At 67.9% G+C, this 57671-nt stretch carries 40 protein-coding genes and 3 pseudogenes (2 of these 43 running past the window's edge); 27 read left to right on the top strand and 16 right to left on the bottom strand.

What is annotated here, in order from left to right:
* Positions 1–630: the 5' portion of a BON domain-containing protein gene (locus tag ABC766_RS09020; RefSeq protein WP_345822706.1), read on the bottom strand. Its footprint begins 24 nt before the window's first position; 630 of the gene's 654 nt are visible here — the first part of the coding sequence; it begins with the start codon at positions 628–630; its stop codon lies beyond the left edge, outside the window.
* A gap of 809 nt (positions 631–1439) precedes the next feature.
* Between ABC766_RS09020 and ABC766_RS09015 the strand changes: the two genes are divergently transcribed.
* From ABC766_RS09015 to ABC766_RS09000, 4 genes are all read left to right on the top strand, one after another.
* Positions 1440–2036 (top strand): Hsp20/alpha crystallin family protein, encoded by a 597-nt coding sequence (locus tag ABC766_RS09015; protein ID WP_345821893.1) that lies wholly within the window; start codon positions 1440–1442, stop codon positions 2034–2036.
* Positions 2037–2150: 114 nt separating this feature from the next.
* Positions 2151–2729, top strand: coding sequence for an HdeD family acid-resistance protein (locus ABC766_RS09010; RefSeq protein WP_345821892.1), 579 nt, complete (start codon positions 2151–2153; stop codon positions 2727–2729).
* 706 nt (positions 2730–3435) lie between these two features.
* Entirely contained in the window at positions 3436–3888 is a 453-nt protein-coding gene (gene trxC / locus ABC766_RS09005) for a thioredoxin TrxC (protein ID WP_345821891.1), read from the top strand.
* A 115-nt stretch (positions 3889–4003) separates the two neighbouring features.
* Entirely contained in the window at positions 4004–4465 is a 462-nt protein-coding gene (locus tag ABC766_RS09000; protein ID WP_345821890.1) for a DUF1931 family protein, read from the top strand.
* A gap of 564 nt (positions 4466–5029) precedes the next feature.
* On the opposite strand, the gene ABC766_RS08995 is transcribed toward ABC766_RS09000, so the two are convergent.
* Positions 5030–5473: an SRPBCC family protein gene (locus ABC766_RS08995; RefSeq protein ID WP_345821889.1), complete on the bottom strand. Its 444-nt coding sequence runs from the start codon at positions 5471–5473 to the stop codon at positions 5030–5032.
* Positions 5474–5778: 305 nt separating this feature from the next.
* Between ABC766_RS08995 and ABC766_RS08990 the strand changes: the two genes are divergently transcribed.
* The 9 genes and pseudogenes from ABC766_RS08990 (at position 5779) to ABC766_RS08950 (ending at position 19054) form a co-directional block, all read left to right on the top strand.
* Positions 5779–6936, top strand: coding sequence for a hypothetical protein (locus ABC766_RS08990; RefSeq protein WP_345821888.1), 1158 nt, complete (start codon positions 5779–5781; stop codon positions 6934–6936).
* Positions 6937–7386: 450 nt separating this feature from the next.
* The gene (locus tag ABC766_RS08985; RefSeq protein ID WP_345821887.1) at positions 7387–8598 is read left to right on the top strand and encodes an alkene reductase; all 1212 of its coding nucleotides are present in this window, start codon (positions 7387–7389) and stop codon (positions 8596–8598) included.
* Positions 8599–8850: 252 nt separating this feature from the next.
* Positions 8851–8937, top strand: a pseudogene (locus ABC766_RS33990) (DUF4113 domain-containing protein); the annotation flags it as partial.
* A 165-nt stretch (positions 8938–9102) separates the two neighbouring features.
* Entirely contained in the window at positions 9103–9456 is a 354-nt protein-coding gene (locus tag ABC766_RS08975) for a hypothetical protein (protein WP_345821885.1), read from the top strand.
* Between the two features lie 62 nt (positions 9457–9518).
* Positions 9519–9803 carry a hypothetical protein gene (locus ABC766_RS08970; RefSeq protein ID WP_345821884.1) on the top strand — a complete coding sequence of 95 codons (285 nt, stop codon included), beginning with the start codon at positions 9519–9521 and terminating at the stop codon, positions 9801–9803.
* Between the two features lie 179 nt (positions 9804–9982).
* A complete protein-coding gene (locus tag ABC766_RS08965) occupies positions 9983–10234 on the top strand; it encodes a type II toxin-antitoxin system ParD family antitoxin (RefSeq protein ID WP_345821883.1) in 252 nt (83 codons plus the stop codon).
* Entirely contained in the window at positions 10221–13634 is a 3414-nt protein-coding gene (locus ABC766_RS08960) for a PAS domain S-box protein (RefSeq protein ID WP_345821882.1), read from the top strand. The genes ABC766_RS08965 and ABC766_RS08960 overlap by 14 nt, the downstream gene beginning before the upstream one ends.
* 173 nt (positions 13635–13807) lie before the next feature.
* Positions 13808–16225: a PAS domain S-box protein gene (locus ABC766_RS08955; RefSeq protein ID WP_345821880.1), complete on the top strand. Its 2418-nt coding sequence runs from the start codon at positions 13808–13810 to the stop codon at positions 16223–16225.
* A 171-nt stretch (positions 16226–16396) separates the two neighbouring features.
* Positions 16397–19054 (top strand): PAS domain-containing protein, encoded by a 2658-nt coding sequence (locus ABC766_RS08950; protein WP_345821879.1) that lies wholly within the window; start codon positions 16397–16399, stop codon positions 19052–19054.
* Between the two features lie 60 nt (positions 19055–19114).
* Here the strand turns inward: ABC766_RS08950 and ABC766_RS08945 are convergent, their stop codons facing one another.
* On the bottom strand, positions 19115–19660 hold the full coding sequence (locus ABC766_RS08945) for a PAS domain-containing protein (protein ID WP_345821877.1): 546 nt from the start codon (positions 19658–19660) through the stop codon (positions 19115–19117).
* A gap of 180 nt (positions 19661–19840) precedes the next feature.
* A complete protein-coding gene (locus ABC766_RS08940) occupies positions 19841–21907 on the bottom strand; it encodes a hybrid sensor histidine kinase/response regulator (RefSeq protein ID WP_345821876.1) in 2067 nt (688 codons plus the stop codon).
* 513 nt (positions 21908–22420) lie between these two features.
* Between ABC766_RS08940 and ABC766_RS08935 the strand changes: the two genes are divergently transcribed.
* Together ABC766_RS08935 and ABC766_RS08930 are read left to right on the top strand one after the other, a co-directional pair.
* Positions 22421–23503, top strand: a complete 1083-nt coding sequence (locus ABC766_RS08935; RefSeq protein ID WP_345821874.1) for a catalase family protein — start codon at positions 22421–22423, stop codon at positions 23501–23503.
* 54 nt (positions 23504–23557) lie between these two features.
* Positions 23558–24128 (top strand): annotated as a pseudogene (locus ABC766_RS08930) (type 1 glutamine amidotransferase domain-containing protein).
* A gap of 111 nt (positions 24129–24239) precedes the next feature.
* On the opposite strand, the gene ABC766_RS08925 reads toward ABC766_RS08930, so the two are convergent.
* The 5 genes from ABC766_RS08925 to ABC766_RS08905 all read right to left on the bottom strand — a co-directional run bounded on the left by ABC766_RS08925 (position 24240) and on the right by ABC766_RS08905 (position 35010).
* Positions 24240–24653 (bottom strand): ester cyclase, encoded by a 414-nt coding sequence (locus ABC766_RS08925; RefSeq protein WP_345821873.1) that lies wholly within the window; start codon positions 24651–24653, stop codon positions 24240–24242.
* Positions 24654–26172: 1519 nt separating this feature from the next.
* The gene (locus ABC766_RS08920; protein WP_345821871.1) at positions 26173–28014 is read right to left on the bottom strand and encodes a ThiF family adenylyltransferase; all 1842 of its coding nucleotides are present in this window, start codon (positions 28012–28014) and stop codon (positions 26173–26175) included.
* A complete protein-coding gene (locus tag ABC766_RS08915; protein ID WP_345821870.1) occupies positions 28007–29632 on the bottom strand; it encodes an adenylate/guanylate cyclase domain-containing protein in 1626 nt (541 codons plus the stop codon). Before ABC766_RS08915 ends, ABC766_RS08920 begins: the two co-directional genes overlap by 8 nt.
* Positions 29633–29646: 14 nt before the next feature.
* Entirely contained in the window at positions 29647–30759 is a 1113-nt protein-coding gene (locus ABC766_RS08910; protein WP_345821868.1) for an adenylate/guanylate cyclase domain-containing protein, read from the bottom strand.
* A gap of 519 nt (positions 30760–31278) precedes the next feature.
* Positions 31279–35010 carry a vitamin B12-dependent ribonucleotide reductase gene (locus tag ABC766_RS08905; RefSeq protein WP_345821867.1) on the bottom strand — a complete coding sequence of 1244 codons (3732 nt, stop codon included), beginning with the start codon at positions 35008–35010 and terminating at the stop codon, positions 31279–31281.
* Between the two features lie 508 nt (positions 35011–35518).
* Here ABC766_RS08905 and ABC766_RS08900 point away from each other — a divergent pair.
* Complete coding sequence (locus ABC766_RS08900; RefSeq protein WP_078947231.1) at positions 35519–35935, top strand: NADH:ubiquinone oxidoreductase subunit NDUFA12; 417 nt, start codon at positions 35519–35521, stop codon at positions 35933–35935.
* 128 nt (positions 35936–36063) lie between these two features.
* Positions 36064–36720, top strand: coding sequence for a DUF2155 domain-containing protein (locus ABC766_RS08895; protein ID WP_043380931.1), 657 nt, complete (start codon positions 36064–36066; stop codon positions 36718–36720).
* An 83-nt stretch (positions 36721–36803) separates the two neighbouring features.
* On the opposite strand, the gene ABC766_RS08890 is transcribed toward ABC766_RS08895, so the two are convergent.
* The gene (locus ABC766_RS08890) at positions 36804–37865 is read right to left on the bottom strand and encodes a polysaccharide deacetylase family protein (RefSeq protein ID WP_345821866.1); all 1062 of its coding nucleotides are present in this window, start codon (positions 37863–37865) and stop codon (positions 36804–36806) included.
* A gap of 245 nt (positions 37866–38110) precedes the next feature.
* Between ABC766_RS08890 and ABC766_RS08885 the strand changes: the two genes are divergently transcribed.
* Entirely contained in the window at positions 38111–39298 is a 1188-nt protein-coding gene (locus ABC766_RS08885; protein ID WP_345821865.1) for a GNAT family N-acetyltransferase, read from the top strand.
* A 42-nt stretch (positions 39299–39340) separates the two neighbouring features.
* Here the strand turns inward: ABC766_RS08885 and ABC766_RS08880 are convergent, their stop codons facing one another.
* Positions 39341–41563, bottom strand: a complete 2223-nt coding sequence (locus ABC766_RS08880) for a GumC family protein (RefSeq protein WP_345821863.1) — start codon at positions 41561–41563, stop codon at positions 39341–39343.
* A 189-nt stretch (positions 41564–41752) separates the two neighbouring features.
* Between ABC766_RS08880 and ABC766_RS08875 the strand changes: the two genes are divergently transcribed.
* Positions 41753–42331, top strand: a complete 579-nt coding sequence (locus tag ABC766_RS08875; protein WP_043345320.1) for a polysaccharide biosynthesis/export family protein — start codon at positions 41753–41755, stop codon at positions 42329–42331.
* A gap of 16 nt (positions 42332–42347) precedes the next feature.
* Here the strand turns inward: ABC766_RS08875 and ABC766_RS08870 are convergent, their stop codons facing one another.
* Together ABC766_RS08870 and ABC766_RS08865 are read right to left on the bottom strand one after the other, a co-directional pair.
* Complete coding sequence (locus ABC766_RS08870) at positions 42348–42986, bottom strand: hypothetical protein (protein WP_345821862.1); 639 nt, start codon at positions 42984–42986, stop codon at positions 42348–42350.
* A gap of 185 nt (positions 42987–43171) precedes the next feature.
* Positions 43172–43420 carry a hypothetical protein gene (locus ABC766_RS08865; RefSeq protein WP_345821861.1) on the bottom strand — a complete coding sequence of 83 codons (249 nt, stop codon included), beginning with the start codon at positions 43418–43420 and terminating at the stop codon, positions 43172–43174.
* Positions 43421–43689: 269 nt separating this feature from the next.
* Between ABC766_RS08865 and ABC766_RS08860 the strand changes: the two genes are divergently transcribed.
* Positions 43690–43908: a hypothetical protein gene (locus ABC766_RS08860; protein WP_020091673.1), complete on the top strand. Its 219-nt coding sequence runs from the start codon at positions 43690–43692 to the stop codon at positions 43906–43908.
* A 19-nt stretch (positions 43909–43927) separates the two neighbouring features.
* On the opposite strand, the gene ABC766_RS08855 is transcribed toward ABC766_RS08860, so the two are convergent.
* A complete protein-coding gene (locus ABC766_RS08855; protein ID WP_345822702.1) occupies positions 43928–44983 on the bottom strand; it encodes a hypothetical protein in 1056 nt (351 codons plus the stop codon).
* Between the two features lie 28 nt (positions 44984–45011).
* Positions 45012–48059: a penicillin-binding protein 1A gene (locus ABC766_RS08850; RefSeq protein WP_345821859.1), complete on the bottom strand. Its 3048-nt coding sequence runs from the start codon at positions 48057–48059 to the stop codon at positions 45012–45014.
* 157 nt (positions 48060–48216) lie between these two features.
* Between ABC766_RS08850 and ABC766_RS08845 the strand changes: the two genes are divergently transcribed.
* From ABC766_RS08845 to ABC766_RS08820, 7 genes and pseudogenes are all read left to right on the top strand, one after another.
* Complete coding sequence (locus tag ABC766_RS08845; protein WP_043755248.1) at positions 48217–49884, top strand: alpha-amylase family protein; 1668 nt, start codon at positions 48217–48219, stop codon at positions 49882–49884.
* A gap of 67 nt (positions 49885–49951) precedes the next feature.
* The gene (locus tag ABC766_RS08840; RefSeq protein WP_345821857.1) at positions 49952–50335 is read left to right on the top strand and encodes a hypothetical protein; all 384 of its coding nucleotides are present in this window, start codon (positions 49952–49954) and stop codon (positions 50333–50335) included.
* Between the two features lie 89 nt (positions 50336–50424).
* Entirely contained in the window at positions 50425–51069 is a 645-nt protein-coding gene (locus tag ABC766_RS08835) for an MBL fold metallo-hydrolase (RefSeq protein WP_043380910.1), read from the top strand.
* 8 nt (positions 51070–51077) lie between these two features.
* Positions 51078–52040, top strand: a complete 963-nt coding sequence (locus ABC766_RS08830) for an aldo/keto reductase (protein ID WP_345821856.1) — start codon at positions 51078–51080, stop codon at positions 52038–52040.
* 179 nt (positions 52041–52219) lie between these two features.
* On the top strand, positions 52220–54664 hold the full coding sequence (gyrB, locus tag ABC766_RS08825; protein WP_345821855.1) for a DNA topoisomerase (ATP-hydrolyzing) subunit B: 2445 nt from the start codon (positions 52220–52222) through the stop codon (positions 54662–54664).
* Between the two features lie 287 nt (positions 54665–54951).
* Positions 54952–55368, top strand: a pseudogene (locus ABC766_RS33985) (TniQ family protein); the annotation flags it as partial.
* A 246-nt stretch (positions 55369–55614) separates the two neighbouring features.
* Positions 55615–56898 carry a hypothetical protein gene (locus tag ABC766_RS08820; protein ID WP_331302679.1) on the top strand — a complete coding sequence of 428 codons (1284 nt, stop codon included), beginning with the start codon at positions 55615–55617 and terminating at the stop codon, positions 56896–56898.
* A 173-nt stretch (positions 56899–57071) separates the two neighbouring features.
* On the opposite strand, the gene ABC766_RS08815 is transcribed toward ABC766_RS08820, so the two are convergent.
* On the bottom strand, positions 57072–57671 hold the 3' portion of the coding sequence (locus tag ABC766_RS08815; protein ID WP_345821854.1) for a hypothetical protein. 597 nt of this gene lie beyond the right edge of the window; 600 of the gene's 1197 nt are visible here — the last part of the coding sequence; its start codon lies off the right edge, out of view — the gene reads right to left on this strand; the stop codon is at positions 57072–57074.

The following is a 57671-nucleotide window of genomic DNA, read 5'->3' as shown; positions in this document are numbered from 1 at the left end:
GTCGACCTTAGTGACGCCCGGCGCCGCCCAAGCGACCCGTTCGGCTTCCTGGCGCTCGGCCCAGGAGCGGACCGTCCCCTTGAGGACCACCTCACTGCCTTTGGCCTCGACCATGACGCGGTTCGCATCCACCTCAGCGCTGCGCCGGAAAGCCTCATCGATCTTTTGCTTGATCTCCGAGGCAGCGGCGCGCGGCTTCACTTGGACGAGATTGCTGACGCCCTTCACGCCGCGGACCCAACGTACCGCCGCTTCTGCCGACCCCCTCTGGTATTGCCACTCGACCTCGCCTTCGAGACTGACCCAGCCGTTCTTCACCGTGACCTGGATGTGCTCCGCGCTCATGGGCAGCCGGTTCTTGAGGGCCGCGACGGCGTCGCGCGCGATCTCCGGATCGGGCCTCTCGTCGACACTGGGCAGGCGAACCTCGATATCGTTTGCCACGCCCGCGACGCCGGCGACGTGCTTCGCGGCGCGCTCCGCCTCCCACTTGTCTGAGAAGCTCCTCGTGAAGCCGGTCAGCGTGACGACGCCGTTCTTCACGGCCACGGCGACGTCGGTCGAATCGATGCTGGGATTCCAGCGGAGTTCGGCTTCAACGTCTCTCTTGATTTCTGCGTCGGTTCGGATGGCCATTGTCGTACCTCCTGTGTGGCGGACGGGAATCGGAGCCCTTTGTCGACGGCGGAGTGCGCCCACCGTGGGCCGCGCCGCGAGCCGCGCTCAGTATCGGCACCGGGGTTGAGGACGCCCTGACCGGCGTCATCGTGCGACCTGTTTGCGGAAGCGACCGCGGCCAAGGTGGCTCTGGCGCTCCGCGCCGAGATCTCCGCTCGCTGATTTCGGGGCTGGCCTCCCCTGAGTGGGCGAAGCGGAAGACAAATTTTGCTGCGGTCTGCGCCCACCGCTCTGACGCGTGTCAGCCCAGTGCAGTTTCGTCCGCATGCAGCCCGGACAGGCTCGCGAGCCGAATGGGGTGACGTTCGTGCGGATGCGGCCAGGTCCGGGATATTTCCGCGATCACTTCGCGGGGTGCGGATGCCGGCGACGTCAGATCGTCGCGCGACGGGACGGGCGCATCCCGCGGCAGCCTTCCGGCTCGGATCGCGGCCGATCATGCTGAAGGCTGACGGCTTCGGTCCCCGAAACGGACCGATCTCGGGATCAGGTCTCTGGCATCGCGGTCGTGCTCGACCGCATCGATCAGGCCGGCGGCGTGCGGCAGGCCGTGAACGAATGTCTGCCAGCCTTGCCGGTGTAGCCTGACGCTGCCGCTGGCCTTATGGGGCCGGGATCGTCGGCGCGCGACCGATCCTGAAGTCAGACTGATCCGCGTCAGGGCCGAGACGGGCAGCACCGGCTAATCGATGGTCTTCCGCCTGCTCGGCCGAGAAAGCAAGCCGGGCGGTATCCTGCCAAGCTTAGGGAGGATCCATATCATGTCTCGCGAACCCGTCGCCTTCCAGCGGTCGGGCGGTTCGACCAAGCGCGGCGTGCCGAGCCCGCTGTTGCCGCCGTTTCTCGCCCTTTACCACGACATGAACCGCCTGCTCGAGGATATGCCGGGCGCGGGCGCTGGAACCGCAGGTGCGGCCGGCCAGCTCGACGCCAAAATCCTCGTCCCGGACATCACCATGACCGAGACGGAGCGTGAGGTGCGCATCGCCGCCGAGGTGCCCGGCGCTCGTGAGGCGGATGTCGAGGTGATGCTCGATGACGACACCGTGATCATCCGCGCCGTGAAAGAGATCGAGCACGGGGAGGATCGGCAGAGTTTTCAGGTGCGTGAGTGCCTCTTCGGCACGTTCCAGCGTGCGCTTGCACTGCCGTTCCGTGTCGATCCTGAGCAGGCCGAGGCTCGTGTCGCGAACGGGGTGCTCACGATCACGCTCCCGAAGAGCGGGGCTCAGCGGCGCACGCGTCGCGTGCAGGTTCGTGGCGCCGGCGCCGACCCCGCCCCGGCAGCCTCCCCCAGCCAGAGCGGCGCCGCATCGGACCAGCAAGACAAAGCGCCCGACCAGACCACGCCGCACTGACGGACCGGATCACAGGCCGGTCCATCTCACACACTCCAGACGACGAGGACGCACATGGCTGGTGGAAGCCCACAACCCTCAAGAGTCGGCCGGATCTCGCTCGATACGGACGTCATGAACCATTCGCTGGCCCAGAACTGGTGGGTAATAGCCCTCCGGGGCGTACTCGCGATCGTGTTCAGCATCACGGCCCTCGCGATGCCGGTCTCGACCCTCATCTCCCTGATTCTGATCTTCGCCGCCTACATGCTGGTGGACGGCATCTTCGCCATCGTCGCGTCTCTGCGGGCGGCGCAGCACAGCAAGCGCTGGGGAGCCCTCTTCTTCGGCGGCCTCGTCAACATCATCACAGGGGTTCTTGCCGCCGCGTGGCCCGGCATCACCGCCCTCGTGTTCGTGGTGCTGACGGCGGTATGGTCCATCATCTCAGGGAGTACCATGGTGGTCGCGGCGATCCGCCTCAAGCGCAACCACGGACGGTGGTGGCTCGCACTTGGCGGAGTGTCATCGATCGCCTTCGGGATCATTCTCGTTCTTGCCCCGCTCGCGGGTGCCGTGGTGCTGACATGGTGGATCGGAATCTACGCCTTGGTCTTCGGCATCGCCATGCTGGTGCTCGCCTTCAGGCTTCGCGAACACCGCAACGATCGGCCGATCCCCGGAATGGCGCAGCCGGCGCAAAGCGCGATCTGAGGACCTGGCGGATCAGGACCGGATTTCACCAGGCCCCGCTCGGGCTTGGTCAGAATCGTCTCCGTTGCCGCCCCTCCGATCCCTGAGGGTTGCGGGCCCATCGTGGACGGTCGCCGATGAAGCCCGGGGGGCTGGACGCGTGCGGGTCGGTCACCGTCTCCGCACGAAGCCCGGGCCCTGGCGCTCAGAATGTCAGTTGAAGATGCTTACGCGGCGTTCCGCTCCGCCGCGCAGGAGAACGTCGATGTCACGCAAAGCCCGTGTCCGGCCTTCTTGGAAGCGCTGGAAGAAGGTGACCAAGTCCGGCGACCAGAAGAAGGGCGTCCGCAAGCACAAGCGGTAGGCCAGCGGCGGCGCCCACCCTGCCAAGGTCCTCGCGGAGTTCGAACGATGCCGCAGCAGCGGACGGCCCCCGAGTCTCGACAAGCCCTAGCCTTCGAAGCCGACGCCAAGACCGGGGTGCCGCGCCGGTGCCTACCCGGCCGGACCGAAACGGATCGGTGTCAGCGTTATGTGGCGAGCGCCGTCCGATCCTGAACGTCGAACCACAGGGGCGCCAACGTCGCGGGCTCAACACGCGGACGGTCGCGCTCATAAAAGAGCGGCGCGCCTTCGCGGACAAGGCGCGAGCTGATGTCTCGATAGGCCGTTCGACGTGACGCCCGACCGGCCGATGGGAAGACGGTTTAGTCAGGGAGAGCCACCGATGAGCGAGGAGGGACGCCACATCGTCTGCCCGCACTGCGCGAGCATCAATCGCGTTCCCTTGTCCAGGCCGGCCAGGCCGGCCAGGGCGGCGCGTTGCGGGCGGTGCAAGCAAGGGCTGTTCACCGGACAGCCTGTTTCGGTCGACGCCGCACAGTTCGACCAGCATATCCAGAAGAACGACATTCCGGTCGTGGTGGATTTCTGGGCTGCGTGGTGCGGTCCCTGCAAGGCGATGGCGCCCGTGTTTGAGAAAGTCTCCGCCGATCTTGAGCCCGACTTCCGGTTCCTCAAGGTCGACACAGAAGCGGAGCAGGGGTTGGCAGGGCGATACGGTATCCGCAGCATACCCACGATGATACTATTCTCGAAAGGCGAAGCGGTTGCCCGACATGCCGGCGCGGTCAGTGCCGAGGCCCTCCGAGCCTGGCTCCGGCAGCACGAGACCCGGTGAGAGCCTGCACGGGGCACGAACGGGAGACCAGGCGAACTGACAGGCATCAGTGCGGCCCGGCGTCGGCGCGCCTAAGCGAGCTGAGCATGATTCCATATCGTTCGATGGTGATTCCATGACCGCGCTTCCCGTCGCAGGTATCGCTCGGTTCGAGCACTTCTTTCGGGAAACAGATTCGCTCGTCATTGATAAGAGCGATCTGAAGCGTCTCGGCAGCTTCATTGACCGTAAGCTCCGGGATCTCGTTCTGCGTGCGGGAGCCATTGCCAAGGCGAACGGGCGCGAGATCGTGGAGCCTCACGATCTCCCGATCACCAAGGGGTTCCAGGAGCGGATCCACGAGTTCCGCGCCGTCAGCAATGCCGGGGCCGTCAAGGAGAGCCTCGCCTCGCTCACCGGTGGGCCCGCCTCGATGGCGGCCTGCAGCGATGATACCGAAGCGTGGCTTCCCGAGGTCGCTGGCGGCCTCTGCCTCACGCTCTCGCGGACCTTCAAAATCATCGTCGACCCTCGCCTGAAAAATCCTCAGACGGAGCACTGGGATCGAGCGGAACGGCTGCACGATCTCCTGTTGTGAGGCGTCATTACAGTCCGGACTTGCCCCGCCTGAGCGACCAAAGCCAGCAGGATCCCGACCATGCGATCAAAGTGACCGGGGCCGGGTGCGCAACAGCGAGCCCGCTTCTCGGAGTGCTCCTGGCCGCGTCATCTATGGCCCAACTCAGTACGGCCCCATTTCATGGTTCAGCGACAGGTCGGCAGGTCGCCAGCTTTGCACACCGAGTGACGGGCGTGACCAGTTCGAAAGAGGGACGCAGCATGGTCAAATTTCCGCGGCGGACGGAGGATGCGGCCTTCTCGATCGTAGAGGTGATGTGCGACGGCCATATCAGACCCCGCTCGGATGACGCGTGGTGTTTCTGACGTAATGACAAGTATCACTGGATGCGATCGGATGCTGTTTCCTATGCGTCCGGCGTGTCGTGACGGTTACGTCCGGCAATCTGCGGAACATGCCCGGCCGTGCTTCCCCACGGCACTCCGGTGATGCGGGGTCGGCCCACAGGGAGGGCGACCAGACGGAGAATGTGCCCGCCCGGCCAGCCTCCCGTGACGGCCATCGGCGCGTTGTGACCCTCGGTCAGGCCCGCAGGGCCGCCGCGAAGTCGGCTATGTCCATCTCGAGCTCGTCGCTCAGCTGGATCTGCAGAACGGGCGAGACGATGTCGAGGAGCACACGGCCCGTGGAGGCCCTTGAACCCGGGCGGATCGCGAGCGTCAGGCGCGATCCGACGTTCAGTGCGTCGATGATGAAATCCCGGTCGAAAGAGCGGTCGGAACTCTCCACGACCAGCCGGAAGCGATGCGGGTGGGCGAATTCGATCACCTCGGATTCGAGGGTGACTTCAGCCCCGAGCAGGAGCCGGCGCTCACGCAGGCGTGACCCCACGCCCAGCGCGCCCTCCGTCAATAGCTCCGCGCTCTCGACTGTCCGCAAGATGAGTGGCCACTCCACTGCGTTCGAAACCAGGCCGAACAGCTTCGCCGGGGACGCCGCCACCGTCCGGCTCGCATTGATCTGCATGGTTTACTCCGCAAGAGCTGTCTTACGCGTGACCGTCCCGGCTATCCGCGATCCCGCGAAAGCTGAGACTGACATTCTCATCGCGTCCATGACGATCGTCAGCCAATGTGCAATGCGAGCGCTGCCACGCCCGCCCTTGCACCCTCCGCCCTTGCACCCTCCGCCCGGGTGATCCCGGCCCGTCGCGCGGCGACTGACGCCCGTCAGGGCGAAACCGACAAAAGCCGGCTCAGGTGGGTGAGCCCTGACCCGCAGAGGCTCGACCCGCCACGGTTATTGCAATGATACGCGCGGACATCCCCGGATTGCAGGAGTTCAAGGCGCTCGCGACGGCGCGGGGCGGCGTATTCGTGTCGCTCTATCTGCCGACGTCGCCCCTGCACCCCGAGGCCAACCGCATCGCGTTCAAGGATCTCGCCAAGGACGCCATCGCGCAGTTGCGCGAAGCCGCCGTCTCGGAATGCGTGATCGAATCGTTCGAACGACAGTTCGGAGTCCTTTCGGGACGAATCCAGGAGAGCCTGGATGACAATAAGTACCGCCTCAACGGCGCGGATCCGCTCGCACCGGTCGAAGAGTTCTGGAAATCGCAGGCGCATGGCCTCGGCGTGCTCGTTCGGTCGGAGACGAAGTCCATGCAGACCTACCGCCTGCCGATCCGACCGGCCCCCCTTGCCGAGGTCGCCGACCGGTTCCACCTCGCCCCGCTGATCCGCACGATCACGTCTCCCCTGGAGATCTTCGTTCTCGCAGTTTCGGCAGGGGGAGCCCGACTTCTCCACGTGGTCGTCAACATGCCGCCCGCGCGGGTCCCCGTTCCCCACCTCTCGGACGATCCCGCGGAGACCCTCGGCCGGCCATCGATCCACGTGGGGGCCCCGCGCCGCCGTCTTCAGAACCGTGAGGGCGAGAAGATCCTGGAAGCGCAATACGCGCGAACGGTGGACCGTGCGGTCCGCGAAGCCCTCGCCGGTCGCTCGACGCCGATGGTGCTGGCCGCGGCCGAGCCCATGCTCGGCATCTTCCGCGCGGTGAACACCTATCCGCATCTCATCGCGGAGGCCATCGAGGGCAGCCCGGACCACCGCAGCGACGCGCAGCTCGGCGACGCCGCACTCCCCATACTCGACCGGCTCTACCGCAACGAAGTGAAAGACGTCCTCGCGCTCTATGATGAGTTGAAGCCCTACCGGGCCACCAGCGACGTCTCCCGGACGGCCCATGCCGCGACAGCGGCCGCTGTCGACCGGCTCGTCGTCGACCTCGATCGCGTGATCCCCGGCCTGGTCAGCGATATTGACGGCAGCGTGACGTACTCCGTGTCCGACGACGCCGAAACGTATTCTGTTCTCGATGAAGTGGCCCGGCGTGCCCTCTGCACGGACGCCCAGGTTCTGTGCGCGAGGCGCGCGGAGCTGCCCGCGGGGTGCGCCCTGGCGGCGATCCTGCGGTACCCGTTCTGAGGCGCCGCCGCGCGCAGGTGCCCGGCGCGCTTGGCACCTGCGCCCCCCTTCTCTTCACTCCGGTGGCTGCGGTGACCCCGTCCTCCCGGGCCCAGGGCCGGCCGGCGGGCCGCCGCCCATGTCGGGCCACCGATCGCGACGTCAGGTGGCCCGGCAGCGTCGCCGTGGCGCTCGCGAATGGCCTCCGGAGCCGTCTCGTCGTGGCGAGACCTCCGTCACGGCCGTTGTTCCGGATTGCAGAAGCGTCTCGAGGGCCGATGATCGCCATGCGCAGCCGATCGGATCGGCGGCATCGAGTTCGTCCGACGCTGACGGACATCAGGGAACGCGATCGCGCCGTTCCTATGATCAGACTTTCAGCGGACGGGCCGCCGCCTGGTGGGCTTCCGGGTCGCGCGATCGAGGCGCCCCGGGGCCTGTTGCCGGCCGTGCGTCCGAAGGAGTCACCCCATGGCGGATGCAGCGACCCTCTCGCGAACGCGCGACCCGGCGGCAGCTTCGGATCCGGCTGTGCTGTTCCAGCCCTATCGCCTGGGACCTCTTGAGCTTCCGCATCGCATCATCATGGCGCCCCTCACGCGCTCACGCGCGCGGTCGCCGGGCAACGTACCGAGCCCTCTCGCCGCCTGCTACTATGCGCAACGCGCTTCCGCAGCGCTCATTGTCAGCGAGGCGGCACAGGTCTCGCTGCAGGGGCAGGGCTATGCCTGGACGCCGGGCATCCACAGCAGCGCGCAAGTCGAGGGCTGGCGGCACGTCACCAAAGCCGTGCACGAGTCCGGCGGACGCATCTTCTGCCAGTTGTGGCATGTCGGCCGGATCTCACATCCGGCCCTGCAGCCCGACAACATGCTTCCCGTTGCCCCATCTGCGATCACTCCGCAGGGGAAGGCGTTCATCGAGAACGAACGGGGAGAAGGGGCACTCGTCCCCTTCATTCGTCCGCGCGCATTGGCCCTCGAGGAGATGCCCTATATCGTGGGTCAGTACGAGCGCGCAGCGAGGAACGCCCAGTCCGCGGACTTCGACGGGGTCGAGATCCACGCCGCGAACGGCTACCTGCTCGACCAGTTCATCGAAAGCAGCACAAACCGCCGCTCCGACACGTATGGCGGTTCGGTGGAGAACAGGACGCGACTGCTGCTGGAGGTTGCCGAGGCGCTCTCTAGGATCTGGGGACCAGACCGCATCGGTGTCCGGATCTCGCCACTCGGCAGGATGAACGAGATCCGCGACGATGACCCGGAAGCCACGTTCAGCTACATCAGCGAACGGCTCGCCGAATTTGACTTCGCCTATCTCCATGTCGTCAATCCGGCCTCGGAGCAGATGCAGAAGGGGGAGCCACCTGACCAGCGGTCTCTGGCGCTCGTCCAACTTATCCGCGAGCGATTCAAAGGGACGCTCATTGCCGCGGGAGGCTTCGACGCCGGGACCGCTGCGCGCTGGATTCACGAGGGGAGGGCCGACCTCGTCGCGTTCGGTCGCAAGTTTATCGCGAATCCCGATTTGCCGGAGAGATTGCGCGCAGGCGCCCCGCTCAACGCCGACGATCCGACCACTTATTATGGCGGCGGCGAGAAGGGTTACACAGATTATCCTGATCTGGCGCAGGAGCGTGGCGAACGACCTCGGGGCTGCGTTGACCGAAGTTGGAGATGACTCCCCTTTGCGGCCATGTCGTGGCCTGCGTGACAGATGTCCGCTTTCGGCGGCCGTCCCAGTTTCGGCCGAATAGCCGTCATGGGCGCAAAGCGGAGTGCCCGGTTTTTGCGCGCGATGGTTATCCGGCATGACGTAGTCTGGCCGGAAGCGGCCCGTCGGCTTTGAAGCTCGGATCGCAGACAAACGGACATTCAGCGCGGCGCATTTGGTGGGTTTAGAGTACCACCCTCAGGATCTTCGACATCATACCAGCGGGGATGGTCGACGAAATTCGAGATGCGCTCGCCGCGATACACGACCCGCATCGACGAACTCCCGGTGATCGCGGCGGCCTAATCCCGCCTCCCGCGCAGGCCTGCCCAGCGTCGCATGTTGCAGTGCAACATTTGCCGGACCCGCCTGTTGGATAGGCGCTACCCTCGCGTCGACGATCGGGGGACGGCGTCGGATCGGCCGCCCGCCGGGCGGGGTCGCGGCGCTGCCTCCCCGAAGGTTTTCTCGATGCGCATCGCCCCTACCCTCGCGTTCCTGATCCTCGCGCTGTCGCCGATCCCTGCGCTGGCCTCCTCCTGCGCCGAACAGATCGCCACCATTGAGCGCCGCCTCGACAGCGCCGGCGCCGTTCAGGTCACCGGCCTGCAGGCCGGGCATAGCCTGCGGACCGGCTCGCCCCGCGGCGTGACCGCGGTGCGTCTCGACGCTCCGAGCGACCCCGACACGGTGCCGACCGCGGACCATGTCGACGCCGCGCGAACCCTGATCGACCGGGCGGGCGCGGAGGACCGCCGCGGCGACCAGCGCGCCTGCGAGAACACCATGACCGAGGCCAAGGGAATGATCGGCGCGCTCCCGTAGCGTCTTCATCGCCGGTCGGCCCGCGCGCCGACCGGCCGGCACGAGCACAAGGTGAACCTGAGATGATCGGTCCCGCCGAGATCGAGGACATGCGCCTCGTCCTCCTGGCCAGCGACGAGCGGGCCCGGCTCTACGATGCCGCGCTGGCGCCGCTGAACCGGCACTGGGAACGGCGGGGGGCCGCGTCGGTCGGGAGCGTCAGCCAGATCTGCGAGCTCGTCTTCGCCAGGGCCGAGGACCGCCCGTTCGCGGAATGGAAGGCGGTCGTGACGGAGGCCGTCGAACAGGCCGGGTTCGGCATCGTCTGGAACGGCGACGCGGTCGCATCGCTCGAAAGCCGGGGCTAGGCTGGCGGCCTTCGGAGATCCCGGGCCGCGGGGGACTGCGACAGGAAGCGACGCCGCGCGGCCGGCCCATGAGGATCGGGCGGCATCGGCCCACCCGGAACCTCGAAACCATCGAGCGTAAGATCTCCGAATTGCGTACGCCAGCCGCGTCGGTCGTCCCGGGCTGCGGCGACACGTCCGTGCGGAAGGGGTGTCGCGGCTGCGACACCGGATGGCGGAGCTGCTACCGGCACCGGATGGCCGCCAAGCACTCCCGACACATCGCCCTGACCGAGCCGCTGATCGCTTACGTCGAGGCCCAGGTCGCCAAGGGCGAGTACACCTCGATCAGCGAGGTCGTCAGGACGGCGCTACGCCTCCTGATGGAGCGGGAGGCGGCCAAGGTACATCGCGGGGCCGCCAACGCCGAGGCCGTCCATGACCGCGCCTGAGGACGCCGCCCGCGATCCGGAACGCCTCGCGGCCCTCGACGGCTACGGCATCCTCGACACGCAGGCCGAGCGGGGCTTCGACGACATCGTCCTGCTTGCCTCCCGGATCTGCGCGACCTCGGTGGCCCTGGTCAGCCTGGTGGCCGCCGACCGCCAGTGGTTCAAGTCCCGCGTCGGGTTCGGCCCCTGCCAGACCCCGCTGTCGCAGTCGGTCTGCGCGCACGCCCTCGCGCGAACGGGCCTGCTGGTGATCCCGGACCTGACCGCCGACCCGCGGACCCGGGACAACGCACTGGTCACCGGGGAGCCCCACCTGCGGTTCTATGCCGGCGCCCGGCTGGAGACGCCCGAGGGCGTCGCGCTCGGGACGCTGTGCGTGATCGACGGCAAGCCCCGACCCGAAGGGCTGACCCGGGACCTGGCCGAGGCGCTGGAGGCGCTGGCCCGCCAAGTCATGGCGCAGATGGAGCTGCGCCGGTCGATGGCCGCCCGCGACGACGCCCTTCGAAGCGCCCGGGAGGCGGATACCCGGCATCGCCAGATCCTCGACAGCGCCATCGACTACGCGATGGTGACGATGGACCTCGACGGCCTCGTCACCGGCTGGAGCGCCGGGGCCGAGGCGATCCTCGGCTGGTCCGAGGCCGAGATGCGCGGCAAGCCCGCCCGGGTCTTCTTCACCGAGGAGGACGTCGCCGCGGGGATCCCGGAACGGGAGATGAGGAGCGCGCGCGAGGAAGGCCACGGCAACGACGAGCGCTGGCACGTGCGCAAGGACGGCTCGCGGTTCTTCGCGCTCGGCGAGATGATGCCGCTGCTGGCCGACGACGGCGGCCACGTCGGCTACCTCAAGATCCTCCGGGACAGGACCGGCCAGCGCCTGGCGGCGGAGGCGTTGCAACGGCAGACCGACCTGCTCCGGACCGTGACCGACCACGTCAGCGAGGCGGTGTTCCAGCTCGACCTCGACGGAATCGTCACCTTCGCCAACGTGGCCGCGCACGCCCTGCTGGGGTGGGACGACGGGGCCCTCGTCGGGCAGGACCTGCACGAGGCCGCCCACCACCACCATCCCGATGGGCGCCCCTTCCCGTCGTCGGAATGCGCCTTCGTGCACGCCATCCGGAAGGGCGAGACCCTTCGTCGTCGCGACGGCACCTTCTTCCGCCGTGACGGCACGCCCATCGAGGTGATCTGCTCGAACGCGCCCGTGTTCGGCGGCGGCGAGCTCACGGGGGCCGTGCTCACGGTCTCCGACGTCACCGACCGCCGGCAGGACGAGCGCCGCCTCCGGGAGATGAACGCCGAGCTGGAGCGGCGCGTCGCCGAACGGCACGCATCCGAGGCGCGGCAGCGCTTCCTGCTCGACCTGACCGACACCTTGCGCGAACAGGGCGGCCCGCGCGGCCGGATGCAGGCGGCGGTGGATGCCCTCGGGCGCCACGTCGGCGCGAGCCGGGTCGGCTACGGCTTCGTCGGGGAGGACGGGATGTCCGTCACCCTCGGCACCGAATACGTCGACGGCGTCGCGACCATGGCCGACACCTACCCCCTCGACGCGTTCGGCCCCGGCAACATCGCCAACCTCAAGACGGGCCGCACATCAGTTTATGCCGACGTCGAGGCGGATCCGGACACCGCCGGCCTCGGGATGGGTGCCTTCGGGATCGCCGCCATCGTCGCCGTGCCCCAGGTCCACGAGGGACGCCTGCGCTCGGTCGTCTACGTCAACCAGCGCGAGCCGCGGGCCTGGACGGCCGACGAGGTTTCGCTGGTCGAGGAGGTCGCGGCGCGGATCTGGGACGCGGTCGAGCGCGTGCGCGCGCAGGGCGCTCTGCGGGCGTTGAACGAGACCCTGGCGGTCCAGGTCGCCGAGCGCACCAAGGAGCGCGACCGGATCTGGCAGGTGAGCCAGGACATGCTCGGCGTCGCCGACGCGAACGGCGCCTGGGTCAGCATCAACCCGGCCTGGCATTCGATCCTAGGGTGGGAGCCCCACGAGATCATCGGCAGGACCTCGGAGTGGCTCGAACACCCCGACGACCGTGAGAGGACGCGCGCCGAGGTCGCCCGGCTCGCCGCCGGTGGCCTGACGCTTGCGTTCGAGAACCGCTTCCGGGCGCGGGACGGGGGCTACCGCACGCTGTCGTGGACGGCCGTCCCGGTCGAGGGGATGCTGTACTGCGTCTCCCGCGACGTCACCCGGGAGAAGGAGCGCGCCGCCAGCCTGCTCCAGGCCGAGGAGGCGCTGCGGCAGTCGCAGAAGCTGGAGGCCGTCGGGCAATTGACCGGGGGCGTGGCTCACGACTTCAACAACCTGCTGACCGTGATCAAGTCGTCGACCGACCTGCTCAAGCGCGCCGACCTCTCCGAGGAACGGAGGGGGCGTTACATCGGCGCGATCTCCGACACGGTCGACCGGGCCGCCAAGCTCACGGGCCAGCTCCTGGCCTTCGCCAGGCGCCAGGCGCTGCGGCCCGAGGTGTTCGACGTAGGCCGGAGCGTCAGGGCCATCGGCGAGATGGTCGGGACCCTCACCGGGGCCCGGATCACGGTGTCGATCCACGTCGGCGACGAGCCGTGCCACATCCGCGCCGACCCGAGCCAATTCGACACCGCCCTCGTGAACATGGCGGTCAACGCCCGCGACGCGATGGACGGCGAGGGGCGGCTCGACATCGCGGTCGATGCCGTGGGCGTCGTGCCCGTGCTGCGCTCGCATCCCGCGCAGGTCGGGGATTTCGTCCGGATCGCGCTGTCGGATTCAGGCGCCGGCATCCCGGCCGACCTGATCGACCGGATCTTCGAGCCGTTCTTCACGACCAAGGGCGTCGGGCAGGGCACGGGCCTCGGCCTCAGCCAGGTGTTCGGCTTTGCCAAGCAATCGGGCGGCGAGGTCCTGGTCGAGAGTGAGGTCGGGCGCGGCACGACCTTCGCGCTCTATCTCCCGCGCGTCGTCGCGGACGCCGCAAGGGTCGACGAGGCTGTGGACGACGACGCCGCCGTCGACGGCCGGGGCACCCACGTCCTGGTGGTAGAGGACAACCGGGACGTCGGCACCTTCTCGACCCAGACCCTCCAGGAACTCGGCTACGGCACGCACTGGGTCGGGAACGCCGACGAGGCCCTGGCGGCCCTGGCCGCCGAACCCGACACCTACGACGTGGTGTTCTCGGACGTGATCATGCCCGGCACGAACGGGGTCGAGCTCGGACGCGAGATCGGACGTCTGTACCCCGGCCTGCCGGTGGTGCTCACCAGCGGCTACAGCCACGTCCTCGCGCAGGAAAGCGACCACGGGTTCGAGCTCCTGCAGAAGCCCTACTCGGTCGAGGCGCTGTCCCGCATCCTGCGCCTGGCGGCCTCGAAACGGCGGCGCCGCAGGCCGGCGGCGGAATAGGACGGCCGCATCCGAATGCGTCGTGCCGCGCGGGAATGCAGGGCCTCACGGGGTGACGCCGCGGCTCATCCCGTCATTCACCGCTCCGACCTGCGCCGCGTCGCCGCGGCATGCGGGGTGCGCCGTTGTCCCGTCTCGGTCCGGACGTTAATCACGCCCCTCAAGAGGGGCCTATGGACCTAGAGAACGAACGGCTGCGGCGGCGCGAGCGCGAACTTGAAGAGCGCGTTGCGGACCTGGAGGCGCGGCTGGAAGCCGGACAGGGCGATGGCCTGCGGCGGCCGGGCCAGGGACAACGCACCTCCGCGGCCTCCGCCGACCTCCTGTTCACGGCGGCGGAGAAGACCCGTATGCCGCAGATCATCACCGATCCCAACCTGCCCGACAACCCCATCATCTTCGCCAACCGGGCGTTCCAGAACCTGTGCGGCTACGACGCCGCCGGGTTGATCGGGCGCAACTGCCGCTTCCTCCAAGGGCCGGGCACCGACCCCGCCGACGTGGCCAAGGTGCGCGACGCCATCGCGGCCCGGCGCGACGTGGTCGTCGAGATCCTGAACTACCACCGGGACGGGACGCCCTTCCGGAACGAGCTCTACGTCAGCCCGGTCTTCGACCCCGACGGCCACCTCCGGTACTTCTTCGCGAGCCAACTCGACGTCACCCGCTTCCGTACCGCGGAGGGCGTGCTGGCGGAGAGCGAGGCCCGCTACCAGGCCCTGTTCAACGCCGTCGACAGCGGTTTCTGCATCGTCGAGATGCGCTTCGACGCGGAGGGCCGTGCCGTCGACTACCGCTTCGTCGAGTTGAACCCGGCCTTCGAGGTGCAGACGGGGTTGCGCGACGCCGTCGGCCGCTGGATGAGCGAACTCGTGCCCGGCTACGAACGCTCGTGGTACGACATCTACGGGCAGGTCGCGCTGACCGGAACCCCCGTGCGGTTCGAGAGCGGGGCGGTGGCCCTGGGCCGGTGGTTCGACGTCCACGCCCTGCGGGTGGGCGAGCCGGAGCAGCACCGGGTCGCCGTCCTGTTCAACGACATCACCGACCGCCGCCGCGCCGAGACCCGGCTGCAGGCCACGGCGGAGGAGAGGACCACCGAGCGCGACCTCGTCTGGCGCGCCAGCCGCGACCTGCTCGTCGTCTGCGGGTTCGACGGGTACTTCCGCACGGCGAACGCGGCCTGGACCGAGACGCTGGGCTGGGACGTGGCCGACGTCGTGGGCGCCCGATTCGACGCGTTCGTCCACCCCGACGACCTGGATGCCGCGGCGCAGGCCTTCGCACGCGTGTCCGGGGGCGCCGCCCTTCCCGACGTCGACGTGCGGGTCCGGACCCGCGAGGGCGGCCACCGTTGGATCTCGTGGAACGCCATCCCGACCGGCGACCACTTCTACGCTGCGGGCCGCGACGTCACCGAGAGGCGGGCGCTGGAGGAGCAGCTGCGCCAGTCGCAGAAGCTGGAGGCGGTGGGGCAGCTCACGGGCGGCGTCGCCCATGATTTCAACAACCTCTTGACGGTGATCAAGTCGTCGACCGACCTGCTGAAGCGGCCCGACCTCGCCGAGGAGCGCCGCCAGCGTTACGTCGGCGCCATCTCCGACACGGTCGACCGGGCCGCCAAGCTCACCGGGCAGCTCCTCGCGTTCGCGAGGCGGCAGGCGCTGCGGCCCGAGCCCTTCGCCGTGAACCACGCCGTGGCGGCCCTGTCCGACATGGTCGGCACGCTCACGGGATCCCGCGTCCAGGTCGAACTCGGACTGTCCGACGGCGAGTGGCCGGACCTGCACGTGAACGCCGACCCGAGCCAGTTCGACACCGCTTTGGTCAACCTCGTGGTCAACGCCCGCGACGCGATGGATGGCGAGGGACGCCTGCGCATCCGGCTCCGACGGACGACCACCGTCCCGGCCGTGCGCGCGCACCCGCCCCGGCGCGGGGACTTCGTCGCCGTCTCGATCTCGGACACCGGATCGGGCATCGCGCCGGCGAACCTGGAGCGGATCTTCGAGCCGTTCTTCACCACGAAGACCGTGGGACAGGGCACCGGCCTCGGCCTCAGCCAGGTGTTCGGGTTCGCCAAGCAGTCCGGCGGCGATATCGCCGTCGAGAGCACGGTCGGCGACGGCACGACCTTCACCCTCTACCTCCCGCGCGTCGCCCCCGCCGGACCCGCCGAGCCGGTCGAAGAGCCGGAGGCGCTCGCGGAGGGACACGGCACCTGCGTCCTCGTCGTCGAGGACAACCTCGACGTCGGCGCCTTCGCGCAGCAGGCCCTGAGCGAGCTCGGCTACTCCACGGTCTGGGCGACGGACGGGACGAAGGCGCTGGCAGAGATCGAGCGCATCCCGTTCCGCTTCGAGGTCGTGTTCTCGGACGTGATGATGCCGGGCATGAACGGCGTCGAACTCGCGGGCGAGATCCGAAGGCGCCGCCCAAATATCCCGGTCGTCCTGACCTCCGGCTACAGCGACGTGCTGGCGGCGGAGGGCACCCACGGGTTCGACCTGCTGCCGAAACCCTATTCCGTGGCCGACCTGTCGCGCATCCTGCGCCGCGCCGTCCGGGACGCCGGGGCTAGGCGCGGTTGAGCGTCGCCATCGCCCGCACCGCCGCCATCCGTGCGGGAATCGGAGCCGGACCCGGACGTCCGGTAGGCCCTCCTCACGAACGATTTCGGCGGCCCGTGGAATGCCGGCCTTGCTCCCGCCACCGCGGCCCGCTCCCTAGGGGACGATCCGTTGCCCAAGCCCATCAGTGACATGGACCGTTCCACAACGCGCGACGGCGAGGTCGCCCGCCTCCGCGCCCTCGACCGCTACCAGCTGCTGGATACCCCGCGCGAGCAGGACTTCGACGAGATCGCGGAGGCCGCCGCGGACCTGTGCGAGACCCCCATCGCCGTGGTCAACCTCGTCGGGGACGGGCGGCAGTTCTTCAAGGCCGAGGTCGGCCTCGGCGTCCGCGAGACCCCCCTGGAGACCTCGTTCTGCCGACAGGCCCTCCTGCAGGATGATTTCCTGTACGTCCCCGACGCCGCCAGCGACATGCGCTTCGCGGGCAATCCCCTGGTCCACGGCGATCCGGGACTGCGCTTCTACGCCGGCGCCCTGCTGAGGACGGCGGAGGGGCATCCGGTCGGCACGGTGTGCGTGCTCGACACCAAGCCGCACGCGCTCACCGACCGCCAGCGCAAGGGCCTGCTGCGCCTGGCCCGCCAAGCCATGGGGCAGATGGAACTGCGCCGGTCGCTCCGGGAGCAGGCCGAGCAGCGCCTGCTGCACGAGCGCATCCTCGACAGCGCCACCGACTACGCCATCGTCGCGATGGACGCCGCGGGGCTGGTCACGCGCTGGAACGCGGGCGCCGAGCGCATCCTGGGCTGGAGCGAGGCGGAGATGCTCGGGCAGCCCGCCGACGCCTTCTTCACGCCCGAGGACAACGAACGCCGCAGGGCCGGGACCGAGATGCGCCTCGCCCGCGAATGCGGCGCCGCCGACGACGAGCGCTGGCACCTGCGCAAGGACGGCACCCGGTTCTGGGCGTCGGGCGAGATGATGCCGCTCCGGGCCGAGGGCGGCGAGACCATCGGCTTCGTCAAGATCCTGCGCGACCGCACTGCGGAGCGAGAGGCCGGCGCCGCCCTGGAAGCCAGCGAGATGCGCTACCGCTCGCTCGTCGAGGTCAGCCCCCAGGTCGTCTGGTTCGGGGATGCGGGCGGCACGGTCACCTACTGCAACGCCTACTGGTACGAGTACACGGGCCAGCCGCAGGACGAGGCCGGCCAGGTGGATTGGGCCGGGGCCATCCACCCGGACCACCTGGAAGCCGTGCGCGCGGCATGGCTTGCCGCGGTCGCCTCCGGCCAGCCCTACGAGATCGAGTTCCCCCTGCGGCGGTCCGACGGACGGTATCGTTGGTTCCTGTCGCGGGCCCGCCCGGTGATGAACGCGGCCGGCGCGGTCGCGAGCTGGATCGGCACGTCGCTCGACATCCACGACCGTCGCCAGGCCGAGGACGGGCTGCTGAAGACGCAGGAGCAACTGCGGCTGGCGGTTGACGCGACCGCCACCGGCATCTTCGACTACGACCTCGTCGCGGACGACCTCGTCTGGGACGCCCGCACCAAGTCCTTCTTCGGCCTGGGGCCGGACGCGCACGTCGACCTGGAGGTCTACCTCGCCCGCGTTCACCCGGCCGACCGGGATGGCGCCACGGAGGCGGTGAACGCCGCCCTCGATCCGTCGGGAAGCGGAACGTACGACATCGCCTACCGGACCGTGACCCCGGAGGACGGGACCGAGCGCTGGGTGTCGGCCAAGGGCCAGACGCTGTTCGAGAACGGGCGCGCGATCCGCCTCATCGGCACCGCGCGCGACATCACCGCCGACAGGCGTGCCGAGGAAGCGGTGCGAGAGGCCGAGGAACGCTACCGGCTGGCCGCCCGGGCCACCAACGACGCGATCTGGGACTGGAACCTGGCCACGGGGCACGTCCTGTGGAACGAGGCACTCCACACCGCCTACGGGCACGAACTCGACACCGTCGAGCCGACCGGCGACTGGTGGATCGGCCACATCCATCCCGACGACCGCGCCCGCGTCGAGCGCTCGATCCACGCGGTCATCGACGGCGGCGGGACGGCCTGGACGGACGAGTACCGGTTCCGCCGCGCCGACGGCACCTTCGCGGACATCCTCGACCGCGGCAACGTCATCCGGGACGCCGGGCGCAAGGCGGTGCGGATGATCGGCGCCATGTTCGACATCAGCGAGCGCAAGCGGGCCGAGGAGCACCAGCGCCTGCTCACGGGCGAACTGCAGCATCGGGTGAAGAACACCCTGGCGATGGTCCAGGCGATCGCCGCCCAGACGTTCCGCAACGTCGGAGGCGCCGAGGAAGCCCGCGAGGCCTTCTCCGCGCGCCTGGTCTCGCTCGGTCGTGCGCACGACATCCTGACCCAAGCGAGCTGGACGGAGGCCCCCATCGCCGAGGTGGTTGAGGGCGCCCTGTCCGTCCATCGCGGGGGGACGGCGTCCCGCATCCGAGCCAGTGGCCCAAACGTCCCCCTGTCCGCCAAGGCGGCCCTCGCGCTGGCGCTGTCGCTGCACGAACTCGCGACCAACGCCGCCAAGTACGGCGCCCTGTCCGTGGAGACAGGCGGCGTCGAACTGCGCTGGCACGTGGTGCACGAAGGCGAGGCCCCACGGTTCTCGCTGACCTGGACCGAACAGGGCGGCCCGCCCATCCTGGCCCAGCCGACCCGGCGCGGCTTCGGCTCGCGCCTGATCGAGCGCAGCTTCGCGGCGGAGGTCGGCGGCGAGGTCAGGCTGACCTACGCACCGACTGGCCTGACCTGCCAGCTTGAGGCACCGCTGGCCGCGATGCAGGAAGCCGGTGGAAACGAGGAGGCCGCGTGACGAGCCAGGATTCTCGGGTAGGGCGCCGGACCAGGACGTTCGCGGCCTTGGCGACGTCCTTCAGTTCAGTCGCTCCGGCACCCTGATCCTGGCGGCGAGCGCCTGGCCGATCTTGAACAGGGCGCTGCGGAGGTCCGGCAGCGCCTCCTTGCCGCCGTCGGACTCGATGAGCGAATGCGCCAGGAGCAGGTGATCCGCGACCTGGTCCAGCCGAGAAGTCGGCATCGTGTTCGGGTGCGGCGCCGGCGGCACGAAACGCTCGATGTTGCCGTAGGCCCTGATCGTGTCCATCGCACCCTCGGCGAGTTCGGTCACCGTGCCGAGGTGGCCGATGAAGGCATCCCCCTGCAGCCCGAACGAGGGAACGCCGCCGGCCCCGACCCAACGAAGGGTGCGGTCCGGCCTGAGCAGCCGATACCTGACGCTGAACTCTTCCCCGCGACCGACCGCGGCCGCCATCGTTTCCGCGACGATGGACCTGTCGTCGGGGTGGACACGGTCCAGCCATCCATGGCCGAGGGCGTCTGCTGCCTTCTGACCGGTTAGCGTCGTCCACTCCGGGCTGGCGTAGACGCAGGCACCCTCCGCGTCCGTGACGAAGATCATCGATGAGCCTCCGCTTGGGCGAGCGACCCGAAACAGTATCCATCCGACGTGGCGACACAAGCGGAGGCCCCGTAGGGCATCCACCGGTGATCGTCGCCCGATTCCCGCCGGGGCTTCGGCAGCATCCCCGACGGATGGTTCCGGGCGGGATACGCTCGGGCCCGGGAGAGCCGGCGTTTCCTACCGTGGGCCGAGGACCTGGTACAGGATGCGGCCCAACTGCACCGCGGAGTACGGCTTCTGCAGCAGCTCGAAGCCGTGCGTGCCCTCCTGCGCCAGCACATGGCTGTAGCCGGACGCCAGCACCACCGGCAGCCGCGGCAACCGGCGCTGCAGCGTCTTGGCCAGCTCCACGCCGCCCATGCCCGGCATCACCACGTCCGAGAACACCATGTCGAAGCCGTCGCCGTCGGCGCCGAGCCGGTCCAGTGCCTCCTCGGCGTTGGCCGCCCATGTCGGTCGGTAGCCCAGATCCTCCAGGATCTGTGTCGCGAACTGGCCGACCCCGATGTTGTCCTCGACCACCAGGATGCGCTGTCCCGTACCCAGGGGCACGAGGTCGCCGTCATGCACGAGGTCGCGAGCCTGTCCTTCCTCGCGCTCGACCTCGGGTAGGTAGAGGGTGAAGGTGGTGCCTTCCCCGACCACGCTGGCCACGTCGACGTCGCCGCCCGACTGCTTGGCGAAGCCGAACACCTGGGACAGGCCGAGGCCCGTGCCCTTCCCGACCTCCTTGGTGGTGAAGAACGGCTCGAAGATCCGCCCGATCCGGTCCGGGGGGATGCCCGAGCCGGTATCGGTCAGGGAGACCGACGCGAAGGCCTCCCGCGAGCCGGCATGGCCGCGGATGGCGGGAAGGGCCGCCCCACGTCCCAGGCGCAGGGTGAGCGTTCCCTCCCCGTCCATGGCGTCGCGGGCGTTGACCGCCATGTTGACCAGCGCGGTCTCGAACTGGCTCAGGTCCGCCCGGACGAAGCACGGCGCCTGGGGCACCTCCGTCACCACGTGGACGCGCGCGCCGGTGACGGTGTCGAGCATCTCGGCGATGCCGCACACCTTCTGGCCGACGTCGAACACCTCGGGCTTGAGGGCTTGGCGGCGGGCGAAGGCCAGGAGCTGGCCGGTAAGCTTGGCGGCCCGCTCCACGGTCTCGGAGACCGCGTTGAGGTAGCGGTCCTTGCGCGCCTCGGGCAGGTCGGGCCGGCGCAGGAAGTCCACCGACGAGCGGATGATGGTCAGCAAGTTGTTGAAATCATGCGCGACGCCGCCGGTCAGCTGACCGACGGCTTCCAGTTTCTGGGATTGGCGTAAGGCTTCCTGCGCGTGTTCCAGCTCGGCCTGACGTTCCCGCGCCACGGTGATGTCCCGCCCGGTCGCGTAGGTCAGGCTCCCGGCCGGGGCGGCGGTCCAGGAGATCCAGCGCGTCGACCCGTCCCTGTGACGGTAACGGTTGACGATGCGGGGCATCCCTCCCTCGGCCGCCTCCGTATAGGCTTCGACCGTCCCGGCATGGTCATCGGGCAGGACGAACTCGTTGACGTGGTGCCCGACCAGTTCATGCGGCTCGTAGCCGAGCACATGGGTCCAGGCCGGGTTGACCCTCTGGAACACGCCCTCGAAATCGATGATCAGCATCAGGTCCGGGGCGGTGTCCCACATCAGGTCCCGCTCGGTCGTCCGCTCCTCCACCCGCTGCTCAAGGGTCGCGTTCAGGCAGCGCACCTCGTCGAGCGCCCGTCTCAGGTTTTCCTGGCTCTCCTTGAGAGCCGCGTCCGCCAGGACACGCTGGGTGGTCTCGTTGGTGAAGATGAACAGGCCCGCCACCGCGCCATCGGCGTCGAGCACGCGCGAGTAGGAGAACGAGAACCACGTCTCCGCCGCCCCCCGGTCGGTGTCGAGCTTCCATGGCAGGTCCTCGAAGCGACGGCTGCGGCCGGCGAAGGCGTCCTCGATGATCGGCCTGGCCTGGTCCCAGGCGTCCGCCCAGACCCGGTCGAATCGCTCGCCCGTGGCCCAGGCCAGCCGTGGGCCGAGCAGCCTGGAATAGGTGTCGTTGAAGAAGAAATGCAGGTCCGGCCCCCAGGCCAGGATCATGCTCTCGGGCGAGTTCAGGACCAGCGCGAGCGCGGTCTTGAACGCGGGCGGCCATGTCCCCGGCGGACCGAGGGGATAGCCCGACCAGTCGCGCTCGCGGATCAGGCGCGCCGCCTCGCCGCCCCCGGCCAGGAACGCCATCGCGTCGCTCACCGCCTCACGCCCCGAAGAAATCGTTTCGGGCCTCGGAGGCGAAGCCCCGGCCTGGGCTCCATGTGTCGGTGACGAGAGGGTGGGCGGGCATGCGGACGTTCGGACTCGGGTTCGTGGGGTTTGCGACGCGGTTTCCCGCGGCAAGGCTTCAACGCCCGACAAGGCGGCTCGGTCCGCCAGGCGCTCCGACCGCACGCTCGTCGCCGAAGGCGGTGGGCACGGGGTGAAGACCCACCGAGGGGGCGACCCGGGTCATGGTTTGGATGCGATGGCAGATGAGCGGATCTACTGCCGGATCGTGCCCGATTCAATCGTCCGTGAACGATGTGTGGGGAACGACCGAACCGTCCGGCGTTTGACGGGGTGACGAACCGCCGGGGCCCGCATGCCCGACTTGTTGGATCCGCCTCGGGGTCCGGTCCCGGATCAACTGGATGTCGGGACAAGGCAGCCGGCGTCGGCCCGCCTCGATGCCCTGCCGAATGCGGTTCAGGCCACACCCGAAGGATGAGCATGACCTACCTGCGCTACGCCCCAGACATCGAGCGGCCCGCGCCGGACGAGCAGGAGACCATCGACGGCATCATCAAGGGCATGACGCAGCAGTCGGAGACGGTCGGGAAGCGGGAGCATCACGCGGTCCGCGCCAGCCACGCCAAGAGCTCGGCCTGCGTCACGGGCGAGCTGATGGTCGCCGCCGGCCTGCCGCCGGAACTGGCGCAAGGGTTGTTCGCGGCGCCAGGTACCCACCCGGTCGCGGTGCGGTTCGCGCAGGGCCCGGGCGAGAACCTGGGCGACCGGGTGTCGACCCATCGCGGCATGTCCATCAAGGTCTTCGACGTTGCGGGGGAGAAGCTGCCCGGCCATTCCGTCGACACCCAGGACTTCGTTCTCGCCACCGGCACGACCTTCCCGTCCGGCACGGCGGCCGGCTTCCTGCGGGACGGCACGGTCATCGGCAAGTCGACCGGCCTGCCGGAGGGGGTGAAGAGCGCGGTGTCGTCGACCATGCGCAACCTGAACAAGGCGCTCCACGCCTTCGGCACCGAGAGCGCGTTCGCCGACTTCTTCGGGCACCCCTACAGTCATCCGCTGGCCGACAGCTACTTCAGCCAGGCGCCGGTCCGCTTCGGCGATTACGTGGCCAAGCTCGGGGCCGTGCCGACCGGCGAGGCGCAGCGCGCGCGGTCCGAGTGGCGGCTGGACCCGAACCAGGACGAGGACGGCTTCCGGCACGCCACGGTCGCTTTCCTCAGGGACAACGAGGTGGTGTTCGAGCTGAAGGCGCAGCTCTGGGCCGATGCCGAGCGGCAGCCCATCGAGGACGCCTCGGTCGATTGGCCGGTCTCGGTCAGCCCGTACCGGACGGTGGCGACGCTGCGCCTGCCGCGCCAGGACGCCTATTCGCCCGAGCGGGTGCGCTACTTCGACGAGGTGATGACCTTCCGCCCTGCGCACAGCCTCGCGGCGCACCGGCCGCTCGGTTCGGTGATGCGTGCGCGCCTCCAGGTCTACCGGGCGCTGAGCGACTTCCGCCATCGCGAGAACGGCGTGGCGGCCGAGGACACCGCCGGCATCGACCGCATCCCGGCGTGAGGAACGGCGCAAGCCGCGCCATTTATGAACCCTGACACCCAGAAGGATGATGACTTGAGCTTGCAGGGCAAGAAGATCGCGATCCTGATCGCACCGCGCGGCACCGAGGAGCCGGAGTTCGCCAAACCGCATGAGGCGGTGAGGCAGGCCGGGGCGACCGTCACAGTCATTGGTCTGGAGGCCGGCGAGGCCGAGACCGTGAACAACGACCCTCGATCCGGCCGGCCGCTACAAGGTGGACAGGACAATCGAGGAAGCCTCGGCTACGGACTTCGACGGGCTCGTCATCCCCGGCGGCTGCGTCGACGCCGACAAGCTCCGGGCGAGCAAGGACGTTGTGGCGTTCGTCCGGGACTTCTTCGAGCAGGGCAAGCCGGTCGGGGTCATCTGCCACGGGCCATGGACCCTCATCGAGGCGGACGTCGTGAAGGGACGGACGCTGACCTCCTATCCAACGGTCCGGCGGGACATCGAGAACGCCGGCGGCACCTGGGTCGACGAGGAGGTCGTCTGCGACCAGGGGCTGGTCACCAGCCGCACCCCCAAGGACCTGCCGGCCTTCTGCGCCAAGATCGTCGAGGAGTTCGCGGAGGGCCGGCATCCCGACCAGGCCCGGAGCGCCTGAGGACGCGGGTAGCCAGCGATCGGTTCTTGAGCGCCCGGGGCGGTCCATGGGCCGCCCCGGGTCAGACCTTGACGACGTCCCGTCGCCGGGACGCCATCGCGGATGCCTCCGTCAGCCCCCGATGGCGCCGATCTGCTTGAGGATGCCGAGCTCGTCGGACGAGCCCCACCGCTCGACCATCTTGCCGTCGACGAAGCGGCCGATCTGCATGCCGCGGACCTTGATGGCCTTCCCGGTCGGCTTGTGGCCGTTGAAGTCGCCCTGGTGCGTGCCGGTGAGCGTGTAGGCGAAGGTGACGCTGTCCCCATCGGCGACGAGCTTCTTCACCTCGACCTGCATGTCGGGAAAGGCCGAGCGGAGCTGCGTGAAGAAAGCCTGGTATCCCTCGGGACCCATGTGCTGGCCCGGCGCCGGGTCGTGGTCTTGGCAGTCCGGGGCGACGACCTCGGGGAAGGCGTCGAACCGGCCGCTGTTGACGAGTTCGCCGAACTTCTCGGTCGCCTGGATGCTGCTCTCGCGGGACATGGTGCTCCTGGGGTTCGGATCGGGAGGATCGGGATGTGTGACTCGAAGGTTGGAAAACCTACGCCAAGCCCGGTCGTTGCACACCGCCCCCGCTCGGCCGCATCGGCGCACGTTGCCGGGGCAGCGCGCCGACCGGCGCCGCGTCCAGCGCTCCCAACTCGGGCGCCTGCAAAAACTCCAAGAGTTCGAGGTTTTGAGCACCCAGCCTCTATCGGGTCACTGGCGCTCGATGCCGGCAGGGGCACGGATTGACCACGTGCTTCCACACGGCCGCGCGGCAGACTTTTCGCCGATGCCACAGCGGAAAACCTAACTTATTTAGACTCTTATATTGTAACACAACGTCAGAATGTCGTGGCCGCAGGCTTGAGCGATTTCTGCTTTGGAGACGCACACGAGGGACATTCAGTGACTGGAATGGGCGCGAAGCAGCCAGAGGAGCCGTCCAGCACACGTCCGCTATCGGGATACGAAGGACCACGCGTAAACGACTGCGTTGGGTCGAGAGGAGGCCGTCCGCTTTTCCGGCGGGCCTTCTCCGAAGCGGCCATTCCGCTTTCGGCCAGACTACGCCATGCCAAGTCGCCGGTGAGCGCAAAACCGGTCGTTCGGCTTGGCGCCCATCTCGGCCATTCGGTGGCGTTCGGCGGCTTTTCCGAATCGGACGTCGCTTTGAGCCTGATCACAGATCGTCCAGGAGGCAGTCGCGATGGCCGAGCGCAAGGCGACCTTATTGGCGTTGCCCGCGCAAGGACACGGTAGGGCCGCGATCAAAGGCATGGCGCAGGCGATGCGGTATCGCACGGTCCTTGACGTCATGCTGGGCAGTGACCTTGCCCCGTGTTTGCACCCATTTATGACCAGAGTCCGTTCTGTCTCTTGTCCTAACGGTACGGGGTATCAAACGCGTTTGGGGTGAGCCCGCCGAGGCGCGGGCTCCGCCGACATCGCAAACGGCACAATCATGGAGGCGGACAGGACAGGGCGGCTCATGGCGGACCCATCCGACGCGATAGCGCGGATCGGCGACGTCGTCGGGTTCATTTCGAACAACGCCGGCCTGACCAGTATCTTGGCGGCCAATGCGACTATCTAGGCTGTCCGGACCGGAGAGGCCGGGAAGGGCTGTTTGGTCGCGCCGAGGTGAAGGCGCTGGCCGCCCAGACGCCGCGCGCCACGGAAGAGGTCTCCAGCCACATTTAATGCATCCGGGCTTCCACCGGTGCGGCCGTCGCGCGATCGGCAGGATGCCGAGGGGCGAACCCTTCGCGATCCTGCGGTTGAAGAGGTAGCTCGCGGAGAGGTAGCTCGCGAAGGGTGTACAGCGATGACTTCCCGGGCCCGCCGCCGCACTTCGGCCTCGTCGCCTATCTCAGGATAGGGTCAGGAGATCCCGACCATCCCATTTATCCGCCATGCCGATTCTCCACCGCAGGCAGTCGCGCGGCACGACCATAGGTGGTGCGCAATCTTCGCAATCTAGCAAGTCCCGCCGACCGACGCTGACGATTGGCATTGCCTAAATTTCGGCGGGCCCGGTTTTTGGACGGCTACATGCGACACAGGGTCCGGAAGACCATGCCCTGTCGACGAAGGCACCACCGTCGACGCGCGCCGGGTATTCACGGACCCAATCCGCCGTCCAACGGCCGCCTAGGTCCTCGACCGTAGATCGAAGCGCCGCGTAGATACGTGCGCTGGAAATCGCGATTTTCCCGAGAAGGCCGTCTAGCGCCAGTTGCGCGACGAGCGACGACACGAAACCGAGCTCGATGGGACCGTAGGGCTGGTAATGGGCCCCGCACGCGGGCTCTTCGAGGGTTGTACCAGCGTCGTTCGGCCAATTCACGACTTGGAATTCAGGTACACCTGTCCTCCCGAGCCCGCACCGAAGACAGCCTCCCCCGCGGACGATGGCGACCGCATGCCCGGCGGCGGCGTGCGACTCAGTCCAACCGTAGACGACCGGCATTGGCCTGCCCCGCCGGCAGTGCCAATCGTTGAGTAGGGTCTCCCCGCGCCAATCGCCCATGCAGGAGACGATTAGGTCGTTCTCGTCGAGGCAGCCTTCGTGGGCGGCGAGCATCGTCTGCGCGGAAACGGGGAACGCCTCGAACCGACCGTGTGGATAGTCGACGCGCAGCTTCGCGGCGAGGGCTTCCGCCTTGTTCGACCGCACGGAAGCGGCTCCTAGGGGGTGACGGCCGACGTTAGCCCAGCTTAATTCGTCATGATCGACGAGATTTAGCCGTCCGACCCCTGCCTGGGCCAGCGCGACTGCGACAGGAGCTCCAACCGAGCCGCACCCTAGGACCGTGACCGTCGCGGCCATCAAACGCTCCGTGCGCGGATCGTGACCGCGACCATGGATCCAAGCGGCATCCGCACGCTTCGGCTCATCGCGCACGACCTTGGTGGTTCCAAGGTAGCGCCGGGCCAACACGCCATCCGGGATGTTTGCCGATCGGAAGCCATCAGAAAGCGGCGCAGTTGAACGTCCCCGACTTCTGCGGGAATCCCGCGGCGCTGGGATCGCGACGCTGACGATCCCGGGCCCGAAGCGTCCCTCGGCCGCGAACGCCACGACGAGGTTATCCTGACGCTCGGACACGAGGTCGGCGAGAAGCCCGGGCACGTCGCCGCCGCACCTATCGGCCAACCCGAGGACGTCCCGTGCCGTCCGCGGGTACTCGGCCGGCAGCATCGGGCTGTCGAGCCACATCAGCAGCCCCCGTTCGAAACGGGACCGGCGGAGTGGGTCGGGGCCATACCGATTGCGCAGCCATTCGGTGACCTGTGCCTCCGTCTCGCCCAATAGGCGGATGTTCGGGGCCTGCCACGCACGGATCTCGCGGGAGGGCCGCTTGAGGCTCAGAATGCTGGTCAGACGGCTGTCGGCGGCATTCCGGTCGTACCGCCAGTAGGTAAGGAACTCGTCCCGAAAATCGCGCTCGATCATGGGGCCTTCGAGGAGATCCTCGACTAGGGAGCAGCTCTTGCCGAGCAACCGTTCCACGACCCCGACTGGGTCGTCAGGATCGATCTCGCTCATGTTGGCGAGCAGGCACAGGCTGCCGTCTCGCTCGATGTGCGGCCACGTCAGGAACGGCGGCCGCTCCACGAGGCCGAATTGCGGCCGGGAGGAGGGGAACCCAGCAGGTATGAGGACGTCGATCCGTCTCGGTTCCCTCTCGCCGAAGTCGACCGGAAGGCGCCAGCCAGATTTGATCCGGAACCGATGATGGTATGACGCGAGTGCCCGGGGATCCAAAGGCGTTGGCTCGGTGCCGAGGATGTCCGCCAAGCGCCCGCGGACCTGGTCGACGGCCGCGCGCCAGCGGGGCGATGCCGGCTCAGGCATGGCGACCGCTCCCACGCTCCCGCACCGCGCCCCCCGCGGTAGCGCCGCCCGAGATCAGCAGGCCGGAGGAGACGGCGGCCGGCTTGGTCGGCGAGGCGGGACGCCCCGGCGAAATTAGGCGCTCGGCCCCGGCGTGATCGAGGTCCTCGACCGGGCCGCCGCCAAAACGGGTCCTGACTGCGACGGAGGCGTTGGCGACCGCGACGGGCCCTAAGGCGGTCTGCCGGCCGGTCAGGTCGGACTGAAGTGCTTCCGAGGCCGAGACCGCCTTGCTCGACGCGCAGCGGACGCTCCGCTCGCCGCGGATGCCGATTCGGCTGAGTGGCGTCTCGCCGTACTCGACTCCTATAGCGATGCCCATCGCGCCGAGGCCGGGCAGCATGCCCCGGCAGAGATCGAACGACGAGCGAAGCCCTCCGGTCAGCATCACCGCAGCGTCGACTGTGGCCGCTGGTTCCGTTGCCGTCCGGGTGCCGATGGCGATGAGGGCGTGCAGGCAATCTCCGATGAAGCGGACCTTCCTTGCTGCAAAATCGTCCCGGGCGCAGGCGGCGAGCTCGCCCCGGATGACGTGTAGGTTCGCAGTCATCTCGGCGATCCGACCGGTGAGGATGCAGGTGTCGACGTATGCGGTGAACCCCGAGAGGTCCGCGAACACGGAGCCCAAGGCCATCCTGATCGAACGGCTCGGCATCAACTCGGCAAAATCGATGGTCCGGAGTGGCGGCTCGTGACGGTGGAAGCGGAAAACAGCCTCGGGTGAGGTGAGGGCGTCGAGATCAAGGTCCGATCTGAGGGCGCCGACCGCGGCCTGGACCCGCGCCCGGGTCAGCGAAGGGTCGTAGCCAGCTTGGGCCTGGCCGTAGGCGTCATTCGCGTACCCGTACTGGCGGTCCTCCGCGAGCGCGATCGAGCGCTCGTAAGCCCAGCCTAATGTGGGCTCGCTTAGGACCTTGCGGGCCCGGTCGCTGAGATAGATGCCGGGCCGGTCCCCCTCCGCGAGCTTGGCGGCGTGATTGGCCGGGCTCCCGAGGAACAACGGGTCCAGGTCGGCGCCTCGACCGCTGCTCACGGCCACCGCGCGGCCGGTGTCGATGCCAATCCTGACCTGCGTGCGGAGGCGGGAGCCGCCGAAGTCGCGGCCGGCGGCTTCGATGGTCTCCTTCAGCGTCACCGCGAACGCGACGGCCCGCAGCACCCGCTGGCGTTCGTCCCCGGTCGGGGTGACCACGACGGCGTGCAGCCTGGGACCGTGGAAGTCGACGCGCTGGGCCTCGAACTCTTCGACCACGCGGTCGGTCGCCGAATAGTGCAGGTGCAGGAACTGGAGGACGCGCTTGTGGCTGGCCTCGGTCTCGCGTCCCTGTTCCTGAATCTGGTCGTGGTAGTCGAGGAGTTGCGCGTAGACGTGCACGCCGTCCACTAGGACCGCCCTATTTCGCGGAACCGCGAAGATCGGTGCCTCGTCCAGCCCCAGGCGCTTGCCCCGGGTCCGAGCCTCGTTGATGCGCTGCGTGAGGTAGGCCAGGTCGAAAGTCCGCACGTCGATGGACGCCTGCGGCACCGTCGTCATGAAATGCGCGATGCGGTTCCGGCTTCGGATGGGGTCCCATGCCATTTTGGCACTCCGCGTCAGATGGAGGAAAGGAAGGCGACGAACGGTCGGCCGTGCTTGTCGGCGAACCTCACGGCGGTGGGCTGGAAGGATGAGCGGACATCCTCAGGAAGGCCGGCGTAGACCCGGTCGCTAACTCGGACGCGCCCGGTCGGCTGTCCGGTTTCAGGCCGCCACTGCTCGTAGCGCGCGGCCTCGTTGACGGGTTGGCCGACGAGGGTGAAGGCGATGCGGTCGCCGCCCCCGAAGTCGCCCACCGAGACCTCGCCCGCATGCAGGCCGATGCGGATGCCGATGGGGAGCCCCGACGCATCCGCGACTTCGCTGACGCGTCGGGCAGCCTCCAGGGCGGCGCGGGTCGCTTGCGCAAGGCCCTTGTTCAGCCTGTCATCGTCATTGCAGAGCCAGAACGCCATCACGGCGTCCCCCATATGCTTGTCGACCTGCCCCTTCGCCCGGAGGATCTCCTCGACCTGTGGATCCGTCAGGCTCCGCAGGAATTCGCCGACCTCTGCAGGATCCTTTCCCTCGGAATGCGCCGAGAAGCCCGATAGATCGCTGAACCAAATTACGGCCTTCGTCTTCACCGGGCGGATGCGTTCTGCGCCGTTGAACAAGATGGCGGACGTCGCCTGGACACCCTCGGCACATACAAGCCGCCCAATGATCCGGTCCCCCTCGGCGAGGTCTCGAGCTTGGGTCGCGCGCATCTCGCTCGCTTCGTCGAGCTTGGCGACGAGCACACGCGCGACCGTCTCGTACCAGAGCGCCCGGATACCGGGTTCCAAACCATCGAGTGTCGCCCGGTCGACCCTCCAGACTCTGGTCCGGCAGGCTGCGACCACTTTGTTGCCCCGCAGCGGCGCCTCTCCAGGCCTGCCACGCAGAAAAGCCATTTCCCCGACTATCTCGCCAGGCCCCCGCCAGACGACGGAGTCCCCGGCCAGAACCTTAAGCTGGCCGTCCTCGACGATCCAAATGCAATCCGCCTCCTCGTTGGCCGAGCACAGCGTTTGGTCGGCGTGTAGGGTCTCAAGCCGATGGACGGCCTCGAAGCTTGCGATCAGGGCGCTTGGATCAGAACAACACCGATGCAGGAAAGCCCGGATTCCGGTCGTTTTCGTTACCATCAATCCACCGCCGATAATTGTCGTTTGATCCTGTTTTGTTCGCCTAAGCATTTCCAGTGACAGGCTCAGAGCCCATCACTGGATTTTACGCATGGTTTACGACCTTTTAAACCGAATTGCTATAATTTTGCTTGATTCACAATCTGCCCATCGAGGCAAGCTGATCTTAGATACTAAAGCTGCGACGAGAACATCATGCTTCCGCCAGTGGGCTATCTCCCCGCCGTCCTGAGCATATTATGGCTCTCGTCACTCCCCGGTACCGGTTCTGCAAATTATGCCTTCCAAGAGAGGTCTTTCATGAAGCAAAACGAACTATCTTTTGCCTGACTCCACACAAAGGATCCTTATGTTTTGAAGTATCGACGTTGTGTTCACGCAAATCTCGCACTTTAGGCAGGAGCCATTCCGGACTAGCCATGCACGCGCAGACCTGAGCAAACTTTCGGTACTTCGAGAACTCCAAAACCCGCGAAAAACACCGAACTCAAAGGCGACCCACACCAAAGGGCGTCGGTTTTACGAGCACCCCGTCGTGGACCCGCAGGTGTCGCACTTCAGGCAGGTGCCGTTGCGGACCAGCGTGAAGTTCGCGCATTCCGGGCAGGCCTCGCCGACATAGCCTTTCATCTTCGCCTCGGCGCGGCGGTCCGCGACGGTCCGCTCCACCTTCGTGAAGGGCAGGGAGTCCGCGATGGTCTCGGCCTGACCGGGTGCCACCGGCTCCGCCTTCAGTGCGGTGCTGCCGCGGATCGCGTGGACCGTTCCGCCGGCCGGGGCCGACTGACCGGCGCTCGCCGCGCCGACACCGACCGTCCCGCCCGCCGGGCCGCCCTGGATCAGGGTCAGCCGGTCGGCCGAGCCGCGCAGCAGGCCGCGCGAGACCACCGAGGAGGCCGGTGCGGGCTTCGGGCCCTCGCGGGTCGTGTCGCCGCTCTCGCCGCCGCCGATCACCGTGCCGCCGATCTCGGCGGGGCTGACATGGGCGAGGTCGGCGCGGCCGAGATACGAGACCGCCAACTCACGGAACACGTAGTCGAGGAGCGACGTCGCGTTCTTGATCGCGTCGTTGCCCTGCACGAAGCCCGCCGGCTCGAACCGCGTGAAGGTGAAGGCCTCCACGTATTCCTCCAGCGGCACGCCGTACTGGAGGCCGAGCGAGATCGCGATGGCGAAGTTGTTCATCAAGCTCCGGAAGGTCGCGCCCTCCTTGTGCATGTCGATGAAGATCTCGCCCAACCGCCCGTCGTCGTACTCGCCGGTGCGCAGGTAGACCTTGTGGCCGCCCACGACTGCCTTCTGGGTGTACCCCTTGCGCCGGGCCGGCAGCTTCTCGCGGGAGCGGATGCGCTCCACCCGCTCGATCACCCGCTCGACGATCTTCTCCGCCACCGCGGCGGCCTTGGCGGCGGCCGGGGCCTGGATCAGCGCCTCGATGCCCTCATCCGCCTCGTCCTCCTCATCCGAGATGAGGGCCGAGTTGAGCGGCTGCGACAGCTTCGAGCCGTCGCGGTAGAGGGCGTTCGCCTTGAGGGCGAGACGCCAGGACAGCAGGTAGGCCGCCTTGCAATCCTCCACCGTGGCGTCGTTCGGCATGTTGATGGTCTTGGAGATCGCCCCCGAGATGAAGGGCTGGGCCGCCGCCATCATGCGGATGTGGCTCTCCACCGAGAGGTAGCGCTTGCCGATCCGCCCGCACGGGTTGGCGCAGTCGAAGACCGCGTAGTGCTCGAGCTTGAGGAAGGGCGCGCCCTCCAGCGTCATCGCCCCGCAGATATGGGTGTTGGCGGCGTCGATCTCCTTCTTGGAGAAGCCGAGGAACGGCAGCAGCTCGAAGGTCGGGTCCGCGAGCTTCTCGGCCGGGACCTTCAGGGTCTGGATCAGGAAGTCGTCGCCGAGCGTCCAGCGATTGAACACGAACTTGATGTCGAAGGCCGACTTCAGCCCCTTCTCCACCGCGGCGATCTTCTCGTCCGAAAAGCCCTTGGCGCGGAGGGTCGTCGGGTTGATCCCCGGCGCCTGGCCCATGGAGCCGTGGCCGACCGCGTAGGCCTCGATCTCGGCGATCTCGGATTCGCGGTAGCCCAGCGCCCGCAGGGCGTCCGGCGCGGCCTGGTTGATGATCTTGAAGTAGCCGCCACCGGCGAGCTTCTTGAACTTCACCAGGGCGAAGTCGGGCTCGATGCCCGTGGTGTCGCAATCCATCACGAGGCCGATCGTGCCGGTGGGCGCGATCACGGTGGCCTGCGCGTTCCGGTAGCCGTGCTCCTCGCCGAGCTTCAGCGCCCGGTCCCAGGCGGCGCGGGCATGGTCGCCCAGGTCGGCCTGCGGGATGTTGGCATGGTCGAGGGCGACCGGCGCGACATTCAGGAACTCGTAGCCTGCGGTCTCGCCATGCGCGGCCCTGCGATGGTTGCGGATCACCCGCAGCATCGCGTCGGCGTTCTCGTCATAGGCCTGGAAGGTGCCGAGTTCGGCAGCCATCTCGGCGGAGGTGGCGTAGGCGACACCGGTCATGATCGCGGTGAGCGCGCCGGCCAGTGCCCGGCCCGCATCGGAATCGTAAGGCAGGCCCATGGTCATCAGCAGGCCGCCGATATTCGCGTAGCCGAGACCCAGCGTCCGGTACCGGAAGGAGAGTTCAGCGATCTCCTTGGACGGGAACTGCGCCATCATCACGGAGATCTCGAGCACCACCGTCCAGAGGCGGTTGAGGTGCTCGAACGCCTCCACGTCGAAGCGCTTGGTCTCCCGGTCGTACATCGTCAGCAGGTTCGCCGAGGCGAGATTGCAGGCGGTGTCGTCGAGGAACATGTACTCGGAGCACGGGTTCGAGGCCCGGATCCGCCCACCCGCCGGGCAGGTGTGCCAGTCGTTCATCGTGGTGTTGAAGTGCAGGCCCGGATCCGCCGACGCCCAGGCGGCCTCGCCGATCCGCTCCCACAGCTCACGCGCCTTCAGGGTCTTGGTGACCTTGCCGGTGGTGCGGGCCGTGAGGTTCCAGTCCGCGTCCGCCTCGACGGCGCGCAGGAAGCCGTCGGTCAGGGAGACCGAGTTGTTGGAGTTCTGACCGGCCACCGTCAGGTAGGCCTCGGAATCCCAGTCGGTGTCGTAGACGGGGAAGTCGATCTTGGTGAAGCCCTGACGGGCGAACTGCACCACGCGCTTGATGTAGGCGTCCGGCACGGACGCCCGCCGAGCAGCCTTGATCTCGCGCTTGAGGGCCGGGTTGCGCTCGGCGTCGAAGCAGGCGTCGCCTTCCGCCTCGCACTGGGTGCAGGCCTTCATCACCAGGGTCAGGTGCTTGGAGACGACCTTCGAGCCGGTCACCAGAGCGGCGACCTTCTGCTCCTCCTTCACCTTCCAGTCGATGAAGGCCTCGATATCCGGGTGGTCGATATCGACGATCACCATCTTGGCGGCGCGCCGGGTGGTGCCGCCCGACTTGATCGCGCCGGCCGCCCGGTCGCCGATCTTGAGGAAGCTCATCAGGCCCGACGACTTGCCGCCGCCGCCGAGCTTCTCGTTCTCGGCGCGCAGCTGCGAGAAGTTCGAGCCGGTGCCCGAACCGTACTTGAACAGACGCGCCTCACGCACCCACAGGTCCATGATGCCGCCCTCGTTGACGAGGTCATCCTGAACCGACTGGATGAAGCAGGCATGCGGCTGCGGGTGCTCGTAGGCCGTGGCCGACTTGGTCAGCACGCCGGTCTGCGGGTCGCAGTAATAGTGTCCCTGGCTCGGGCCATCAATGCCGTAGGCCCAATGCAGGCCGGTGTTGAACCATTGCGGCGAGTTCGGCGCCACCATCTGGCGGGCGAGCATGAAGCGCAGCTCGTCCATGAAGGCGGACGCGTCCGCCTCCGACGAAAAATAGCCGCCTTTCCAGCCCCAGTAGGTCCAGCAGCCGGCGAGCCGGTCGAAGACCTGCGTGGCGGAGGATTCCGAAACGAAGCGCTCGTCCTCCGGCAGATCCGCCAGCGCCGCCTCGTCGGGCACCGAGCGCCAGAGGAACGAGGGAACCGCGTTCTCCTCGACCTTGCGGAGGCGGGCCGGCACACCCGCCTTGCGGAAATACTTCTGCGCGAGGACGTCGCTCGCCACCTGGCTCCAGCTCTCCGGCACGTCGATGCCGTCGAGGCGGAACACAACCGACCCGTCCGGATTGCGGATCTCGCTCAGGGCCTTGCGGAAGGGGATCCCGGCGTAGGGCGATTGTCCGGCCGTTGTGTAGCGACGCTCGAACCGCATGAAACACACCTCTTCCGACGGGACACGACGGCCCCGGCCCCGCGCGACGCGGGGTCTATGCCCGATATTGGGATTCGCGGCCGAACACGCCCGGCGAAGGGTCGTCACCCGGTGTCGCGAACGAAATCTAGGAACGGTCGCCCCTGCTCAACGCGCCACTCCAAGGTCGCGACCGATGCCGGGAGAATACCGCCGCCTTCACTCTCACGTCAACAAGTGGTGTTCGGCGGCCTTGTTCCCCGCTAGATGTTGTGCCGGCTCGCAAAAGCCTGTGGATATCGTCCCGGGTTCGGATAAGTGTCCTTCCCGCTTTCCGGAATCGGATCGGGAAAATTTTAGATTCACAATCGTCGAGAGAGCGGTGGGCGCCCGGCCGAAACGGGGAGCGGAAAGCCCGCCTTGAGCGTTGCCGCGCAGCGACACTTCCGTCACGCGGCTGGACTCGCGGGCGCGCGGTCACCATAACGGCGAAGCGCCCCTGCGGCGCGGCACGATCTCGGGACCGGCGATGGCGCTGAAGGACACTTTGCTGCGCGTCTTCACATGGTGGAACGGCCAGACCGTCTCCCTGGCGCTCCAGACCGCCCGCACCGGCATTTTCGTCGGCGAGGACGAGTTCGGTAACAAGTACTACAAGGCGGAAGGCGCGCTGATCGACCGCTCGGTCGGTTCGGAGCGCCGCTGGGTCGTCTACAACGGCTATGCCGACGCCTCGAAGGTCCCCCCCGGCTGGCGTGGCTGGCTCTGCCACAATGTCGATCTCGCCCCGAGCGAGGAGAACTACGAGCCGAAGGCTTGGCAGAAGCCGCATATCGAGAACCAGACCGGCACGGCCAACGCGTACCGGCCGGCGGGTTCGCAGCTCTCCTGGGGCCAGCGGCCGGCGGCTACCGGCGACTACGTCTCCTGGTCGCCGGGCGAGTAGATCCCCGGTCTCCCGCGGACCCGGCGCCCTTTTGCCGCCACCGTTCCGGTGTTCATGACGGGCCAATCCCGATCGTCCGCCGCGCAATTGTTGGCGCGGCCGGCCACCCTCGTCTAGGGGTCCGAGCCTTGAGCCGCATCACCGCCTTCGCACGCCGCGCGCTCGCCCCGAGCCTGGCGCTCGCCATCTGCGCCAGCCCTGCCGCCGCCGACAAGATCAAGAACCCGACCGCGGTCTTCTCCGGCCTCGACAAGATCACCGGCCGGATCGTCAATTTCGAGGTGGCGGTCGACGAGACCGTGCAGTTCGGCGCGTTGCAGCTCACCCCGCGGGTCTGCTACACGCGTCCGCCCACCGAGAGCGCCAAGACCACGGCCTTCCTCGAGGTTGACGAGGTGACCCTCGACAACAAGTACCGCCGCATCTTCACCGGCTGGATGTTCGCGTCGAGCCCCGGCCTGCACGCCATCGAGCATCCGATCTACGACGTGTGGCTGGTCGACTGCAAAGGCGGCAGCGATGTGATCGCCGAAGCCAAGGAGCAGGAAGACGTCCCGGCCGTCGCAGCCAAGCCCGAGAAGGCGAAGCGCCCGGGCAAGGACCCCACGAAGACCGCGCAGCAGCTCAATGCGGCCGGGCAGGTGGACGTGGAGGCGCCGCGCGGCGTGCCCGTCCAGCCGCGCCAGAAGCCCTCGCGCAAGTTCTTCCCGTCGAACGAGGGTCCGGCACCGGCTCCGCCGCCGCCGCATCAGCCGCAGAACCTGTTCGACGCTCTATTCCGCTGACCGCGTCCGCGATCCGGTCCCAGCACCCGCCTCGATGAACTCGTCCGGCGTCGTCAGGGGCCGGTTCGAAGCGCGACGCCGCTTCAGGCGACGTTGACGCGCCGCCCGCGATTCCACGCCAGGAACGGAACACCGGAGAGAAGTCCGGCGAGCGCCGCACCCGTCTGGTGGCAGCCGTTCACCGAGACCCGGGGCAGGGCCTGAAGGTGCGCGGCATGCTCGGCGAACAGGTGACCGGGCCGCGTGGTCACCGCCGTCGCAAAGCCCATCTCCCGCGCCAGGGCGAATTCCCGCGGTCCGGCGGAGGTCGGGTCTCCCACCGGATAGGACAGGTGCCGGACCGTCCGTCCGAGTTCCGCCTCGATCCGTGCGCGTCCCTCGGCGATCTCTTGGGCGGCGAAGGTGGCGTCGTGCTTGGCCAGCATCGGGTGGCTCACCGTATGCCCGCCGATGGTGACGGCCGGGTCGGCCGCGAGGTCGCGCAGCTCCGCCCAGGACAGGCACAGTTCGGAGGCAATCCGTCCGGGCGGGAAGCCGGCCTGTCGGCAGAGCTCGGCGATCCGGTCGAGAAGGTCGGCCTCGCGGCCGCGGCGCAGGTCCCGGTAAACGACTTCGAAGGCCAGAGCCTTCTCCTGCGGGCTGCGGGCCGGCAAGTCCACGCTGCGGGACCCGATGTCGATCCGCACGCGATCGAGGCGCGCGATCGCGTGCTCCAGCTCGATCCACCAGAGCCGGCCGGCCTGATCGGCGAAGCCGCTGGTGATGAACAACGTCCATGGCGCGCCGTGGCGGGCCAGCACGGGACGCGCATGCACGACGTTGTCCCGGTAGCCGTCATCGAATGTCAGGACCGCGAAGGGCGGCCCGTAATCGGGTTCGGCCAGGCGCTCCGGCAGGTGATCCAGGCCGATGATCTCGAAGCCCCGGGCATCGAGTTCCCGCAGGGTCAGGTCGAGGAATTCCGGCGTGATGCCCAGCAGGCGATTCGGCGCGAAGGCGGGACTCGGCGCGGGGCTGACGTGGTGGAATGTGAGGATCACACCGAGGCCGCGGGCGGCGGGGCCGAGCCACCGATCCGCCCCGAGCGCCTGTATCGCGCGAAAGCCGGACGCGAAGACCCGATGCTTGGCGCGCGACGACAGCATGATTCTGAACCGATCGGGCCGCAGCGCCCGTACCACGGAGCCTTGGCGCGACGCGGTAAACAAATCCGAAAGCCGCCGCACCGAGGGGCGACCGGAAGAAAGGTGCTGTTAGCCACGCATCCCTTTTGCCGCGCCGTGCCGCGCCGCGGGCCCAGGATCCCGCGTTGAGGTGACGGGCCATTCAGGCCCTGGAACCCAGTATTCGGGTGGCACGGGATCGTCGGTGGTCCCTGGGAGATCGGGTCATGGCGACCGGCGTCCAGATGGCGGGAACGGACATGGTCGAATCGCGCCTGGCCCACGGGCTCATCGCGGAGATCATCCCGGATCTGAATGCCGCCGAGGCACTCTGGCGCCGGCTCGAAACCGACCCGGCCGCCCTCGGGACGCCCTATCAGCGGTTCGATTGGGTGAGCGCCTATCTGCATGCGACCGGGCAGGTCGAGCATGCCCGCATCGTGATCGTGCGGAACGCAGATGGGCGTCCACGCCTTCTCATGCCGTTGACGCTGCAGCGGGAACACGGCCTCCGCATCGCGCGCACCGTCGGTGACACGCACGCCAACTATCATATGCCGCTCTTCGCCACCCGCGATGCGGCAGCCCTCCCGCCCAGCAGCATCGTCACGGCCCTGATCCAGGCGGGCCGGGCCAACGGCATCGACGCCTACACCCTCAAGCATCAGCCTCGGATGTGGGACGGGGCGGCGAATCCGTTCGCCGCGACCGGCGAGCCCGAGGCCAGCGATGCCTACGGTCTCATGCTCGGGCCGGATCCGGAGGCGACTGTGCGCCGGGTCTTCAGCGCCGACGCCCGCAAGAAGCTGCGCTCGAAGGAGAAGCGCCTCATCGAGGCTCACGGCGCCATCGCATATCGCCGCGCCGGGACGCCCGAGGAGGCGCAGCGTCTGCTGGCCGCCTTCTACGCCCAGAAATCGGCGCGCTTCGCCGTCATGGGCATCTCCGACCCCTATGCCGATCCCGCGATCCGCGCCTTCCTCGCGGCGGCGTCGACCGGCGCGGAGCCGGCGATGGAGGTGCATGCCCTCTGCCTCGTGGAGAGCGGACGGGTCCTGGCAACGTTCGGCGGTGCCGTGAGCGACCGGCGCTTCAGTGGCATGATGACGGCATTCGACGCCGACCCGGAGATCGCCCGGTACAGCCCCGGAGACCTGTTGCTGCAACATCTGGTGCGCGATCAGACGGACCGGGGCCGGCAGGGCTTCGACCTCGGCGTCGGCGAGGCGCGCTACAAGGCCAGCATCTGCGACGAGACGATCAGCCTCGTCGAGACGGTCATACCGGTGACCTTGCGCGGCCGGACCTACGGGGCCGTGCGCGGAAGCCTGACGCGCACGAAGCGGCGCATCAAGCGAGACCCGCGTCTCTACGCCGTTCTCAAGCGGCTCCGGGCTTTGCGCCGCCGGCCCTGACCGTCGCGTCCTGGGCCGGACGCGCGCCCGGCGGCACCCGCCTCAAGCGGCGCTGAGGCGCAGCTCGGCCGCCGGATCCTCGAAACCCGCATTCGCCGGACGGTCCTGAGCGACCAGGATCTGCCCCGCACCCGCATCCTCGGCCAGGGCGTAGAGATCGGCCAGCGCCGGATCATCCGCATCGGCATTCGACGCGATCACCACGCAGTCCATGAAGCCCGCGACGAGCTCCAGCAGGTCGACGGCGCCGGGCGCGGCGGCGAGCCGGAAGAGCACGCACTCGTAGGCCTCCGCCATGGCTTCGAAGGTCAACACCAGAGCGTCCGGCGCGTCGAACAGGACCGTCGAATCGTGGAGCCCGGCCGCGATCCGATGATGACCGCCGGCGCGACCGGCCTGAATCACATCGAGGAAGGCAGCCTCGCCGGCGATGAGGTCGGAGAAGCCCAAGCCCCGGGGCCCGCTGTTCGACGCGTTCAGATCCACGGCGACGAGGCTCCCCTCGCGGCCGAGGGCACGGGTCAGGGCTTCGGAGAGCGTCGCCGGACCGCGCCGGTCCTCGGTCTCGACGATCAGGATCCGGCGGCCGGACTGGGCCCCCGGGTCGCGGGGCGCTGCGGCGATGCGCGCGACGAGGGGCGCAAGGTCGAAGGTCTCGCCGGTGCCGGCTGACGCTTTCGCCACGGGTGCCGTCGTCGCGGAGGCGGCTGCGGCCTCCGACGGCTGGGACCAGCGCTCGGACGGCATCGGCTCCGGAAACGCGAAGGTCGGCCGGTCCATCACCGGCTCGCGGCGGCGGCGATCGTCCGTCGGATCGCCGTCGCGCTGTCCGGCAGCGCGGCCGGATTCGGCGAGCAGCGCGCTGGCGATGACGCCGCCCGCCGAGAGCATCAGGGTCAGCAGCGTCGCGAAAGCGACGATCGGCAACTTCTTCGGGAAGGACGGCACCTCGGGCGTCACCGCGCGGGACACGATCCGGGCATCGGCCGGCGTCGCCGCCTCGCCGTCGCGCGCCGCCGCCTCGCGGTAGCGGCCGAGATAGGATTCGAGCTGCTCACGCTGCGCCTTGGCCTCGCGCTCCAGCGCCCGGAGCTGGATCTCGCTGGCGTTCCCCTGGGCGACGACGTCCTGCTGGCCGTCCACGGCGTTCCGGAGGCTCTCGACCCGTGCGCCGGCGATCTTGGCGTCGTTGTCCATCGTCCGCACGATGCGCTCGGCGGAGGCCTTGATCTGCGCGTCGAGATCCTCGAGCTGGGCGTTGAGTTCCTTGATCCGCGGATGGGCCGGCAGCAGCGTGCGCGATTCGAGGGCGAGCTGGGCGCGCACCGAGATCCGGTTCTCGACGATCCGCCGGATCACCTCGTTGTTGGCGACATCCGGGATCTCGAAGGCGCGCCCGTCCTTGATCAGGTCCTTGATGGCCTTCACCTTGCCGTCGAGATCGGCCTTCAGGCTCCGCGCCGCCGAGAGCTGGCTCGACAATTCGCCGAGCTGCTGCGCGTTGAGTGGCCGGCCGGTGGCGCCGGCGCTGCCCACGAGGCCGTTCTTGACGCGGAACGCCTCGACCTTCGCCTCGGCTTCGGCGACGCGCTTGCGGAGCCCGTCGATGTTCCCGCCGAGCCACGTGGAGGCATAGCGGGCAGTGTCGACCTTATCGGCCTCCAGCGAGCCGATGTAGAGCTTCGCGATGGTGTTGGCGGCTTCGGCCGCGAGCTTCGGATCCTTCGCGCGGAACTCGATCGTGAGGATGCGCGACTTTCCGGCGGGGAAGACCAGCAGGTGATCGAAATAGGCATCGAGCACGCGGTCCTCGGCCGGGCGGTCCAGAGGATTGGCGCCGATGCCGAGCATCATCAGCACGCGCTGCACCGGGCCGATGCTGCCGGCGCCGGGATCGAATTCGGCTTTGCCCACGAGCTTGAGACGACGGATTGCTTCGCGGGCGAGATCCCGGGACATGACCACCTGCACCTGGCTCGCCACAGCCTGCTCGTCGATGGGCGCGAGCTGGTCGGCGCGTTCCTGCGCGGTGCGGGCGAAGGCCGGGTCGCGGCTCTCCAGGAGAACCTTCGCCTCGCCGGTGTAGCGGGGGCTGACCACGTTGACGAAGACGCTCGCCCCCAGGGCGACCACCAGGGTCGGTCCGACGATCCATCCGATCGAGCGCCTCAAAATCCGCGGCAGCTGCGCGAGACCGAGGCCCTCCTCGGCGCGCGGCTGCGGGCTGGGCAGGGCGTTGGTCGAGCGTTGACGTATAGAGGACATGCGGACGCTCTGGACGCGGCGAGAAACCGGGCCGGCATTACTGCCCGCCCGCCGCCATTAGTGGATGTTAAGGTTGCTCAAGAGTTAAGGCGCACGCGGACCGGCGGCGCCGGCCGGCCCGTCCGGCGGTGCTCAAGTTTCATTAACCTTAACGGCCTAGATCATCCGGCAACTGCATCCTTGACGGCGATGGTGATGAACCGGCGCGCTCTGCTCCTCGCACTCGGCTCGACTCTGGCACTCGGCGGCTGCCTGCGGCCGAGCTTCCGCACCGACGAACTCGACGCGACCGGCACCGGGTCGATCGCTGCCCGCTACACGCTGGCGGCGGGCGACAAGCTCCGGGTGATCGTCTTCGGCCAGGACAACCTGTCGAACATTTACGCGGTGGATGGTGCCGGTCGCATCGCCATGCCGCTGATCGGCACCGTACAGGTCGGCGGCCAGACGACCGCCCAGGCGGCCAAGGCGGTCGAGGCCAAGCTGGCGGCCGGGTTCGTCCGCGAGCCGCACGTCACCGTGGAGGTGGACGCCTACCGGCCCTTCTACATTCTCGGGGAGGTGACCACCTCGGGCCAGTATCCGTTCGTCAACGGCATGACCGTCGAGACGGCGGTGGCCATCGCCGCCGGCTTCGGCCCCCGGGCGGCGCGGGACTATGCCGTTCTGACCCGCGACACCAACGGCACGCTGGTCTCGGGAATCGTGCCGATGACCTACGCGGTCCGTCCGGGCGACACGATCGTCATCAAGGAGCGCTTCTTCTGAGCGACGGCCGGGCCAGTCACCGCGCCTCATGCCACGGGTTGATCACCCGCATCGCGGTCTTCTGCGCGGGGATCGGCGTCGCTATCTCGGGGGCCGGCTGTTTCGCCCGCGCCATCATCTGCCGTGCGGCCTGTGCGGGCAGGGTGCCCACCGGCGTGAACAGGCCGGCCAGGACCTTGCGGGTGCCCTTGCTGACCAAGCGCGAGTTCTGGACCGGTTCGAAGTCCCGGATGGCGTGACGCTTGTCGGGATTCCCGGTGAACACCCGGGCGCCGGCATTCAGGACCACGATGTCGCCGGGGCGCAGCGTCTCGTCCTTCAGCAGCGCCGCCGTGGCCCCGCCCTTCATGTCGATGGGGGTCTGGCGCTCGCTGATCTCCCGCTCCTTGACGCGGATCTTTAGCGGCAGCGCCGCGTAACGGGTCTGAAAGCGCCGGCGCGCGGCGCCGAGCCGCGGGCTCGCTTGGCGGCCATACGAACGGCCCTCGAAGGCCGGAGCCTGGGTCTGCGCGGGCTGAGCTTGTTGAACCGCCGGCCGAGCACCGAACAGCATCTCGAGGAAGCCCAGTTCGGCAGCGTGGGCGTGCAACGTCGTCCCGGCGAGAAGGCCGCCGGACGTCATGACGGCCAGCAAACTGCTCGTGCGAAGCCTCATAGCATCCTCCGGAACCGACGCCCGACGTGAGCATCCGACCCTCAACCGCAAGGCGTACTGGAGGGTTCCGGATGATTTACGATCTGCTTAGCAACACCGGTCGACTTCGCGACGGTGCAGTATTCGACACCCCGGTCTATGGACGATGACGCGCTACGGGCGCGTTTCGGGGGGCGAATCGCTGATCAGCCCGGAGCGGATTGCTCGCCTTCGCCGATGCAGTCGAGGGCCCGCTCGACCGCGCTCACGGCATTGAGCAGGTGCTGGACCGTCCGCTCGACCTCGAGCGCGGGGCGACCCATCGCGGCGGCGCGGGCGCTCACATCCTCGAGCTGCTCCAGGAGGGCGAGAAGATCGCCGGCCACGGTCACGACTTCGCAGCGGGCGAGGCGCGTGACGGTGGGACGCGGGCGGAAGGGCAAGACGTTGCTCATTGCCGAGGGTTGTCGCCCGAAACGGTCCGGATTCGCCAGGGGGCGCGGGCCGCGCTCAACACGATTGCCCGTCGGTATCCGCGCTAAACCGGGGGTGTGGTGGATTTTCCGTGGCCGCCGCGCATCGGAGGCCACAGAACGGATTTACACGTTGCGCGCGACCTTGACGGGCGCGCTCCCGGGCTGACCATGCCGCGAGACGTTTCGTCGAGGCCTCGTCCGGGAGATGCCGGAGGGAGGCTCGGCTCCGGCAGGCTTCAGGATTTGCGATGCGCTTGACCCTTCTCGCCCTCTCCGCACTCACCCTCGGTGGCCTGTGCGCCTGCAGCACCAGTGACGGGCCGGACTCGCGCAGCGGGCTGGCCGAGACCTTCAACCTCGACAATTACCGCGCCTCCGGCAACACGAACGGCACCCAGACCCGCCGGGACGTGAACCGCGCCTACACCCAACCCACGCTGCCGACGATCGGCAACCGCGGGATGTGACACCCGCGGTCGCGACGCGTCAGCGCTTGGTGAGCGCGTCCGCGAAGGCGGCGATCCGGTTGCGGGCGTAGACCGGCAGGCCGGCGCTGATCGAGTTGCCGGTGTTGAAGCTCGAATTGCCCATCAGCACCTGCGCCGGCAGCAGGTTCTTGAGGACCGGCACACGGGCGTACTCGGCCTTGCGGTCGAGGACGTCCCCCTTGATCGCCAGGGCCATGTAGGTGGTGACCACCGTCTTGGTCGGGTCGTTCGGCATCGGCTGGAACACGGCGAGGAACTTGCCGAAGCGCAGGATCTGGTTGACCCAGAAGATCGTCTGCTCCAGGCCGCCGACGACGGACGTGTCGATCTTGGTCAGTGCCTTGAGCGCGGCGCCCTGGTCCGGCCCGAGGACCCGCAATTCGCTCTGGAACGAGACGAACTCGGCGATCTTCTTGGCCGACCCTTCCTCCAGCTTGTTGGCGAGCTTCACCCCGAGCGGCAGCTTGCCCTCAAGATCGTAGCGCGACTCGATGCAGGCGCCCGCCCCCTCGCACCAGGGCCGGTCGGGTCGCTTGGCGAAGGCGGCGGCCGGATCCTTGTTGGGGGTCACGTCGGCGGCCGAGATGGCGCGGTGCTTGATCGCCGGATCCATCTTCTGGACGAAGGCGAGATTGGCGAAGGCCTGGAGGTCGATCGCCTCGGCCGGCCGCGGGACGACGAAGCGCCCCTCGGCCACATAGACCTTCAGCGTCTCGTGCCGGGGCTTCGTCACGCCGTTCACCGTGACGGTGTAATCCGGCTCCTTGTAGCCGGGATAGGGGGCGAGCGCCGCCGCCTCGGCCGGCCGCACCTTCAACCAGTCGAGATACGGGATCAGGCCGTTCTCCGGCGCCGACGGATTCTCGCGGTGATCGGTGAACAGGATCTGGCCCGGCTTGATCGCGGCGGGGTCGACGGCCGTGACCGAGGGCACATCCTTGACCCGCTCCGGTGCCGGCGCCGTGTTGGCGGAAGGCGTCTGAGCGCAGACCGGGATGGCCGGGAGAGCGACCGTGAGGGCGGCCGCCAGGGCGGCAGGAAGCTGCTGACGCAACGGGATTCTCATCTCTCGGGGAGGACAGTCAGTAACCGGGATCTTCGCCGAACAGGTAGTCCGGATCGCGGCGGCGCGGCCGGCGCGCGTCGTCATCCCCGCCGAAGGGCGAGCGGTTCGTCTGGCCGGGCCAAGGCTTGTACGGATCCTGCCCGTAGAGATCCACATCGCCCTGCGCACGGCGGCTGCGCGGCGCCGGACGCTCGCCGAAAGGGTCCAGGAAGTCGGCCCGCGGCCGCTCGCCCGTCATGTTGCCGTAATAGTCGCCCGCCACGTTCGCGCCGTCGTCGGTGCCGGCGAGATCGCCGTCCTGGGCATCGGGCCGCATGGCGTAGAGCGTCTCCCGCGGAACGAGGCGGTACTGCGTGTCCGCCATCCGTCCGTCGCCGCTTGTGCGGAAATGCTCGAGAAAGCCGCCGCCCGCGACCCGCACACCGCTGCGCGGATCGACCGCCAGGTCGGCGATGAAGGGGCGCGCCTCGGGGGAGGGGCCCCGCAGCGGCGTCTTGGCGATTCCGTTCGCCCAGGCCGCCTGCAGGATCGCGGAGGCGATCGGCACCGAGACATGGCCGCCGGTCTGGCCGCGGCCGAGGGTCTTGCGGGTGCCGTCGGCGTTGTCGTAGCCGACCCAGACCACCACGCTGATCTCGTTGGTCAGGCCCGCGAACCACGCGTCGTTCTCGTTCTCGGAGGTTCCGGTCTTGCCGGCGACGTAGGCCGAGACCTTCGACAGCGCCGCCGCGGTGCCGTGCTGGGTCACCCCCTGCAGCATGGTCTTGAGCTGGTAGAAGGCGACCCGGTCCGCAGAGGCGATCCGCGCCGGCTCCTTGGCGGGGTGCGTGTAGAGCGGCTTGCCGTCCCGCTCGACGGATTCGAGCGCGTAGGGGGCCGGACGCGCGCCCTCGTTGGCCACTGCCGCGTAGAAGCCCGCGAGGTCCAGCATCCGCACCGGCTGCGCGCCGAGGACGAAGGGATAGTAGGGCTCGCACTCGGCGTAGATCTGTGCCTCCAGGGCGATGTCGCAGACCCGTTTCAGGCTCGCCGGCGCCTTGGGCTCGATTCCACCCTGGAGCAGACGGGCGGTGACGAGGTTCTTGGAGAATTCGAGGCCGCGCCGCAGGGTGGTGGGGCCCGAACCGCCCCCCTCGTAGTTCTTCGGCGACCAGGAATCGCCGGTCCCGCCGATCGGCGGCAGGGTGACGGCGGAATCCATCACCAGGGTGTTGGGCTGCAGGCCGGCATTGAGCGCGGCGAGATAGGTCAGCGGCTTCAGGGTCGAGCCGGGCTGGCGCACCGTCTGGGTGACGCGGTTGAGCTGGCTCAGCGGGTAGGAGAAGCCGCCGGCCATCGCGAGGATCCGGCCGGTCTGGTTCTCAATCACCAGGGCCGCGCCCTGGACCGTAGGCCGGACGCGGATCTGCGCGCGCAGGCCGCCCTTGCCCGAGCCGACCTTCACGCGGATCACGTCGTAGAGCTGCAGCTTGCCTCGGGCGATGCCGGGGTCGAGGACGGCGGTCCGGCCATCGGCGAGGCCGACCTTCATGCCGCCGCGCCCGGTCTCCAGCACCACCGCCATCGGCCAGTGCACGTCGTAGAGCACCGGGCGGGCGCTCTCGAGCGCCAGAAGCCAGGCCGGCTTCTTCTGCGGGACCGCCGCGACCTTCTCGCCACGACGCGCCTTGGCGTCCGCCTTGGCGTCCATCTTGGCATCCGCCTTGGGCGCATCCGTTCGCGCTCCCGTCACCGCGGGCGCCGCCTGGGTCGCCCCCTCCGGTGCAGGAGTCGCGGCCTGGATCCTGCGGACGCTGTCGGCGAGGTTGAGTTCGGGCCCCGCGAAGACCTGACGGCCCGTGGAGCGCTCGTAATTGGCGAGCCCGTCCTGGAGAGCCTCCTCGACGGAGCGCTGCAGGCCCGCATTGATCGTCGAGCGGACGGTCAGCGACCCGGAGGTCAGGGAATCCACCCCCGCGAAGGTGCGGGCCTCCCGATTGAGGAAATCCACCACGTAGAAGCCGGAATCGCGCCGCGCGGTTTCGATCGGCTTCAGCCCGAGATCGGACTTGATCGCCGCGCTCATCTCGGCCTCGGAAATCGCGCCCTCTTCCTTGAGGCGGGCGAGCACGTAGGCGCGCCGCTCCCGCGCCCGGTCCGGATACTTGTCGGGGCTGTAGAAATTCGGCCCCTTGGGCATGCCGGCGAGGAGCGCAGCCTCCGGCAGGGTGAGCTGCCCCACCGGCTTCCCGAAATAGCTCTGCGCCGCCATCTCGATGCCGTAGGCGCCCCGGCCGAGATAGATGCCGTTGAGATAGAGCCCGAGAATCTGCGGCTTCGAGAGGATCCGCTCCAGCCGCGACGCGACGATCATCTCGCGGATCTTGCGCTCGTAGGTGACGTCGTCGCCGACCGAGAGGTTCTTGACCACCTGCTGGGTGATGGTCGAACCACCCGCCGGACGTCCCGGCGAGGCTAGATTGGCGATGAAGGCGCGGATCACGCCGCGCTCGTCGATGCCGTGATGGGTCTCGAAGCGCTTGTCCTCGGCGGCGATGAAGGCCTTCTGCACCAGCGTCGGAACCGCCGTGATCGGCACGACGATGCGGCGCCCGTTCGGCTCGGAGGCCTCGGCGAAGGGCTTGCCGGCGCCGTCGAGGATCCGGGTCATGCCGGGGAGCGCCTTGTCGCGCAGGGCCTCGGCGCTGGGCAGGTCCTTGGTGGCGTTGTCGTAGAACTCGATCACTGCCTTGGCGTCGAAGGGCGAGTTCGCCGGGTTCTCGCCTTTGCAGAACTGCTTGTAGCTCGTGTTCAGCTCGTTCAGGTCGAGCCCGTGCAGGATCTTCGGGGCGGCCGGCCCGGCGACGGTGGACGGATCCTCCATCGCGGTGGTGATCAGCTCGTCGAGGTTGATGTCCTCGATGTCGAAGGCCTTGCGCATGTGGGCGCAGCCGTCGCGCAGCAGGCGCACAACCTCGGGCCCATCGGTGGCTGGATCGAACTGCGTCCGGACCGCCTCCGGCCGGGTCGTGACCTGGCTCAGGGTCAGGGCTGTCGCGAACAGCTTGATCAGGATGGCGTTCATACGGGCCGGGTTCGGGGGACGCGACGGGGCGGGCGCGGACCTTTCGGGAGCGCGCCTGAACAGGGCGTGCACAACGCGGCTGATTTAAGGAGACGCCGCACGGCAACGCTTTCATGGGGTCCCACGTTCGTGAGGCGCGACGACGCCGGGGGGGGCCATGATCAACGACCTGTGGTACAAGAACGCCATCATCTATTGCCTGTCGGTCGGCACCTTCATGGATGCCAACGGCGACGGGATCGGCGACTTCGCTGGGCTCGAGCGACGGCTCGACTACATCCAGGGCCTGGGCGCCACCGCGGTGTGGCTGATGCCTTTCCAGCCCTCGCCCAAGAAGGATGGCGGCTACGACATCGCCGACTATTACGGCGTCGACCCCGATTACGGCTCGCTCGGTGACTTCGTCGCCTTCACCCACGCCGCCAAGCAGCGGGGGCTGCGGGTGCTGATCGACCTCGTGGTCAACCACACCTCGGACCAGCACCCGTGGTTCCAATCGGCCCGCTCCGACCCGGACTCGCCCTATCGCGACTGGTACGTCTGGTCGAAAGAGCGCCCCGCGAGCGCCGACGAGGGCATGGTCTTCCCGGGCGTGCAGGAGACCACCTGGACCTACGATGCGAAGGCAAAGGCGTGGTATTTCCACCGCTTCTTCAACTTTCAGCCGGATCTCAACACCGCAAATCCCGAGGTGCTGGCCGAGATCCTCAAGATCATGGGTTTCTGGATCCAGCTGGGCGTCTCAGGCTTCCGCATGGATGCCGTGCCGTTCGTCATCGCCGAGAAGGGGGCCGATGTGGGCGGCAAGCCCCGCGAGCAGTTCGAGATGCTGCGCGACCTGCGCGAATTCCTGCAATGGCGCCAGGGCGACGCCATCATCCTGGCCGAGGCCAACATCCTGCCGAACCAGGACATGGATTATTTCGGCGACGACGCCGACCGCATGCACATGATGTTCAACTTCCAGGTCAATCAGGCGACCTTCTACGCCCTGGCGGCCCATGATGCGCGCCCGCTCGTCAAGGCGATCGAGCGGACGAAGCCCCGCCCGCTCTCCTGCCAATGGGGCATCTTCCTGCGGAACCACGACGAGCTGGACCTGGGACGCCTGACGGGCAAGCAGCGTCAGAGCGTGTTTGACGCCTTCGGGCCCGAGAAGGGGATGCAGCTCTACGACCGCGGCATCCGCCGCCGCTTCGCACCGATGCTGGCCGGCGATCCCCGCCGCATCCGGCTGGCCTATTCGCTGATGTTCACCCTGCCGGGGACGCCGGTGCTGCGTTACGGCGACGAGATCGGCATGGGCGACGAGCTCGCGCTCAAGGAGCGGGACTGCGCCCGCACGCCGATGCAGTGGACCAGCGAGTATCAGGGCGGCTTCTCCACGGCCGACCGCACGGTGATTCCGCTGATCGACCACGGGCCCTACGGCTACGCGCACGTGAACGTCGCCGACCAGCGCCACGAGGCCGACTCGCTGCTCAACTGGATGCAGAGCATGATCCGTCAGCGCAAGGAGGCGCCGGAGATCGGCTGGGGCGACGTGGTCCCGATGGAGACCGGGCGTCCCTCGGTGCTGGCGCTCCGCTACGACTGGCGCGGCAATGCCATCCTGTGTGTCCACAATCTGGCGCCGGAGCCCGTCGAGGTCGCCATGGCATCCGGCGTGGAGGATCCCGAGCACGACATCCTCGTCGATGTGCTGACCGGCAGCCGCAGCGAGGTCGGCGAGGACGGCCGGCACTGCCTATTCCTGGAAGGCTACGGCTACCACTGGTTCCGGGTCGGGGGCCTCGACGCGCTGCTGAAGCGGCGGCCGGCGTGAGGAAGACCGGCGCCCGGCTCGCCCTCGGCCGGCAAAGACGGTAGGACACGCCTGAGCAAGGTGTAGCATGGCCCGGACGAAGCATTATCCCTCAGACGCGACGATCGCCGACATCCTGCCGGATCTCGCCGACGCTGAAGACTACCTGCGCGAGGTGCTGGTCACCATGAGGCTGTGCCAGAAGCATTACGGCGACGCCTCGGTGCGGATCGGCGTGACCGGCCGGTCGCCGACGCCGTCCTACCGGATCGACCGGCCGGACGAGACGGCGCGGGACGACGGTGCCGTCGAGGCGGGCAGGACCCTGTTCGGAGCCTATGGCGGCCGGTCCCACGACCGGTTCACGCAGGTCAACACCGCGGAGACCCGCTGGAGCTCGCGGGCGCTCGGCATGGCGGAGATGCTGGCGCTTCACGACAGCCTGCGCCGCCCCAGGGGCGACGCGGCCTGAGCGTGCCGCACAGGGTGCCGCCCACCGGCGTTCTGCGCTAGACTGCGGCCGAGGGCGTCCGGAGCGGCGCTGCCTACACGCGGGACGACATGCCAGGTACGCCACGCGCCGGGATCATCCCGGTCACACCCTTCCAGCAGAACTGCACCCTGATCTGGGACGACACGACCAAGGTCGGCGCCGTGGTGGATCCCGGCGGCGATCTCGATCGGATCGAGGCGGCCATCCGCGAGCAGGGCGTCACCGTCGAGAAGATCCTGCTGACCCACGGTCATGTCGACCACGCCGCCGGCGCCGACGAGCTGCGCGAGCGCCTCGGCGTTCCGATCGAGGGGCCGCACCAGGCGGACAAGTTCCTGCTGGATTCCCTGCCCGAGACCGCCGCCAATTACGGCCTCGGCGCGGCCCGGCCCGTCACGCCCGACCGCTGGCTCGACGAGGGCGATGCCGTGACGGTCGGCGGTCTCGGCTTCGACATCCTTCACTGCCCCGGGCACTCGCCCGGCAGCGTCGTGTTCGTGAGCCGGGACGCGCGGTTCGCCCTGGTCGGCGACGTGGTGTTCAAGGGCTCGGTCGGCCGCACCGACCTGCCGGGCGGCAACCACGAGCAGCTGATCCGGGCCATCAAGGACAAGGTCCTGCCGCTGGGCGACGACATCGCCTTCATCCCGGGCCATGGCCCGACGAGCACGCTCGGCGAGGAGCGTGTCTCAAATCCTTTCCTGCAGGACTGACCGACATCATGGACAAGCGCCGCATCGGCCGCTCCGACCTGACGGTCGCGCCGTTCTGCCTGGGCGGCAACGTCTTCGGCTGGACCGCCGACGAGGCGACCGCCTTCGCGATCCTCGACCGGTTCGTGGAGAGCGGCTTCGATTTCATCGACACCGCCGACGTCTATTCGCGCTGGGCCCCCGGCCATGTCGGCGGGGAATCCGAGACGGTGATCGGACGGTGGCTGGCCGGCCGTCCGGGCGTCCGGGACAGGATCGTGCTGGCGACCAAGGTCGGGATGGACATGGGCGAGGCCGGCAAGGGTCTCTCGGCGGCCCATATCGAGCGGGCCTGCGAGGCCTCGCTGCGGCGGCTGCGGATCGACCGGATCGACCTCTACCAGTCCCATGTCGACGATACCGACGTGGCCCTGGACGAGACCCTGCGGGCCCATGAGCGCCTGATCGCGGCGGGCAAGGTCCGCGCGATCGGCGCCTCGAACTACAGCGCGGCGCGGCTCAAGGAGGCGCTGACGATCGCCGCCTCCGCGGGACTGCCGCGCTACGAATGCCTCCAGCCGGATTACAGCCTCGCCCAGCGCGGTTACGAGGCCGAGCTGGAGCCGCTCTGCCGGGCCGAACAGATCGGCGTCATCGGCTACTTCTCGCTGGCCGCGGGCTTCCTCACCGGCAAGTACCGCAGCGCCCAGGACGCGACGGGACGGGCCCGTGAGAACCGCGTCGCCAAGTACCTCAACCCGCGCGGTCTCGCGCTGCTGAACGTGCTCGATTCGGTCGCGCAGACGCACGGTGCCAGCCCGGCCCAGGTGGCGCTTGCCTGGATCATCGCCCGCCCCGGCATCACGGCGCCCATCGCCAGCGCGACCTCGGTGGCGCAACTCGACGAGCTCCTCGGCGCCGTCCGGCTGACCCTTTCGCCGGAGGCGATCGGCCGCCTCGACACGGCGAGCGCGGGCGGCATCGAGGGCTAACGCGGCGTTAAGCGGCGAGCGTCACAAAAGCTTCGGGACGGGCCCGCCGCGGGCCCGTAAAATCGTGCAATCTCAACGCGGAACCCCTATATCAGGCGGATCAAGCGAGAGTTCAGGCGCGGGCACCCGACGGCGCATCTGCCACCGACGCGATCAGGCCCGCCTGCCCGAGGAAGTTCATGGCCGACACCCCCCAGACCGAGCCTGCCGATTACGGCGCGGAATCGATCCGCGTGCTGAAGGGCCTCGATGCCGTCCGCAAGCGCCCCGGCATGTATATCGGTGATACCGATGACGGCTCCGGCCTCCACCACATGGTGTATGAGGTCGTCGACAACGCCATCGACGAGGCCCTGGCGGGCCACGCCGACCTCGTCACCGTCACCCTCAACGCCGACGGTTCGGTCACGGTTTCCGACAACGGCCGCGGCATCCCGGTGGACATCCACAAGGAGGAGGGCGTCTCGGCGGCCGAGGTCATCATGACCCAGCTGCACGCGGGCGGGAAGTTCGATCAGAATTCCTACAAGGTCTCCGGCGGCCTGCACGGCGTCGGCGTCTCGGTGGTGAACGCCCTGTCGTCGTGGCTTCGCCTGCGCATCTGGCGTAACGACAAGGAGCACGCGATGGAGTTCCGCCACGGCGACGCCGTGGCGCCCCTGGAGGTCGTCGGGCCCGGCAACGGTCGGCGCGGGACGGAGGTCAGCTTCCTGCCCTCCACCGAAACCTTCACGATGATCGAGTTCGATTACGGGACGCTGGAGAAGCGCCTGCGTGAACTCGCCTTCCTCAATTCCGGCGTGCGCATCGTCCTGACCGATGCCCGCCATGCCGAGAAGAAGCGCGAGGAGCTGTACTACGAAGGCGGCATCGAGGCCTTCGTCCGGTACCTCGACCGCTCCCGCAAGCCGATCGACGGCATGACCAGCCCGGTGGTCGTCAGTTCTGAGCGCGACGGGATCCGCGTCGAGGTCGCGTTCTGGTGGAACGACTCGTTCAACGAGACCGTGCTGCCCTTCACCAACAACATCCCGCAGCGGGATGGCGGCACCCATATGGCCGGCTTCCGGGCGGCCCTGACCCGGCAGGTCACCGGCTATGCCGAATCCAGCGGCATCGCCAAGAAGGAGAAGGTGTCGCTCACCGGCGAGGATTGCCGCGAGGGCCTCACCGCCGTCATCTCCGTGCAGGTGCCGGACCCGAAATTCTCGTCGCAGACCAAGGACAAGCTCGTCTCGTCCGAGGTCCGGCCCGCGGTCGAGAACGTCCTCAACGAAGGCTTGTCGACCTGGCTCGAGGAGAATCCGAGCCAGGCGCGGTCGGTCATGGCCAAGGTGGTCCTGGCGGCCTCGGCGCGCGAGGCCGCCCGCAAGGCCCGCGAGACCGTGACCCGCAAGGGCGCCCTCGACATCGCCTCGCTGCCCGGCAAGCTCGCCGATTGCCAGGAGCGCGACCCGACGAAGTGCGAGATCCTTCTCGTCGAGGGTGATTCCGCCGGCGGCTCGGCCAAGCAGGGCCGCGACCGGACCTTCCAGGCGGTGCTGCCGCTGCGCGGCAAGATCCTGAACGTCGAGCGCGTCCGTGCCGACCGAATGCTGTCCTCGGCCGAGATCGGCACGCTGATCACGGCGCTCGGCGCCGGGATCGGGCGCTCCTCGACCGACCGCGAGGGCTTCAACCCGGAGAAGCTGCGCTACCACCGCATCATCATCATGACCGATGCGGACGTGGACGGCTCGCACATCCGGACGCTGCTTCTGACCTTCTTCTTCCGGCAGATGCCGGAATTGATCGACCGCGGCCATCTCTACATCGCGCAACCGCCGCTCTACAAAGCGGAGCGCGGCCGGAAGGCGATCTACCTGAAGGACGAGCGCGCCCTTGAGGATTACCTGATCGACCAGGGGACCGACGGGGCGATCCTGCGCCTCTCCACCGGTGCGGAATTCGCCGGGCCTCAGCTCAAGAGCCTCGTCGAGGAGGCGCGGACCTTTCGCAATATCCTGCAGGGCCTGCACACGCGCTACGACCGCGCCGTGGTCGAGCAGGCGGTGCTGGCCGGCGCCTTCGACCCCGAGGCGGCCTCGCGGACCGGCGAGGCCGAGGTGCTGGCCGACCTGACCGCCCGCCGGCTCGACGCCATCGCGGACGAGATCGAGCGCGGCTGGCAGGGCGAATCCTTCGAGGGCGGCTATCGCCTCAGCCGGACGCTGCGCGGCGTCCGGCAGGTGGCGACCCTCGATCTCGGCCTGATCACCTCGCAGGAAGCCCGGCGCCTGTCTGAGCGGGCCGACGCCTTCCGGGAAATCTATGGCGAACCCGCCACCCTGATGCGTAAGTCCGACGAGACCGTGCTGCACGGGCCCGTCGCCCTGTTCGAGGCGGTGATGGCGTTTGGCCGGAAGGGCCTGCAGCTCCAGCGCTACAAGGGCCTCGGTGAGATGACCGCCCAGCAGCTCTGGGAGACCACCCTGGATCGCGACGTGCGCTCCTTGCTGCAGGTCAAGGTGAAGGACGTGACCGACGCCGACGACCTGTTCGTGAAGCTGATGGGCGATGTGGTGGAGCCGCGGCGCGAGTTCATTCAGGAAAACGCCCTCAGCGTCGCCAATCTGGACGTCTAGGGTTCAGCCTGTTGGTCTGTCGTTCCGAAAATGCGAGAGTGTCAGGAAATAATGCGAGGTTTTCTGGCTACTCGTTTAAGGAAGGCGGGTTGACCTAAGAGTCGAAAATCGCTTGATTTTTTTTGCATTGGTTACGTGGGAAATGGCCCGGTTCGCCACTGGCGAGCCGGATACCGGGGCACAACCCGCGGGAGGTGACGTGGGCTGGCCTACGCCGATCACGCTGGCAGCCGCAACGCTTCCAGCCGCTTTAAAGCTGTAAATCTCGCCTTGGACGGCAAAATCTAATGCTTAGACGAAGGTACGCCTCGATACTGGGCTACAATCCGCGTCTAGTCGTCCGAACATCGCCGGAGAAGGGCGAGGGATTTCTTGGGTGGGTGCTGCGACTGACCCAAATCAACGGCTACGAATTTTCTGAATGGATCTTACGTTCGGCGGGCATGAGAGCGCCAGACCTTCTCGCGCGTGAAGGCGTAATAGAGCGTCTGCACTCGATGACCGAAGTAGCTACGCGTGATCTGCAGACGCTCGTCCCACGAATGGATACCGCAGGTTGGCGGTGGGCGGAAATACCGGGGATGGACATCTCGGTGGCCCTATTCGACGCACGAAGGCCAAAGGTCTGCCCCATCTGCTTGGTTGAAAAGGGGTTCGTCCAAGCGGCTTGGGGGCTTCGTATCTGGAGCTGCTGTCCGTACCATGAATGTAGGCTCGTGAGCGCGTGTCCGCGCTGCGGCTCGCCGATCACTTGGAGGCGTCGACACATCGATCTTTGTCCAAACCCTAGCTGCTGTGGCCGCTACTCCTGTTCGGCAATCACGAGGGCCAGCGACGAGGAAGTTGAGTTGGCCCTTCTCCTGGGTGAGGCACTCCGTTCGGACGCGCTCCCGCGCCGCTCGGCCCTGAGCGATGCGTTCGGCATGTTGCCGCCTCAGGATATAGTAACCATGGCAAGCCGGCTCGGCTTCAGACGCATGCGCGAGACTTACCGCGGAAGCCCCACCGCTGCCGACAACGCGGAAGCTGCGATGAAGGCTGCCCGAATGTTGTCCAACTGGCCGTCGGGCTTCCACGACTTCATCAAGTCACAGAGAGTTTTCGCGTCCGCCTCGACGGCGGGCGGGGGGGCTCAGGATCCTGAGGTCGCATTCCTGCTCCGGCAAAGCGGGAACGGTGAGTTCCTCTTGCCCGCTCAGGCTAGATTCATCTTTGCGAAGGAGTTCCAGAACTTCTTGGACGTTATGGGAGATGGTCGCGCCCCGGCCCTGCGGCAGGCCCTTGCGGGCGACGAGTATTCTGACCGATGGATGACCCGCCCGCAGGCGGCTCGGGCGCTCGGGATCGACCGGAGGACGCTGGCACGTATGGCTGGTGACGGGTCGCTCGTAGGTACACGACTTGTCCAGAACGACAAGACGTTCATGTTCGTGGATCGCCACGAAATCGAGTTACGACTGAAAGCAAACGGGTCAGGCAAGACGCTCACGGACCTTCGCGTCGCTGGCGAAGCCATTTCCCACGGAAGTGCGGGCCGATTGCTGGGGGTCAAACCCGACAAGGTAGCGCTTTTATTGAACGACGGCCTTTTAACCGGCATAAACGGGACATCGGGAAGATTCATCAGCCGGACGTCAGCCGTTCGATTGATCGAAAAAATGGAAGCCATGCTGCCCGATGGCGGCAGCCACGCGGACCGACGGATTACCTACGACACGTGTGAAGTCGTCCAACGCGTGCGAGGTCTCGGGGTGGCGTCTATCGTCCGCGCGGTTCTGGCAGGTAAACTACGTCCGAGGCTCATCTTGATCGATGGTACCGGACTGCGGCGGATCGGTTTCCTGCGCACGGAGGTCGCACGATTTCAACGGGACCATCGGAAATCGGCTGGATGTGTTCACATCTCCGACGTGGCCCGCCTGTTGGATTGTTACAATATAGACGTGCGACGGCTGATTGCGATGAGCCTTCTTCGACAAGGAAAAACAGATATTGACGTGGACGCTGAAAGCATTCAGCAGTTCAGATCCAATTATATTTCAAGTCGGTCGTTTGCGAGAAAGCATGGCACCACGACGAATAATATCGAACAAATCTTCCGGAAGATGGAAGTAGAGCCAGTATTGTCTGCAACCGATCCACGAGTCAGCACGACGTTCTGGCGTCAAAAAGATACAATGCGATTGCTGGGCCGGGTCGGGAAAAGGCGCGTGGCCGTCGGCGACAAAGGCTAATCGGTGGCCTGCATTGCGAGATCGAAGCAATCATCGGCCATCTCATGCTTATATTCAGAAATTTCCGCTCCGAACGAAGAGGTCAACCTATCGGAAGGCCCGCTCAACGGCTGTAGTAGTGGCGCTGCTCGATTTGATCCAAGTTGCTCGGCCACATAATCATCTCGGGGGTCCTATTCCGTTTCCTTAATCGAAACGAGCGAAGCGGTCTCCGCGGAGAATGTCGACGGAGGAGTGCCTGTCGTCGCCGAGGCTCGGGTAGGCGAACGGCGACCGGTCTCTGTCCTCCCGGGACGGGCGCGGGCCCGGTCATCCCTCGCCATCTTGCCGGGGCGCGAAACAACGACCGCGTCGTGAACCATCTCCAGCTTACGGAGACCCTCGATCAATTTCGGGTGCTCCTCCGTGCGGAAGGTGTCGTCCCACACGAACGGGATCAGCACGCGCCATCTCGGGTCCACGCGGTATAGCGCCGCGTCCGCCGCGATCTCCTCAACCACCTTGGCGAACGAAACGACGGGACGGACGAACTTCACCTCTATGACGAGGCCGAGGCTCGGCACCGTCAGGTCCATCCGGGGGTTCTTGTGCCCGACCGGGGGCGTGTACTCCTCCGCGTTGAGGTCGGGGAAGAGCGAAGCCAGGATCGCCCAGAGCATGTTCTGGACGTGGTACTCGCTCTCGATCTCCCAACGGACGAGCCGGGACTTGGTCGTGCGGGGCCGCTCCTCCCAGGTCCAGAGCCTCAACGACCTCTCGACGCCCTGCAGCAC

This window comes from Methylobacterium fujisawaense (assembly GCF_039619325.1).
GTDB lineage: Bacteria > Pseudomonadota > Alphaproteobacteria > Rhizobiales > Beijerinckiaceae > Methylobacterium > Methylobacterium fujisawaense.
The sequence above is the reverse complement of the archived record's forward strand: the minus strand, read 5'-3'. Positions and strand labels throughout refer to the sequence as shown.

Bases quoted from the DNA above. Each gene is read 5' to 3' on its own strand.
- ABC766_RS08935 (WP_345821874.1), top strand. From the start codon at position 22,421: ATGACCTACCTGCGCTACGCCCCAGACATCGAGCGGCCCGCGCCGGAC.
- gyrB (WP_345821855.1), top strand. From the start codon at position 52,220: ATGGCCGACACCCCCCAGACCGAGCCTGCCGATTACGGCGCGGAATCG.
- ABC766_RS08905 (WP_345821867.1), bottom strand. From the start codon at position 35,010: ATGCGGTTCGAGCGTCGCTACACAACGGCCGGACAATCGCCCTACGCC.
- ABC766_RS08915 (WP_345821870.1), bottom strand. From the start codon at position 29,632: ATGGCATGGGACCCCATCCGAAGCCGGAACCGCATCGCGCATTTCATG.
- ABC766_RS08880 (WP_345821863.1), bottom strand. From the start codon at position 41,563: ATGTCCTCTATACGTCAACGCTCGACCAACGCCCTGCCCAGCCCGCAG.
- ABC766_RS08960 (WP_345821882.1), top strand. From the start codon at position 10,221: ATGACCGCGCCTGAGGACGCCGCCCGCGATCCGGAACGCCTCGCGGCC.
- ABC766_RS08830 (WP_345821856.1), top strand. From the start codon at position 51,078: ATGGACAAGCGCCGCATCGGCCGCTCCGACCTGACGGTCGCGCCGTTC.
- ABC766_RS08870 (WP_345821862.1), bottom strand. From the start codon at position 42,986: ATGAGGCTTCGCACGAGCAGTTTGCTGGCCGTCATGACGTCCGGCGGC.
- ABC766_RS08835 (WP_043380910.1), top strand. From the start codon at position 50,425: ATGCCAGGTACGCCACGCGCCGGGATCATCCCGGTCACACCCTTCCAG.
- ABC766_RS08975 (WP_345821885.1), top strand. From the start codon at position 9,103: ATGCGCATCGCCCCTACCCTCGCGTTCCTGATCCTCGCGCTGTCGCCG.
- ABC766_RS08950 (WP_345821879.1), top strand. From the start codon at position 16,397: ATGGACCGTTCCACAACGCGCGACGGCGAGGTCGCCCGCCTCCGCGCC.
- ABC766_RS08840 (WP_345821857.1), top strand. From the start codon at position 49,952: ATGGCCCGGACGAAGCATTATCCCTCAGACGCGACGATCGCCGACATC.
- ABC766_RS08875 (WP_043345320.1), top strand. From the start codon at position 41,753: ATGGTGATGAACCGGCGCGCTCTGCTCCTCGCACTCGGCTCGACTCTG.
- ABC766_RS08890 (WP_345821866.1), bottom strand. From the start codon at position 37,865: ATGCTGTCGTCGCGCGCCAAGCATCGGGTCTTCGCGTCCGGCTTTCGC.
- ABC766_RS08985 (WP_345821887.1), top strand. From the start codon at position 7,387: ATGGCGGATGCAGCGACCCTCTCGCGAACGCGCGACCCGGCGGCAGCT.
- ABC766_RS08860 (WP_020091673.1), top strand. From the start codon at position 43,690: ATGCGCTTGACCCTTCTCGCCCTCTCCGCACTCACCCTCGGTGGCCTG.
- ABC766_RS09015 (WP_345821893.1), top strand. From the start codon at position 1,440: ATGTCTCGCGAACCCGTCGCCTTCCAGCGGTCGGGCGGTTCGACCAAG.
- ABC766_RS08820 (WP_331302679.1), top strand. From the start codon at position 55,615: ATGGCAAGCCGGCTCGGCTTCAGACGCATGCGCGAGACTTACCGCGGA.
- ABC766_RS09000 (WP_345821890.1), top strand. From the start codon at position 4,004: ATGACCGCGCTTCCCGTCGCAGGTATCGCTCGGTTCGAGCACTTCTTT.
- ABC766_RS08955 (WP_345821880.1), top strand. From the start codon at position 13,808: ATGGACCTAGAGAACGAACGGCTGCGGCGGCGCGAGCGCGAACTTGAA.
- ABC766_RS08925 (WP_345821873.1), bottom strand. From the start codon at position 24,653: ATGTCCCGCGAGAGCAGCATCCAGGCGACCGAGAAGTTCGGCGAACTC.
- ABC766_RS08995 (WP_345821889.1), bottom strand. From the start codon at position 5,473: ATGCAGATCAATGCGAGCCGGACGGTGGCGGCGTCCCCGGCGAAGCTG.
- ABC766_RS08945 (WP_345821877.1), bottom strand. From the start codon at position 19,660: ATGATCTTCGTCACGGACGCGGAGGGTGCCTGCGTCTACGCCAGCCCG.
- ABC766_RS08920 (WP_345821871.1), bottom strand. From the start codon at position 28,014: ATGCCTGAGCCGGCATCGCCCCGCTGGCGCGCGGCCGTCGACCAGGTC.
- ABC766_RS08850 (WP_345821859.1), bottom strand. From the start codon at position 48,059: ATGAACGCCATCCTGATCAAGCTGTTCGCGACAGCCCTGACCCTGAGC.
- ABC766_RS09010 (WP_345821892.1), top strand. From the start codon at position 2,151: ATGAACCATTCGCTGGCCCAGAACTGGTGGGTAATAGCCCTCCGGGGC.
- ABC766_RS08900 (WP_078947231.1), top strand. From the start codon at position 35,519: ATGGCGCTGAAGGACACTTTGCTGCGCGTCTTCACATGGTGGAACGGC.
- ABC766_RS08885 (WP_345821865.1), top strand. From the start codon at position 38,111: ATGGCGACCGGCGTCCAGATGGCGGGAACGGACATGGTCGAATCGCGC.
- ABC766_RS08865 (WP_345821861.1), bottom strand. From the start codon at position 43,420: ATGAGCAACGTCTTGCCCTTCCGCCCGCGTCCCACCGTCACGCGCCTC.
- ABC766_RS08970 (WP_345821884.1), top strand. From the start codon at position 9,519: ATGATCGGTCCCGCCGAGATCGAGGACATGCGCCTCGTCCTCCTGGCC.
- ABC766_RS08845 (WP_043755248.1), top strand. From the start codon at position 48,217: ATGATCAACGACCTGTGGTACAAGAACGCCATCATCTATTGCCTGTCG.
- trxC (WP_345821891.1), top strand. From the start codon at position 3,436: ATGAGCGAGGAGGGACGCCACATCGTCTGCCCGCACTGCGCGAGCATC.
- ABC766_RS08910 (WP_345821868.1), bottom strand. From the start codon at position 30,759: ATGGTAACGAAAACGACCGGAATCCGGGCTTTCCTGCATCGGTGTTGT.